This is a genomic window from Brevibacterium sp. VCM10, assembly GCF_000583215.1.
Lineage (GTDB): Bacteria > Actinomycetota > Actinomycetes > Actinomycetales > Brevibacteriaceae > Brevibacterium > Brevibacterium linens.
On the sequence record NZ_JAJB01000014.1, the window covers coordinates 1 to 56,507 of the forward strand.

52 protein-coding genes and 1 tRNA gene (1 of these 53 running past the window's edge) are annotated in these 56,507 nt (G+C 66.4%); 23 read left to right on the forward strand and 30 right to left on the reverse strand.

Features of this window, described 5'->3' with window-relative positions; genetic code table 11:
• Positions 1–84: 84 nt before the first annotated feature.
• Positions 85–774: a cell division protein CrgA gene (locus AD89_RS0103290; RefSeq protein WP_025777180.1), complete on the reverse strand. Its 690-nt coding sequence runs from the start codon at positions 772–774 to the stop codon at positions 85–87.
• A 308-nt stretch (positions 775–1,082) separates the two neighbouring features.
• Between AD89_RS0103290 and AD89_RS0103295 the strand changes: the two genes are divergently transcribed.
• The 4 genes from AD89_RS0103295 (at position 1,083) to AD89_RS0103310 (ending at position 3,614) form a co-directional block, all read left to right on the forward strand.
• A complete protein-coding gene (locus AD89_RS0103295) occupies positions 1,083–2,129 on the forward strand; it encodes a class E sortase (RefSeq protein ID WP_025777181.1) in 1,047 nt (348 codons plus the stop codon).
• Positions 2,122–2,301 carry a hypothetical protein gene (locus tag AD89_RS19850; RefSeq protein WP_127363522.1) on the forward strand — a complete coding sequence of 60 codons (180 nt, stop codon included), beginning with the start codon at positions 2,122–2,124 and terminating at the stop codon, positions 2,299–2,301. Before AD89_RS0103295 ends, AD89_RS19850 begins: the two co-directional genes overlap by 8 nt.
• Positions 2,298–2,942 (forward strand): anthranilate synthase component II, encoded by a 645-nt coding sequence (locus tag AD89_RS0103305; RefSeq protein WP_025777183.1) that lies wholly within the window; start codon positions 2,298–2,300, stop codon positions 2,940–2,942. The genes AD89_RS19850 and AD89_RS0103305 overlap by 4 nt, the downstream gene beginning before the upstream one ends.
• Before the next feature lie 159 nt (positions 2,943–3,101).
• The gene (locus tag AD89_RS0103310; protein ID WP_025777184.1) at positions 3,102–3,614 is read left to right on the forward strand and encodes a GyrI-like domain-containing protein; all 513 of its coding nucleotides are present in this window, start codon (positions 3,102–3,104) and stop codon (positions 3,612–3,614) included.
• 101 nt (positions 3,615–3,715) lie between these two features.
• Here AD89_RS0103310 and pknB read toward each other — a convergent pair whose 3' ends face one another.
• From pknB to AD89_RS0103345, 7 genes are all read right to left on the reverse strand, one after another.
• Positions 3,716–5,602, reverse strand: a complete 1,887-nt coding sequence (gene pknB / locus AD89_RS0103315) for a Stk1 family PASTA domain-containing Ser/Thr kinase (protein ID WP_025777185.1) — start codon at positions 5,600–5,602, stop codon at positions 3,716–3,718.
• 117 nt (positions 5,603–5,719) lie between these two features.
• Positions 5,720–7,555, reverse strand: coding sequence for a protein kinase domain-containing protein (locus tag AD89_RS0103320; RefSeq protein ID WP_025777186.1), 1,836 nt, complete (start codon positions 7,553–7,555; stop codon positions 5,720–5,722).
• A complete protein-coding gene (locus tag AD89_RS0103325) occupies positions 7,552–9,021 on the reverse strand; it encodes a peptidoglycan D,D-transpeptidase FtsI family protein (protein WP_025777187.1) in 1,470 nt (489 codons plus the stop codon). The genes AD89_RS0103320 and AD89_RS0103325 overlap by 4 nt, the downstream gene beginning before the upstream one ends.
• Positions 9,018–10,610: an FtsW/RodA/SpoVE family cell cycle protein gene (locus AD89_RS0103330; protein WP_025777188.1), complete on the reverse strand. Its 1,593-nt coding sequence runs from the start codon at positions 10,608–10,610 to the stop codon at positions 9,018–9,020. The genes AD89_RS0103325 and AD89_RS0103330 overlap by 4 nt, the downstream gene beginning before the upstream one ends.
• Entirely contained in the window at positions 10,610–11,977 is a 1,368-nt protein-coding gene (locus AD89_RS0103335; RefSeq protein ID WP_231488398.1) for a PP2C family protein-serine/threonine phosphatase, read from the reverse strand. The genes AD89_RS0103330 and AD89_RS0103335 overlap by 1 nt, the downstream gene beginning before the upstream one ends.
• A gap of 53 nt (positions 11,978–12,030) precedes the next feature.
• Complete coding sequence (locus AD89_RS0103340; protein WP_025777190.1) at positions 12,031–12,540, reverse strand: FHA domain-containing protein FhaB/FipA; 510 nt, start codon at positions 12,538–12,540, stop codon at positions 12,031–12,033.
• Complete coding sequence (locus AD89_RS0103345) at positions 12,537–13,403, reverse strand: DUF3662 and FHA domain-containing protein (protein WP_025777191.1); 867 nt, start codon at positions 13,401–13,403, stop codon at positions 12,537–12,539. Before AD89_RS0103345 ends, AD89_RS0103340 begins: the two co-directional genes overlap by 4 nt.
• Before the next feature lie 388 nt (positions 13,404–13,791).
• On the opposite strand from AD89_RS0103345, the gene AD89_RS0103350 reads away from it, so the two are divergent.
• Positions 13,792–13,875: transfer RNA gene (locus AD89_RS0103350), tRNA-Leu, on the forward strand.
• Between the two features lie 179 nt (positions 13,876–14,054).
• Here AD89_RS0103350 and AD89_RS0103355 read toward each other — a convergent pair.
• From AD89_RS0103355 to AD89_RS0103395, 9 genes are all read right to left on the reverse strand, one after another.
• Positions 14,055–15,326: a hydroxymethylglutaryl-CoA synthase family protein gene (locus tag AD89_RS0103355; protein WP_025777192.1), complete on the reverse strand. Its 1,272-nt coding sequence runs from the start codon at positions 15,324–15,326 to the stop codon at positions 14,055–14,057.
• Positions 15,323–16,426 (reverse strand): hydroxymethylglutaryl-CoA reductase, encoded by a 1,104-nt coding sequence (locus AD89_RS0103360; RefSeq protein WP_025777193.1) that lies wholly within the window; start codon positions 16,424–16,426, stop codon positions 15,323–15,325. Before AD89_RS0103360 ends, AD89_RS0103355 begins: the two co-directional genes overlap by 4 nt.
• On the reverse strand, positions 16,423–17,583 hold the full coding sequence (gene fni / locus AD89_RS0103365) for a type 2 isopentenyl-diphosphate Delta-isomerase (protein ID WP_025777194.1): 1,161 nt from the start codon (positions 17,581–17,583) through the stop codon (positions 16,423–16,425). The genes AD89_RS0103360 and fni overlap by 4 nt, the downstream gene beginning before the upstream one ends.
• Positions 17,573–18,676, reverse strand: a complete 1,104-nt coding sequence (locus AD89_RS0103370; RefSeq protein WP_025777195.1) for a phosphomevalonate kinase — start codon at positions 18,674–18,676, stop codon at positions 17,573–17,575. The genes fni and AD89_RS0103370 overlap by 11 nt, the downstream gene beginning before the upstream one ends.
• Positions 18,673–19,689: a diphosphomevalonate decarboxylase gene (gene mvaD / locus AD89_RS0103375; RefSeq protein ID WP_025777196.1), complete on the reverse strand. Its 1,017-nt coding sequence runs from the start codon at positions 19,687–19,689 to the stop codon at positions 18,673–18,675. Before mvaD ends, AD89_RS0103370 begins: the two co-directional genes overlap by 4 nt.
• Positions 19,686–20,648 carry a mevalonate kinase gene (gene mvk, locus AD89_RS0103380; protein ID WP_025777197.1) on the reverse strand — a complete coding sequence of 321 codons (963 nt, stop codon included), beginning with the start codon at positions 20,646–20,648 and terminating at the stop codon, positions 19,686–19,688. The genes mvaD and mvk overlap by 4 nt, the downstream gene beginning before the upstream one ends.
• Before the next feature lie 84 nt (positions 20,649–20,732).
• Positions 20,733–21,980 (reverse strand): RNA polymerase sigma factor, encoded by a 1,248-nt coding sequence (locus AD89_RS0103385; protein WP_025777198.1) that lies wholly within the window; start codon positions 21,978–21,980, stop codon positions 20,733–20,735.
• Positions 21,981–22,047: 67 nt separating this feature from the next.
• The gene (locus tag AD89_RS0103390; RefSeq protein WP_025777199.1) at positions 22,048–22,428 is read right to left on the reverse strand and encodes a YciI family protein; all 381 of its coding nucleotides are present in this window, start codon (positions 22,426–22,428) and stop codon (positions 22,048–22,050) included.
• A gap of 167 nt (positions 22,429–22,595) precedes the next feature.
• Positions 22,596–23,969, reverse strand: coding sequence for an FAD-binding oxidoreductase (locus tag AD89_RS0103395; RefSeq protein WP_025777200.1), 1,374 nt, complete (start codon positions 23,967–23,969; stop codon positions 22,596–22,598).
• 173 nt (positions 23,970–24,142) lie between these two features.
• Between AD89_RS0103395 and AD89_RS0103400 the strand changes: the two genes are divergently transcribed.
• Positions 24,143–25,954, forward strand: coding sequence for a bifunctional 3'-5' exonuclease/DNA polymerase (locus tag AD89_RS0103400; RefSeq protein WP_025777201.1), 1,812 nt, complete (start codon positions 24,143–24,145; stop codon positions 25,952–25,954).
• On the opposite strand, the gene AD89_RS0103405 is transcribed toward AD89_RS0103400, so the two are convergent.
• Both AD89_RS0103405 and AD89_RS0103410 read right to left on the reverse strand, forming a co-directional pair.
• Complete coding sequence (locus AD89_RS0103405) at positions 25,944–27,953, reverse strand: heavy metal translocating P-type ATPase (protein WP_025777202.1); 2,010 nt, start codon at positions 27,951–27,953, stop codon at positions 25,944–25,946. The two genes, AD89_RS0103400 and AD89_RS0103405, sit on opposite strands and share 11 nt — an antisense overlap.
• Positions 27,950–28,378, reverse strand: coding sequence for an ArsR/SmtB family transcription factor (locus AD89_RS0103410; RefSeq protein ID WP_025777203.1), 429 nt, complete (start codon positions 28,376–28,378; stop codon positions 27,950–27,952). Before AD89_RS0103410 ends, AD89_RS0103405 begins: the two co-directional genes overlap by 4 nt.
• Before the next feature lie 246 nt (positions 28,379–28,624).
• Here AD89_RS0103410 and AD89_RS0103415 point away from each other — a divergent pair, with 246 nt between their 5' ends.
• From AD89_RS0103415 to AD89_RS0103425, 3 genes are all read left to right on the forward strand, one after another.
• A complete protein-coding gene (locus AD89_RS0103415; RefSeq protein ID WP_025777204.1) occupies positions 28,625–29,704 on the forward strand; it encodes an NAD(P)-dependent alcohol dehydrogenase in 1,080 nt (359 codons plus the stop codon).
• A 193-nt stretch (positions 29,705–29,897) separates the two neighbouring features.
• Entirely contained in the window at positions 29,898–30,362 is a 465-nt protein-coding gene (locus tag AD89_RS0103420; RefSeq protein ID WP_035319776.1) for a VanZ family protein, read from the forward strand.
• Between the two features lie 126 nt (positions 30,363–30,488).
• Positions 30,489–30,962: a VanZ family protein gene (locus AD89_RS0103425; protein ID WP_025777206.1), complete on the forward strand. Its 474-nt coding sequence runs from the start codon at positions 30,489–30,491 to the stop codon at positions 30,960–30,962.
• 80 nt (positions 30,963–31,042) lie between these two features.
• On the opposite strand, the gene AD89_RS0103430 is transcribed toward AD89_RS0103425, so the two are convergent.
• Positions 31,043–31,516 (reverse strand): MarR family winged helix-turn-helix transcriptional regulator, encoded by a 474-nt coding sequence (locus tag AD89_RS0103430; RefSeq protein WP_025777207.1) that lies wholly within the window; start codon positions 31,514–31,516, stop codon positions 31,043–31,045.
• A 114-nt stretch (positions 31,517–31,630) separates the two neighbouring features.
• Between AD89_RS0103430 and AD89_RS18035 the strand changes: the two genes are divergently transcribed.
• Positions 31,631–32,077, forward strand: a complete 447-nt coding sequence (locus AD89_RS18035; RefSeq protein WP_231488400.1) for a VOC family protein — start codon at positions 31,631–31,633, stop codon at positions 32,075–32,077.
• Here the strand turns inward: AD89_RS18035 and AD89_RS0103440 are convergent, their stop codons facing one another.
• Genes AD89_RS0103440 through AD89_RS0103450 form a run of 3 tightly spaced genes read right to left on the reverse strand, consistent with a single transcriptional unit; the run spans position 32,078 to position 34,425 of the window.
• Complete coding sequence (locus tag AD89_RS0103440) at positions 32,078–32,509, reverse strand: YdeI/OmpD-associated family protein (RefSeq protein ID WP_025777209.1); 432 nt, start codon at positions 32,507–32,509, stop codon at positions 32,078–32,080.
• A 45-nt stretch (positions 32,510–32,554) separates the two neighbouring features.
• Entirely contained in the window at positions 32,555–33,526 is a 972-nt protein-coding gene (locus AD89_RS0103445; protein ID WP_025777210.1) for a methyltransferase family protein, read from the reverse strand.
• Positions 33,523–34,425 (reverse strand): PhzF family phenazine biosynthesis protein, encoded by a 903-nt coding sequence (locus tag AD89_RS0103450; protein ID WP_025777211.1) that lies wholly within the window; start codon positions 34,423–34,425, stop codon positions 33,523–33,525. The genes AD89_RS0103445 and AD89_RS0103450 overlap by 4 nt, the downstream gene beginning before the upstream one ends.
• A 197-nt stretch (positions 34,426–34,622) precedes the next feature.
• Here AD89_RS0103450 and AD89_RS0103455 point away from each other — a divergent pair, with 197 nt between their 5' ends.
• The 4 genes from AD89_RS0103455 to AD89_RS0103470 all read left to right on the forward strand — a co-directional run bounded on the left by AD89_RS0103455 (position 34,623) and on the right by AD89_RS0103470 (position 39,773).
• Entirely contained in the window at positions 34,623–35,717 is a 1,095-nt protein-coding gene (locus AD89_RS0103455; RefSeq protein WP_025777212.1) for a Gfo/Idh/MocA family protein, read from the forward strand.
• Between the two features lie 133 nt (positions 35,718–35,850).
• The gene (locus tag AD89_RS0103460) at positions 35,851–36,600 is read left to right on the forward strand and encodes a M50 family metallopeptidase (RefSeq protein WP_025777213.1); all 750 of its coding nucleotides are present in this window, start codon (positions 35,851–35,853) and stop codon (positions 36,598–36,600) included.
• Positions 36,601–36,633: 33 nt separating this feature from the next.
• Positions 36,634–37,311, forward strand: coding sequence for an HAD family hydrolase (locus tag AD89_RS0103465; protein ID WP_025777214.1), 678 nt, complete (start codon positions 36,634–36,636; stop codon positions 37,309–37,311).
• A 371-nt stretch (positions 37,312–37,682) separates the two neighbouring features.
• The gene (locus AD89_RS0103470; protein WP_231488402.1) at positions 37,683–39,773 is read left to right on the forward strand and encodes an HNH endonuclease signature motif containing protein; all 2,091 of its coding nucleotides are present in this window, start codon (positions 37,683–37,685) and stop codon (positions 39,771–39,773) included.
• Positions 39,774–39,883: 110 nt separating this feature from the next.
• Here the strand turns inward: AD89_RS0103470 and AD89_RS0103475 are convergent, their stop codons facing one another.
• The gene (locus AD89_RS0103475) at positions 39,884–41,494 is read right to left on the reverse strand and encodes a nucleobase:cation symporter-2 family protein (protein WP_025777216.1); all 1,611 of its coding nucleotides are present in this window, start codon (positions 41,492–41,494) and stop codon (positions 39,884–39,886) included.
• 451 nt (positions 41,495–41,945) lie between these two features.
• On the opposite strand from AD89_RS0103475, the gene AD89_RS0103480 reads away from it, so the two are divergent.
• Positions 41,946–43,421, forward strand: a complete 1,476-nt coding sequence (locus tag AD89_RS0103480; protein ID WP_025777217.1) for an 8-oxoguanine deaminase — start codon at positions 41,946–41,948, stop codon at positions 43,419–43,421.
• Positions 43,422–43,467: 46 nt separating this feature from the next.
• Here the strand turns inward: AD89_RS0103480 and AD89_RS0103485 are convergent, their stop codons facing one another.
• Positions 43,468–43,953: a hypothetical protein gene (locus AD89_RS0103485; protein ID WP_025777218.1), complete on the reverse strand. Its 486-nt coding sequence runs from the start codon at positions 43,951–43,953 to the stop codon at positions 43,468–43,470.
• Positions 43,954–44,098: 145 nt separating this feature from the next.
• Between AD89_RS0103485 and AD89_RS0103490 the strand changes: the two genes are divergently transcribed.
• Positions 44,099–44,566 carry a DUF2871 domain-containing protein gene (locus AD89_RS0103490; protein WP_025777219.1) on the forward strand — a complete coding sequence of 156 codons (468 nt, stop codon included), beginning with the start codon at positions 44,099–44,101 and terminating at the stop codon, positions 44,564–44,566.
• A gap of 168 nt (positions 44,567–44,734) precedes the next feature.
• Here the strand turns inward: AD89_RS0103490 and AD89_RS0103495 are convergent, their stop codons facing one another.
• Both AD89_RS0103495 and AD89_RS0103500 read right to left on the reverse strand, forming a co-directional pair.
• Positions 44,735–45,256 (reverse strand): MerR family transcriptional regulator, encoded by a 522-nt coding sequence (locus tag AD89_RS0103495; protein WP_025777220.1) that lies wholly within the window; start codon positions 45,254–45,256, stop codon positions 44,735–44,737.
• Positions 45,257–45,331: 75 nt separating this feature from the next.
• Positions 45,332–45,994 carry a FadR/GntR family transcriptional regulator gene (locus tag AD89_RS0103500; protein ID WP_025777221.1) on the reverse strand — a complete coding sequence of 221 codons (663 nt, stop codon included), beginning with the start codon at positions 45,992–45,994 and terminating at the stop codon, positions 45,332–45,334.
• Positions 45,995–46,266: 272 nt separating this feature from the next.
• Here AD89_RS0103500 and eat point away from each other — a divergent pair, with 272 nt between their 5' ends.
• From eat to AD89_RS0103535, 7 genes are all read left to right on the forward strand, one after another.
• Complete coding sequence (gene eat, locus AD89_RS0103505; protein ID WP_025777222.1) at positions 46,267–47,703, forward strand: ethanolamine permease; 1,437 nt, start codon at positions 46,267–46,269, stop codon at positions 47,701–47,703.
• A 59-nt stretch (positions 47,704–47,762) separates the two neighbouring features.
• On the forward strand, positions 47,763–49,181 hold the full coding sequence (locus AD89_RS0103510) for a glutamine synthetase family protein (protein ID WP_025777223.1): 1,419 nt from the start codon (positions 47,763–47,765) through the stop codon (positions 49,179–49,181).
• Positions 49,162–49,932, forward strand: a complete 771-nt coding sequence (locus AD89_RS0103515) for a gamma-glutamyl-gamma-aminobutyrate hydrolase family protein (protein WP_025777224.1) — start codon at positions 49,162–49,164, stop codon at positions 49,930–49,932. Before AD89_RS0103510 ends, AD89_RS0103515 begins: the two co-directional genes overlap by 20 nt.
• Positions 49,929–51,296, forward strand: a complete 1,368-nt coding sequence (locus AD89_RS0103520) for an aldehyde dehydrogenase family protein (protein WP_025777225.1) — start codon at positions 49,929–49,931, stop codon at positions 51,294–51,296. The genes AD89_RS0103515 and AD89_RS0103520 overlap by 4 nt, the downstream gene beginning before the upstream one ends.
• 68 nt (positions 51,297–51,364) lie before the next feature.
• Positions 51,365–52,141, forward strand: a complete 777-nt coding sequence (locus AD89_RS0103525; protein ID WP_025777226.1) for a 3-oxoacyl-ACP reductase — start codon at positions 51,365–51,367, stop codon at positions 52,139–52,141.
• A 65-nt stretch (positions 52,142–52,206) separates the two neighbouring features.
• Positions 52,207–53,007: a type 1 glutamine amidotransferase gene (locus AD89_RS0103530; RefSeq protein ID WP_025777227.1), complete on the forward strand. Its 801-nt coding sequence runs from the start codon at positions 52,207–52,209 to the stop codon at positions 53,005–53,007.
• A 126-nt stretch (positions 53,008–53,133) separates the two neighbouring features.
• Entirely contained in the window at positions 53,134–54,786 is a 1,653-nt protein-coding gene (locus AD89_RS0103535; protein ID WP_025777228.1) for an alanine/glycine:cation symporter family protein, read from the forward strand.
• A gap of 95 nt (positions 54,787–54,881) precedes the next feature.
• Here the strand turns inward: AD89_RS0103535 and AD89_RS19185 are convergent, their stop codons facing one another.
• The 3 genes in view from AD89_RS19185 to AD89_RS0103550 are tightly spaced (each overlapping or abutting the next) and all read right to left on the reverse strand, a layout consistent with a single transcriptional unit that may run on beyond the window.
• Positions 54,882–55,721 carry a hypothetical protein gene (locus AD89_RS19185; protein WP_155807361.1) on the reverse strand — a complete coding sequence of 280 codons (840 nt, stop codon included), beginning with the start codon at positions 55,719–55,721 and terminating at the stop codon, positions 54,882–54,884.
• The gene (locus AD89_RS20110; RefSeq protein ID WP_197021710.1) at positions 55,718–56,332 is read right to left on the reverse strand and encodes a DUF6114 domain-containing protein; all 615 of its coding nucleotides are present in this window, start codon (positions 56,330–56,332) and stop codon (positions 55,718–55,720) included. The genes AD89_RS19185 and AD89_RS20110 overlap by 4 nt, the downstream gene beginning before the upstream one ends.
• Positions 56,332–56,507: the final stretch of a DUF6230 family protein gene (locus tag AD89_RS0103550; protein ID WP_025777231.1), read on the reverse strand. Its footprint extends 439 nt past the window's final position; only the last 176 of its 615 coding nucleotides appear in the window; its start codon lies beyond the right edge, outside the window; its stop codon occupies positions 56,332–56,334. Before AD89_RS0103550 ends, AD89_RS20110 begins: the two co-directional genes overlap by 1 nt.

The window sequence follows — 56,507 nt, forward strand, 5'->3', positions numbered from 1 at the left end:
ATTGTCTGGTCGATCCGCGGCGATTCCGAGCTCGAAATCACCGCGGATCGACCAGACAATCGACGCGCTTGCGGCCGGGAGCGCCTAACGCCAGCGTGTGGACATGATCAGACCCGCCACGAAGAAGGCGAAGCCGATGAGGATGTTCCAGTTGCCCCAGGCTTCGACGGGGAAAGCGCCCTGGGTGATGTAGAAGGTGACGAGCCAGATCAGGCCGACGAGCAGCAGGCCGATGAGCACCGGCAGGAACCAGCTCGGGTTCGGTTTGATCGTCTGCTGGCCCGAGGTCGAGGTGTAGCTCGCGGTCTTGCGTCCCTGGGACCGCTTGGCCGGATTGCCCGAACGCGAGGTGCGCTTGGCAGCCGCACCCTTCGAACCGGTTGCCTTGGAAGCCGATGATGTGGAACCGGAGGCCTTCGAGTCCGAGGTCTTCGACGACTTCGCACTCTTGGCCGACTTCGCATCCTTGGCTGAGTCGGACTTCTTCCCGGCGGCCGCGGTCTCGGAGTCCTTCTCGGAGCCCTTCGCAGAAGCCTTGTCCGAGTCCTTGCTCTCCGCGTCCTCGTCCGCGGAATCGTCCGTCAGATCGTCCGCAGCAGATTCGGTCGCAGCCGATTCTTTGTCCGCAGCCTCGGCGACATCGGTGTCGAGCGAATCGGTCTCGAGTTCCTCGACCTCGGCGGCCTCGACCGCTTCAGCGGATTCGGCCTGCTTCGCCTTGGCCGCCGACGAAGTGCGAGAAGTGCGCTGGGGGCGTCCTTTGGACTTGGCCACAAGTACTCCTTTGTCGGTCGACCGTCGTTGGGTCGCCGAATGAATGGTTGGGGACGATCGCAGACCAGTCTACTCGGGGCGGGGGTCACAGTGAAAAACTCCGACTACCCTGAAAGCGCCCCGAGCGCGCCCCGAACGAAGATTCCCATAGGATAAGGTGCATAGGGGTGTCCCCGCCTGTATTCTTCGACGGCCCCCGACAATGCAGTGACAGTCACGGAGCAGAAGTGGTGAATAGTTCCTCCTCGGGTAACGAGCCGGGCGTGAATCCGCCCTCGCGACCCACTATCCGTCCTGCTCAGAGACGGATGTCCACCTCCCACTCTGCCGATCAGCCGGTCGGTCACTCATCCGCTCGGTCCGCGGGCGGCTCCGTTGCCGCCGGTGACCAGCCGCTGCCCAGCCGACGCGAGCTGCGGCGCAGGGAAGCCGAGGCCGCCGCAGTCCAGGGCGAACCGACCGCCGTATACTCCGACGTCCCGCCCGCGGTCCCGCAGGGTCACGGCGGCCAATCCACGCCGGGTCACGGCGGACAAGCCACGCAGGGCCGCCTCGGCGAGGATCAGCCCCAGCTTCCCCCAACCCGACAGCGGCGTCGGCGTCAGCCCACGGCGAAGGAACCGCTCGGCCCGATCCGCGGGACCGTGCGCACCTTCGGCGAACTGTGCATCACGGCCGGACTCGTCCTCATCCTCTTCGTCGTCTGGCAGCTGTGGTGGACGGACATCCAGGCCAACCGCGACAACGAAGTGCTCGCCGACGAACTCACCCAGGACTGGGCGAATCAGGACCCGAACGAACTGCCCGACGATCCGGACGAACCCGTGGTCGCCGACCCCGTGGACAAGAACGAGGCCTTCGGCATCTTCTACATCCCGCGCTTCGGCGACGACTTCTACCGCACCGTCGCCGAAGGCGTCGACCTCGAACCCGTGCTCAACCGGATGGGCGTGGGCCGCTACCCGAACTCGGCGATGCCCGGCGAGGTCGGCAACTTCTCCGTCGCCGGTCACCGCGTGACCTACGGCAAGCCGTTCAACCAGATCGCGAACCTGCGTCCGGGCGACGAGATCATCGTCCAGACGAAGGACGGCTTCTACACCTACACTTTCCGCAACTTCGACATCATCCTCCCCGACGCCGTCGAAGTGCTCTCACCCGTGCCGGACGCACCCGACTTCAAGGGCAAGGACCGGATCCTGACGATGACGGCGTGCAACCCGATGTTCTCCGCCCGGGAACGCTACGTCGCCTACGCCGAACTCACGGACTGGACGCCGGCCGGCAACGGAGCGCCCGACAGCATCAAGGACTCGAAGGCCTACGACAAGGTCAGCAAGGACGGCGGTGCCTGATATGTACGCATTCATCTGGCGGATCCTCCCGGGCAACTGGGTCGTCAAGCTCATCCTCGCCCTCATCCTCATCGCGGCGGTCGTCCTCCTGCTCATGCAGTACGTCTTCCCCGTGATCGCCCCGTACATGCCCTTCAACAACGCCACAGTGACCGAGACCGGACAACAATGACCTCAATCCTCGTCATCGACAACTACGACAGCTTCGTCTACACGCTCGTGTCCTATCTGCGTGAGCTCGGCGCCGACGTCGACGTCGTCCGCAACGACGACATCCCCGCCGCCGAGGTGGCCGCCACCGTGTCCGCCTACGACGGCGTCCTCCTGTCCCCGGGTCCCGGCGTGCCCGCCGAGTCCGGAGTCTGCCCGCCCCTGCTGTCCTGGGCGGAGACGACAGGCATGCCCGTGTTCGGCGTCTGCCTTGGCCATCAGGCCCTCGGCGAGGTGTTCGGCGCCGAGGTGACCCACTCACCCGTGCTCATGCACGGCAAGACCTCGGTCATCACCCACGACGGCGAAGGCATCTTCTTCGGCTGCCCGAGCCCGCTGACCGTCACCCGCTACCATTCGCTGGCGATCGTCGACGAGACCCTCGATCTCGAGAAGTTCGCCGTCACCGCCCGCACCGACGACGGCATCGTCATGGCCATCGAACACCGGGAGAAGCCGCTGTTCGGCGTCCAGTTCCACCCCGAATCCGTGCTCACCGAATGCGGTTACCTCATGCTCGGCAACTGGCTCGAGGTGTGCGGTCTCGACGGTGCCGCCCAGGCGGCGGCGGGCATGTCCCCGTTGGCGACCGCGATCGCCTGAGAATTCCCGCCGATCGCGGGTCTCAGGGTTCTCGCCGAGGTGGCCGATCGTTATGATCGTGAGCACAGCGATCCCTGTGCGCAGATGATCCGCATGTGCGCCGGGGGCCGTGCACGACCGTGAGCGCCGTGCACGAGAGACGAACAGGAGACAGCGACGATGTCAGAACCGACCTATCTGCGCGAGGAACCGTTCACCGAACTCACCGTCATCGAGGTCCCTGCCACTCCGGCAGCGGTCGTCGAGGCCCGCGAAGTCCACATGTCCGACCTGCCTGAGCTCTTCGACGCCACGTTCTCCGGGCTCTTCCCGGTGCTCTCCGCGGCGGGCCTCGAACCCGCGGGACCGGCCTTCGCCCTCTACACCCGGCAGCCGAGCGAAACGGTGGATCTGCAGGTGGGGATCCCCACCTCGGCGGGGCTGAAGAGCGCGGAGCCGATCGCCGGCGGGCATATCGTCATCCCTGCGGAGCTGCCCGGCGGATCCATGGCCGTGCGCAGCCACCTCGGCGGATATGACGGGCTCGGGGAATCCTGGGCACAGCTGCTCAAGGACGCGGTGGCGGCCGGGCATCGTCCGGGACTGCCGTTCATCGAACTCTATGTCACCGAGCCCAGCCCCGAGGCGGATCCCGCCGATATGCGCACCGACCTGTTCCTCACCGTGGACTGAATCAACAGCGTCACCGACGCTCACAGGCACTCACCGGAGACGACAGCGGCCGGGCCAGTCGATGACTGACCCGGCCGCCGGGCTTCCGAAGGCGATGCGGCTCAGTTGCCGATGATGCCTTCGGACCAGTTGTCGAAGAGCCCTCCGCCCATCGAATCCTTGTCCTTCGCGTCCTGATCGCCCTCGTCGTCTCCGTCGTCTCCGCTGTCGCCGCCGGGTGAGGTCGGGATGCCTCCGGGGACCGAGGGAATCGAGGGCGACGGCTCCGGCGGCTTCTTGGCCACCTTCACGGTGATCTCCGAGCCCTGCTTGACCTCGCTGCCGCCGGTCGCGGACTGTTCGAAGACCTTCTTCTCATCGTGTTCGTCGGTCTCGACCTCTTCGGTCTTGCACGTGAGCTGGTACTCATCGCCTTCGAGGGTCTTGCAGGCCTCCTCGGCGGTCTGGCCGGTGACATCGGGGACCTTGACGAGACCCGAGGACACGACGAGATCGACATTCGAATCGACATCGACCTCCTGACCGTCACCGGGCTTGGTCTCGATGACCACGCCCTTCTCCACATCCGGGGAATTCTGGGAGATATGGGTGCCGGCCTGCAGACCCGCGTCGTTGAGGATCTTCCGCGCCGCCTCCTCGGTCTTTCCGGAGACGTCGGGGATCGTCACGGACTCGGGTCCGGAGGAGATGATCAGTTTGACCACGCTGTCCTTGTCGACCCTCTGACCGCCCGGAGGATCGGTTTCGATGGCCTTGCCCTCGTCGACTTCCGAGCTGTACTTCTCGTCCGTGTCCACTCGCAGGCCCTGTTGCATGAGGGCCGCCTCGGCCTCGTCGGCATCCATATCGGCCACATCCGTGACCTGGACCTGAATGACCTCGGGGGGTTTGTTGATCTCGTACACCCACAGGGCCACGGCGGCCAGGGCGAGGAGGACGAAGATGCTGCCTATCCAGACCCAGGCGCGCGACCGCTTCTGCGGCGGCCGCTCCTCCTGATTGGTCATGATCGCCGAGACCGGCCCGGTCTCGGGAGCGGCCTCGGCCTCGTTGGCATAAGCCATCGGAGCGGTCATCGGCGGGGCCATCATCGGATACGCCTGCGTGGCGTCGACGTCGTCCTCGAAGCTCATGGGGCGGCCGTCGCGGGCGGCGAGCACGTCCTCACGGAAGGTGTAGGCATCCTGATACCGGGCGTCACGGTCCTTGAGCAGCGCGTGGAGGAGGAGCCGGTCGACGGCCGGTGGGATGTCCGAATTGAAGAAGCTCGGCGGCTGCGGGGTCTCCCCGACATGCTGGTAGGCCACGGCCAGCTGGGAGTCGCCGACGAACGGGGGACGGCCGGCCAGCAGCTCGTAGAGCAGGCAGGCGGTCGAGTACAGGTCGGAGCGAGCGTCGACGACTTCGCCGCGGGCCTGCTCGGGGGAGAGGTACTGGGCGGTGCCGACGACCGACTGGGTCTGTGTCAGCCCCGAATTGTCCTTGAGCGCCCGGGCGATGCCGAAGTCCATGACCTTGATGTCGCCCTCGGGGGTGAGCATGACGTTCGCGGGTTTGATGTCGCGGTGGACGATGCCGTTGCGGTGGGAGTACTCGAGTGGAGCCAGCACCCCGGCGATGACATTGAGGGCCTCGTCGACGGTGAGTGTGCCGTGCTCGTTGAGGACTTCGCGCAGGGTCTGACCCTCGACGTATTCCATGACGATGAACGGCACGGACACGGACGAGCCGCCGGATTCGACGAATTCCTCTTCTCCCGAATCGTAGACGGAGACGATTCCGGGATGATTGAGACCGGCCGCGGACTGGGCCTCGCGCTTGAGACGGGTGTGGAAAGACGGATCGCGGGCGAGATCGGAGCGCAGAAGTTTGATGGCCACGCGACGGCCGAGACGGTTGTCGACGCCCTCATGCACTTCTGCCATGCCCCCACGGCCGAGGAGCGCACGAACTTCGTAACGCCCCGACAGCACCTTGGGTTCACTCATGTATGTCCTCCGCTTGTCTCACCCGAGCTTCAGGCTTCATTCTCACCTGAGCCGGGTCGAGTTTCAGTATCTCAAACTCTTCGCTTCTCGTAATCGCTGCTCTGTGTCGATCACTGTCTATTCATTGCCGTTGTTTCCGTTCGGGTTGCCACCGGCCTCCGAGTTCGAACCGCTCGACGAGCCGGGGTTGCTGCCCGTCCCGTCATTGCCGCTGTTCGGGTTCGAGCCGCTGTTGCTGTCCGCCGAATCGCCGGAGCCCGAGGAGTCCGACTCTCCGGACGTATCCGTCGATGACGAGGAGTCCGTTTCGCTCGAGGTCTCGGAGTCCGACGAGGAGTTCGACGAGCTCGAGGAGTCCTGGTCGGAGGAAGAGCCGTTGTCATCGGAGTCCGAACCCTGATCCTGCGAATCGGATGCGGAATCGGAATCCGAGCTCGACTCCGAGTCATTGCCCAGACCCGGATCGGATCCCGAATCCGAGGCCGGCTCTTCCGGAGCCTCGGCGGGACCGGCGGAGATGTAGAGGGTCACGGTGTCGCCTTCTTCGAAGGTGTATCCGTTGTCGCCCTCGCCCACATCGGCGACCGTTCCGGCGGTGCGCTCCGAGTTGATGTCCGTGGTCTCGACCTCGAGGCCTTGGTTCTCGAGATTCTGCGTCGCCGAGGATTCGCTGAGTCCGATGTAATCGTTCTTATCGATCTCGATCGTCTTCGCCGCCTCCGAGGTCGGCGCCGAGGTGGACGGTTCCGGTTCGGGTTCGGCATTTCCGCCGCCGAGGAAGAACCACAGCAGGGAGCCGACGGCGATGAGGGCGATGATCGCAAGGATCCAGATGAGGACGCGGCCCTTGTTCGAGGGCGTGTCCTTCTCCGGATCCTGATTCTGCGGATCGTTAGGATCGATCTGTCCCGTGTTCGCTGCGGCGACTCCGGCACCGGCAGCTCCGGCTCCGACGGCCCCGGCGAATCCGGCGGCGGCCCCGTTCGGATACACCTGGGTCGCATCGTTCGCCGAGGTGACGGGCAGGGTCTTCGTCGTGGCCGTAGGCTCCGGGTTGTTGAAGACCTGGGTCAGGGCTTCGGACGCGGCGGCCCCGTGCCGCATCTGCGGGACGAGCTCCTCGGCTCCGGCGATGTCCCCGGCCGAGAGCGCCTCGGCGGCCTTGGCGACCTTGAAGGCATCGGAGGGACGACGTTCGGGTTTCTTCTCCAGCAGGCAGTCGACGAAGCGGCGCAGCGGTTCGGAGACCGTGTCCGGCAGCGGCGGGTGCTGTTGGTTGACCTGGGCGATGGCGATGGCCACCTGCGAGTCTCCGGTGAAAGGACGCTGACCGGCCAGGGCCTCATAGGCGATGATGCCCAGTGCATAGAGGTCGGAACCGGGCCCCGACCCCTTGCCGGTGGCCTGTTCGGGAGCGAGATACTGGGCGGTGCCCATGACCTGCCCGGTCTTCGTCAACGGGGCCTGATCGGTGACCCGGGCGATGCCGAAGTCCGTGATCTTGACCCGGAAGTCCGGAGTCATGAGGATGTTGCCGGGCTTGATGTCACGGTGGATGACGCCCACCTTGTGGGCGGCGCCGAGGGCGGAAGCGGCCTGGGTGACGATGGAGAGCGTATCGGCCTCTGACAGGGGCGCGCTGCGTTCGATGATGGCCGACAGGGCCTCACCGGGCACGTATTCCATGACGAGGTAGGGCGAACCCTGCTCGTCACCGTAGTCGTAGACGCCGGCGATTCCCGGATCGGAGACCCGACCCATGTTCTGGGCCTCGGCTCGGAACCGGGCGAGGAAGGTCGATTCGGAGAGGTACTCGTCCTTGAGGATCTTCGCCGCGACCTCGCGGCCGAGCACGGAGTCCACACCCTTCCAGACCTCGCCCATGCCGCCGACGGCGATGCGGGAGGTGAGCTTGTATCGGTTGCCCAACAGGGTGCCTTCGACGGGTCTCATTTCTCGACCACCGCTTCCATCATGTTCTTCGCGATCGGTCCTGCGACCGTCGCACCATAAGCTTCGTTGCCCGCGTTTCCGCCGTTCTCGACCACGACCGCGACCGCGACCTGAGGGTCGTCGGCCGGGGCGAAGGAGATGAACCAGGCATGGGGTGCCGCGCCCTCGGCGTGCTGGGCGGTGCCGGTCTTCGCTGCGACCTTCGTGTCGCCCATCTTCGCCACCGAGGCGGTGCCGTTCTCGACCACACCGGTCATCATGTCGGTGAGCTTGTCGGCCGTATCTCCGGACACGGGACGCGACATCTGGCTCGGGCGGGTCTCGGAGATCGGTTCGAGGGTGTTGGCATTGAGCACCCTGTCGACGAGCTGGGGCTTCATCATCTTTCCGCCGTTGGCGATTCCCGCGGTCATCATCGCCATCTGCAGCGGAGTCGACCTGACCTCGTACTGACCGAGCGAGGACTGAGCCAGCTGCGGCGGATTGAGGTCGGACGGGAAGGAGGACGGGGTGACATTGAGAGGGATCTCGAGATCCTCGCCGAATCCGAACTTCTCGGCCTGCTCCGCGATCGCGTCTTCTCCGAGATCCATGCCCAGGGAGGCGAATGAGGTGTTGCAGGATTCAGCGAGCGAATCGGCCAGGGTCGGCTTGCCCCCGTTGCGGCAGGCACCGGGATGCGAGTTGCCGATCGTCGCCGTCGTCTGCGGCAGATCGAGCGTGGCCGGTCCGTTGAGCTGCGAATCGGGCTCGTAGTCCCCGGATTCCAGGGCGGCCGCTGCGACGAGGACCTTGAATGTTGAGCCGGGCGGGTAGAGGTTGCCGCCGATAGCGCGGTTGTAGGCGGGTTTGCCGTCGGCGGCTTCTAGGTTCTTGAAGGCGCGGCTGGCTTCGGTCGCGTCGTGGCTGGCCAGGGCATTGGGGTCCCAGCCCGGAGTCGAGGCCATGGCCAGGATCTTCCCGGTCTTCGGGTCGAGAGCCACGGCGGCGCCGTTCTGGTTGCCCAGTCCGTCCCACGCCGCCTGCTGGACCTTCGGGTCGATCGTCAGCTCGACGGCGGCGCCGCGAGGCTGCTCACCGGTGAAGAAGCTGCCCACCTTGTCGTAGAAGAGGGCGTCGGAATCGCCGGAGAGGTAGTCACCGGCGGCGCGCTCCATGCCGGAGGCCCCGGACACGATGGAGTAGTAGCCGGTCAGGGAGGCGTAGGCGCGCGGATCGAGGTTGTCCGAGCCGTATTTGCGCTGGTACTTGTACTTGTCGTCGACCGGTTCCGAATACGCGATCGGGGTGCCGTCGACGAGGATCGGACCGCGGTCACGGGCCAGCTGGTCGAGGATCCGGCGGTTGTTCAGCGGATTGTTGTTCAGCGAATCCGCAGTCACGTACTGCACCCAGCTCGTCGACCCGAACAGGAGCGCGAACATGACGAATCCGACGACGGCGATATGCGTCAATGGCTTCTTCATCGTTCACCTCCAGTGGGTCGTTGGTCGGCGGCATCGGAGTCGGTGGGAGCCTCACCGCGGGGCCGTGCGCCCGCGGACGGCAGGTTCGTCGTGGGGGCTTCACCGTCGAACGCACGGTCATCCGCCGGCGGCAGGTTCGTGGTGGGGGCATCCTCGTCGACGGTGCGCGCCGAGGCGGCCGTGTCCTCGGCAGGGGCGCCTGCCCGAACGGGCTGCGGATCCTCGGTGATTCTGAGGACTCCGGTGTGGAATTCCTCGACGGGGCGCCTGGCATTGTCCGAGATCCGCAGCAGCAGGCCGATGATCATCCAGTTCGCGATGAGCGAGGAACCGCCCTGAGCGAGGAACGGCGTGGTCAGACCCGTCAGCGGGATGAGACGTGTGACGCCGCCCACGACGACGAAGACCTGCAGGGCGATCGTGAACGACAGACCCGTGGCCAGCAGAGTGCCGAAGCCGTCGCGCAGCTGCTGAGCGGTGCGGATTCCGCGCTGGAAGATGAAGAGGTAGCACAGCAGAATGACGAAGAGTCCGGCCAGGCCGATCTCCTCACCGAAGCTGGCGTAGATGAAATCGGATTCGGCGTAGGGGACCATATTCGGTCGGCCTTCGCCGAAGCCGGTGCCGATGAGTCCGCCGTTGGACATGCCGAACAGACCCTGCACGAGCTGGTAGGAACCACCGGGAGTCTTGTTGTACTCCTCGGGGGTCAGCGCATTGAGCCACCCGGACACACGCTGGTCCACATGGGAGAAGAGGAACGTCGCCGCTACCGCACCGATGGAGAAGAATCCGAGGCCGAGGATGATCCACGAGACCTTCGAGGTGGCCACGTAGAGCATGGCGACGAAGAGGCCGAAGAAGAGCAGCGAGGTGCCGAGGTCGCGTTCGAAGACGAGGACGCCGACGCTGGCGACCCAGGCGACGACGATAGGTCCGAAGTCGCGCAGACGGGGGAAGCGGATGCCGAGGATCTTCGGTCCGGCGGCGACGAGCTGGTCCTTGTAGGTGACGAGGTAGCCGGCGAAGAAGATGGCCAGCAGGATCTTCGCGATCTCACCGGGCTGGAAGGACAGGGGTCCGACGCCGATCCAGATGCGGGCGCCGTTGATGGTCTTGCCGATGCCCGGGATGAGCGGAAGCACGAGGAAGACCAGGGCGGCGAAGCCCGAGACATAGGTGTAGCGGCGCAGCCAGCGGTGGTCGCGGACGACGAAGATCACGGCGATGGCCAGGCCCACGCCGAGTGTCATCCACACCAGCTGGGTCATCGCCGAACCGAGGTATTCGTCACGGCCGAGGTCGACGCGGTAGATCATGGCCAGGCCGAGTCCGTTGAGCAGCACCGCGATCGGCACGAGCACGGGATCGGCGTATTTCGCCTTGATCCACACGATGAGGTGGAGGATGACGCCGAGTGCGGCCAGCCATGCGGCATAGCCGTAGACATTGGCCGGGATGGTGTCTTCGACACCGAGGCCGACGAGGGCGTAGGCACTGGTGGCGACGGCGATTGCCAGGATCAGGAGACCGAGCTCGGCCAGCCGGTAGGTTCTGGGGCGCGCGGTCTGCGAGGGAGCCTGGTTCATCACTGCGACTCCCGGGTGATGGCGTCACTGGGGTCCGCGGACTTCGAATCCGGGGGTGAGGGGGCCGGGTCGCTCGGACTCGTGGAGTCTTCGACGTCGCCGGATATGCCGGAGGAGCGATCGGATTCCTTGCGCAGATTGTCGATGATGCGATCGGCCTCATCACGTGAACCGGCGGGAATCGATCCGCGCAGACGGTCCTGGGAGTAGCTGTTGAGGCTGTCGACCTCGATGTCCGTGGTGTCGACGAGGCGGCTGAGCTCGATGGGCCCGAGCGTCGTGTCGAGGCCGCGGTAGAGGGAGACCTTGCCGTCGTCATCGGCGACATAGTACTGGTGGCTGACGTAGTTGTACGCGAAGAATCCGCCGACGGCCAGCGCGACGATCACGATGGCGGTGATGATCCATCCGAGGTAGGACCTTTTCTCGACCTCATCGTCGAGGTCGGCCTCCTCGTCTGCAGCGGTGTTCGTTCGCAGCTGCTGTGTCGTGCCGTCGCGAGCTTCGCCGTCCTCGCCGTCCACGGTCTGGATCGGTGCGGTGTCGGCGGAGACGTCGTCGTCGGCGAAGGTCGCATGGGCTTCGGTGCCCACGGCCGCCTCGGCGTCGGGGTTCGCACCGATCGCGGCGTAGCGGGGGTTGAGGTGGACGGAGCCGACGGACACGCCTGCGGTGGTCTCGACCTCACCCTCGAGGACATCGCCGACGACGACGGTGACATTGTCGGCGCCGCCTCCTGCCAATGCCAGGTCGATGAGCTGACGGCAGGCCTCGTCGGGGTCGGCCACCTCTTTGAGCACGCGGGTGATGTCGTCGATGTCGGCGAATCCGGTCAGACCGTCCGAGCACAGCATCCAGCGGTCGCCGACCTGGGCCTCGCGCAGGGACAGATCGAGGTCGGGAGAGGCCCCGACATCGCCGAGGACCTTCATCACCACCGAGCGCTGGGGATGGGTCTCGGCCTCCTCGGGGGTGATCCGGCCCTCGTCGACGAGCATCTGCACGAACGTGTGGTCGTGGGTGATCGGCTGGAGCTTGTCGTCGCGCAGCACATAGCCGCGCGAGTCGCCGATATGGGCGAGAGCGAAGCGGTTGCCGGTCGCGCGCAGAACAGCGGTGACGGTGGTGCCCATTCCGGCGAGTTCGGGCTGTTCACCGACGCCGCGGCAGATGCGGTCATTGGCTTCGAGGATCGAGGTGCGGAGGAGTTCGAGGGCGTCCTCGCCTCCGGGTTCGCGGTCGAGTTCGGCCAGGCGGGACACGGTGATCGCCGAGGCGACGTCCCCGCCGGCGTGACCGCCCATTCCGTCGGCGATGAGCAGGAGATTGGGTCCCGCATAGCCGGAGTCCTGGTTGTTCTTACGCACCAGCCCGGTGTGAGACCGGGCTGCCGAACGGAGAGTGATGGTACCGCCGGTCGTCACGATTGGGTCTCCAGGGTCGTATGTCCGATGGTGATCCGGGTGCCGATAGCCAGCTGGATGGGTCCGGTCATGCGTGAGCCGTCGACGATGGTGCCGTTCGTCGATCCGAGGTCTTCGAGCATCCAGGCCCCGTTCTTCGCAGAGATCCGAGCGTGATGGCTGGAGGCGAAGTCGTCATTGATGATGATCGTGTTGTCGGGAGCCCGCCCGAAGGTCACAGGCGCCCCCGAGAGCATGAGCGTCTGCCCGGCCAAGGGACCGTCGGTGATGCGGATGGTGCCCGGATGGGCGTGGGCGGCCGGAGCGGCAACCGGGCGAGGTGCGGGAGCCGGACGGGACGGTGGCGGTGGGGCGGACTTGGAGCCGCCTCGGCGAGATTTCCGTCCGGCGCGGGCTTTCCGGGGGCCGAAGATGTCGCGACGGAGGACTCCGGCGACTCCGAGGACGAAGAGCCAGAGGATGATGAAGAATGCCAACCGGAAGACGGTGACGGTGAATTCGCTCACTGGGCGTCCCGCTCGTTGTAGTGGACCTCGGCCTCTCCGGCGAGGAGGACATCGCCGTCGGACAGGGTCGCCGATGTCAGTTTGCGTCCGTGCAGCAGTGTGCCGTTCGTCGAACCGAGGTCGTTGGCCACGGCGCGGTCACCCTCGACGACGATCTCGAAGTGACGGCGCGAGACGCCGGGATCGTCGATGACGAAGTCGGAGCTCGACGAGGAGCGGCCGAAGGTGTTCGTGCCCTGGCGCAGCATCTGCGTGCGACCGTCGATGGTCACGCTGGCTTCGATGCTGCGAGCGGGTGCCGGTGCCGGTGCGGGACGGGCGGCGGAGTTCTGCCGGGGTGCCGCGGCCGGGGTCGAACGGGCGGGTTCCGGGGAGCGGCGCGGGGTCACGGGCCGAGAGCCGGAGTTCGGGGACTCGCCGACGATCGGATTCGCCCGCGAGATCGGGTCGTAGCCGCCGCGGTTGGCCGGCTGGGCGGCAGGAGAGCCGTCGGGACGCTGGGTCGAGGACACGACGCGGTACATTCCCGTGTCGAGGTCGTCGGCGAGAGCGAATTCGACGGAGACGGGGCCGACGAAGCTGTAGGCCTGTTCGACGGCGTGATCGCCGACGACCTGGCGCAGATCGGAGCGCAGCTCGGACTCGAGGCCGGAGAGCCGGTCGTGGTCGGTCTGCGAGAGCTCGATGACGTAGTGGTTGGCGGTCAGGGTGCGACCGCGGGAGACCACGGCGGCCTTGTTGTCGGCCTCACGGCGCAGGGCTCCGGCGAGCTCGACGGGTTCGACCTGGGATCGGAAGGCCTTCGCGAAGGCGCCGTTGACGACGTTCTCCAGCCCCTTCTCGAAGCGATCGAGTAACCCCATGGCACCTCCTCATCAGGTGTTGCCGTTGCCGGACGAACTCTTCGCCAAGCGGCTCCGAGTGCTCTGACCAGGTGGTCCTGATCACGTGCACTCTGGGCACATCAACACCCAATCCTAACGCGGTGAGGCTCTCAACTCACGTCACGCGTGTTCGCAGGGCGAAGCTGTGCCGTGATTCCCTGCGCGCGTCCAGGGAAGAGTGAAGGTCGGCGGGGTCGGGCTCGGGGGGCGAGTCACCGCAGCAGCCGCGGAGGCAGTGGGGCCTTCGCCGCGGGGTGAGTCGCCGGCGCGGCGACCGGCGAGAATGTGAAGGTGGACACGTTTGGGCGGTTTCGGCTTCCTCGGTTTTCAGTTTCGCCGTCTCCGATGCTAGAGTTTTACCTTGTTCGCGCGAGTGGCGGAATTGGTAGACGCGCTGGCTTCAGGTGCCAGTGGCCGCAAGGTCGTGGGGGTTCAAGTCCCCCCTCGCGCACAGCGAATGACAAGCCCCTCACCGGGTCCCGACAGGGTCAGGGTGAGGGGCTTCGTCGTGTCTGCGGTCGATTGAAAACTCGCGAAAGGCCCAGTTTGAGTTGAACAGCCCTGTTTCAAACATGGGCTGTTCAACTCAAACTGGGCCTTACGCAATGCGTGGGGCGTCGGGTGGGCCGCCTAGGCGCGCTCGTAGAGGCGGGCACCGCCCTTGATCCCGGCGAAGCGGAACGGTCCCGCGGTCACCTTCGGGGTCGTGACGTCGTCGGCGCTGGAGAGTTCGGTCGCATGGAGCGCGCGATAGGCGTCGATGGACAGCGGCACTCGGGCGTCGAGCGCGTCCGTGACGGCCTGGCGGCGTGAATGCTCCTCGTAGCCGGGGACGACGCGGGTGGTGAAGAACTCGCCGACGCTGCCCGATCCGTAGCTGAAGAATCCGATGCGCTTGCCCGCGAGATCCTCATCGTGGTCGAGCAGTGAGCACAGTCCCGCATAGAGCGAAGCGGTATAGGAGTTGCCGAGGCGACGGTTGTACAGGGTGCTCGTGGCCAGCCCGGTATCGCGCGGGCCGGTGGGGCCCGCATCCGAGGCGCCGACAGCATCTGCGCCCGCGCCGGCTGCATCAGCGCCCGCGCCGGTACCCGCGACGATCTCCGTCTCGAGATCCTCACCGGTGAGTCCGGCGAGGTGGACCTGCGCCTTCTTCGCCATCTTCGTGAACGGCTGGTGGTAGAGCACGCGGTCGATCTCGGTCATCGCCGGTCCGCCCTGCGCGGCCAGATCGGTCCACGCTCCGGTGAGCGAGTCGAGGTACGCGGTGACCGACAGTGCCCCGTCGACGATCGCGGTCGTCGAATCGTTCGGGCGCCAGAAGTCGTCGACATCGGCCGAGTTCAGCCCCGAGACCGGTTCGATCTCGAGCAGCTTCGGTTCCGCGGAGACGAGCATCGCCACGGCACCGGCGCCCTGAGTGGGCTCACCGGGGGTGTCGAGTTCGTAGCGGGCGACATCCGAGGCGATGACGAGTACCCGCTGGCCGGGAGAGCGGGTGACGATGCCGACGGCGGCCTGCAGCGCCGCCGTCGCCGAATAGCACGCTTCCTTGACCTCGACGACGCGCATCTGCGACGGCAGGTCGAGCAGCGAGTGCACGGCCATACCGGCGGCCTTCGACTGGTCGATACCCGATTCGGTGGCGAACAGCAGGGTGCGGATGCCCTCGGAACCGCTGCGCCGGATGATCGGCGCGGCCGCCGCGGCCGCCATGGTCACGACATCCTCATCGGGGGCCGGGAAGCTGAACTCGTCCTGGCCGAGGCCGAGGCGGAACTTGTTCGGATCGGTTCCGTTCGCCGCGGCGAAGTCATCGAGACTGACGACATGATGGCTGGTGGCCAGTTCGATGTCATCGATGCCGATCGGTGCAGTGCCCGCAGCCGTGTGTGATGTCATGCGGCCTCGCCGTCCTCTCGCTGAGCGGCGGAATCCCGCTCTTCCTCAGCCTTGCGTTCCATCTGACGGTGAGTGTCCATCAGCTCACCCGGGTTCGTCTGCGCGGCGAGCAGTGAGAGCTCACCGCACAGCACGGTCGCGGCCATGAGCGCGGCCAGGCGACGCGAATTCGCTCCCGGCTCACGATGCTCACGGCAGCCGAGACGTTCCAGCGCCTCATCGACATGCGGCAGATCCTTGCCGTTGCCGACGGTGCCGACGATGAGGTGCGGCAGCGTCGTCGAGAAGTACAGGCCCTCGGGGCGGTTCTCCGCATAGGTGATGCCCTGCGATCCTTCGACGATGTTCGCCGCATCCTGACCGGTGGCCAGGTAGAAGGCGAGCAGCATGTTCGCATAGTGGGCGTTCGCCGAACGCAGGGCTCCGGCGATCGTCGACCCGACGAGGTTCTTGCGCACAACGAGTTCGACGATCTTCTCCGCGCTCGTGCGCAGGCGACGATCGACGACCTCGTGGGGCAGGACGATCTCGGCGACGACATTGCGTCCGCGACCGAGGATCCCGTTGACCGCGGTGGCCTTCTTGTCCGAGCAGAAGTTGCCGGACACCGAGCCGTAGTCGAGGCCCAGCTGCCAGGACAGGATGGTGTCCATGAGCGAATCCGAGGCCTGGGTGACCATATTGTGCCCCGAGGCGTCGTTCGTGCGGAAGGCGAAGCGGACGAAGAGCAGGTTCCCGACGATCTCGGGGTGGATCTCGATGAGCCGGCAGTGGCCGGACCCGGCCTCGACGACGGATTCGAGTTCGCGGGTGCGGTGACGGATGGCCTGGGCGGCAGCCTCGGCGCCGATCGCGGATTCGGCCACGAACAGCACGGACCGGGTCATCCGCTCATCGACGATGACGGTGCGGATCCCACCCTCGATCTCCCGGGAGATCGACGCCCCGCGACCGACGGAGGGCCACAGCGGGGTCTCGTACGTTGCCAGGGGCACGGCCACCTCGGTGTGGGTGCCTTCGGGAGCCAGCGCTTCGCCGCTGACCCGCAGGGGACCGACCCACGTGGTGGGGATCCCGGTGATCGTGGTCTGCTGATTCACAGCTGATTCCTCCTCGAAAGGACGTCGGATCGGTGCGAGAGCGCGGTGACGTCGATTCCGCGCAGGCGGGCAAACTCGCCGAGGCGGCCCCGCGTGAGCAGGTCCGTGGCCGTGAGGTCCGTGGACCGCTGCGCCCCGAGCAGGGCGAACAGAGCCGAGGTCTGAGTCTGCCAGGTGCGTACGAGATCGACGAGCCCGTCCGGACCGTGGTCGAGCACGGTCTGCAGGAACGTGCCGGCGACGCCGACGGCGCGAGCACCGCAGGCCAGTGCTTTCACGACATCATAGGGGTTGCGCACGCCGCCGGAGGCCAGCAGCACGCGGTTCGAGACGCCGTCGTCCATCGTCGTCTCGGTCGTCCACTCGGCCGGGGCGTCGAGCAGGCAGGCCAGGGCCGACTGGCCGAAGCCGGTGAGCATGGAGAAGTCCGAAGCCGGTGCGCGATCGTTCTCGATGCGCAGGAAGTCCGTGCCCCCGGCGCCGGAGACATCGGCGTACTGGACCCCGATATCGGCGAGCAGTCTCAGGGTGCGGCGGCTGAGGCCGAATCCGACCTCCTTGACGACGACGGGCACGGGGCAGGCGGCGACGATGTCCTCCAGGCCGGACAGCCAGGTGGAGAAGTCGCGGGTGCCTTCGGGCATCGCGGTCTCCTGCACCGGATTGATGTGCAACTGGAGGGCATCGGCACCCAACAGTTCGACGGCCCGGCGGGCATCATCGGCGCTGCGACCGGCACCGAGGTTGCCCATGACGAAGCCGTTCGGGTTCTCCTCGCGGATGACGGTGAAGCCCTTCGCTGCTTCGGCATCGTCGAGGGCCACGCTCATCGATCCGCAGGCCATGGGCAGGCCGGTCTCGGCGGCGGCGATGGCCAGGTCGCGGTTGATCTTCGCCGTGGTCTCCGTGCCGCCGGTCATGCCGTTGACGTAGAAGGGCGTCGGCCACGTCCAATCGCCTAGGTTCACCGTGAGGTCGACGCTCTCGGGGTTCGTTCCCGACAGGGCATGGTGGACGAATTCGAGGTCGTCGAAGTCGGTCCGTCGGGGGCCTTCGGTCTGCTGCGCCGAGGCGAGGCGTACGTGGTCGTCCTTGCGGGAGGCCCGTGAGGCCTTGGTCTCCGGGGTCTCTGCTGATGCCGGGGTCTCAGAACTCATCGATCTCGCCTTCCTCTCGGTGGGCACCGAGGTCCAGGGGTCGGATTCCGGCGGCTTCCCAGCCGCTGAGAATGGTCTGTGCTTCGGTTCGTGCTTCGGTCCGTGAGTGGGCAAGGGCGATTCCGCAGTCGCCGCCGCCGGCGCCCGAGGGCTTCGCTGCGGCCCCGTGGGTTTCGGCGATCTCGCACAGATCGTGCAGAGCCTCGGTTTCGATGAGGCTGCCCGTGGAGTCGCTCAGCCGCCGCAGCAGGGCGCGCACGGAGCGGATCGTGGTCAGGCTCGCCTCGGCGTCGTCGGCGTCGAAGGCGGCCACGAGATCGTCGACGAGGGTGTGCGATTCGGCCGCGAAGGACTTCAGCGGGCGGTGCCTCTCCGGTGCCGGGGTGTGCACGCGTGTGACGAGATGTTCGGTCGACGCCGGTGATCCGGTCCAGCCGACGAGGAGGTCGAGCGAGCTCGGTGGAGTGACCCGCCTGGCCGAACAGCCCGCCCACTCCGGGCAGCTCATGGCGGAGACGACCCCGTGGGCCTCGCGGTGAGTGTGCAGGGCCGCACGGTCGGGGGAGGAGTAGCGGATCCAGCCGCCGAAGGTGCTGGCGGCCAGATCGCCGCCGGAGGCCTTCGTGGAGATCGCGATGGTCGCCAGGACGGCGAGTTTGAAGCGTTCGGTCAGGGTCAGCCCGAGGCGATAGAACTCATCGAGAGCGGCGATCGTCGCCACCGTCACCGCCGCCGAGGAACCGAGACCGAACTTCCGGCCGTCGGAGTCATTGAGCTCGCTGGAGATCTCGAGATCGAAGTAGCGGGGGCTGGCACCCCGGCCGGAGCGCAGCTCTTCGACGGTGGAGATCGCCGAGAGCACATAGTCGAAGGGGCGCTCATCGACGATGATGTGCTCACCATCGTCTTCGCGCCGCCACACGACGGGGGCCTGACCGTATTCGCTCGAGTGGATGCGGCCGGCACCCTCGCTCTCGGTCAGCCGGACGGTGATGCACCGGTCGACGGCGATGAGCACGGCAGGCTGTCCGGGTTCGACGACGGCGTATTCGCCGGCGATGAACAGTTTGCCGGGCGCCCGGGTCTCGATCATGCCCGGCTGCCCTCACCCGCAGCCGGGTTCACTGCGTCTGCGGGCGGGACTTCGTCGGCGGCGGTGAGCAGGTGGGCTCCCGGGCCCGGTCCGACGACGCGGACGTCGCCGAAGCCGGAGAGCTGCTCGGCCAGTGCTTCTGCGTCTGCGGGGCGGACGATGACGGCGACGTTCGGGCCGGCATCGGCGGTCGAATAGGCTTCGATCCCTGATTCGCGGGCTTCGGCCACGGCGTCGAAGATCGCGTGGCTGGTCGGATTGAGGAACCGGATCGGCGGCACGGTGGATTGGATGAGTCCGTGCATGCGCAGGGCGTGGGATTCGGTGATCTCACCGATACGGGTGAAGTCCCCGGCCGCGCACGCGGCGACCATCTGCTCGAGATAGTCCTCGGTCGAGGTCACCCAGCCGGCGTAGAAGGGTGAGGTGGCGGCGGTCAGGCGCATCGCCTCGCGGGAGGACACGGCCTTCCTGGCCCGGTTGACGGTGACGATGATCATCCGCATATCCGGGGCGGGCACGGTCTCGGCGAAGGAGGCTGCGTCGTCGCCGGCGTGCCAGACGGCGATGCCGTCGGGAATCGAGCGGCAGGCCGACCCCGAACCGCGGCGGGCCAGCCGGCTGAGATCGCGCGGTGCGAGGTCGAGGTCGAAGGCCGCGGCGGCGGCCGTGGCCAGAGCGGCGAAGCCCGACGCCGAGGAGGCCAGACCGGCCCCCGTGGGCACGGAGTTGCGGGACCGGACGAGGACCCGGTCATCGCGTCCGGCCAGAGCGCGGACATGGTCGAGGAAGGTCGAGATGCGGTCGGTCTGACCGGGATCGGCGAGTGCGCCGTCGAGTTCGAGGACATCGGTCTCGGCGTCCGGGGCGGGCACCACGGTGGTCGTGGTCTCGAAGTGGTTCAGCGTCAGCGACAGGCTGCCCGCGGCGGGCAGGATGAGTTCCTCATCGGCCTTGCCCCAGTACTTGACCAGGGCGATGTTCGGGTAGGCCCGCGCCGTCGTCGTTCTCATGTCGGTCTGACCTCCGTCGTCCAGGTGCGGGGTGCTCCCGCCTTGCGCAGAGCCTCGGCGAGCTCTTCGGCCGAATCATCGTCATCGGCCAGGGCCAGCACGCAGCCGCCGAGTCCGCCGCCGGTGAGTTTGGCTCCCCGGGCTCCGGCCGCGGTGGCGGCCTCCACGAGGGAATCGAGGGTCGGGGTCGATACGCCGAGGCTGCCGAGCAGTCCATGGGCTTCGTTCATCAGCGTGCCGATCGCCTCACGATCACCGGAGCGGATGGTGTCGACGGCGGCGTCGGTGATTTCGGCAAGACGGTCGATCATCCCTCCGATGCGCACGGGATCGGCGTCACGGCGGGCACGGACTCCTCCGACCGCCTCGGCGGTGGACCCGTGATGACCGGAGTCCGCGAGGACGAAGACGAGGCGCTGACCGACGTCGATGGTCTGGGCGCACCCGGTCTGGAAGCGGATGGGGGCAGGTTTGGCCACGGCCCAGGCGTCGATTCCGCTGGGTCGGCCATGGGCGACGGTCTCGGCCGCCTGCACGATCTCGTGGAGGGTGTTCTCGTCGAAGACCGTCGCATGCAGGTTCGCGACCGCGCGGGCCACGGAGGTGGCCACGGCTGCACTCGAACCCAGGCCGCGGCTGTGGGGGATCGCCGAACGGATGAGCAGCTCCACCTCGGCGTCGGGGTTCCCCACGGCTGTCAAGGCGGCGTTGAGACCGGCGACGACGGGGCCCATCGGCTCCGGAGCGGTCTGCGCATTTCCGGAGAACAGCTGGCTCTCGATCCGGGTCTCCTGATGCGGGGACCGGCGGATATCGGTCTGGACTCCGAGTCCGTGCAATGGCACTGCGACGGCCGGAGAGCCGTAGACAACCGCGTGTTCGCCGAACAGGATCGCCTTTGCGTGGGCGAAGCCCTGGGACGTGCCCTGGGCGGGTTCGGTCTGAGAGGAATTGTGCATGCAGGATGGTTTCGGAGTCTGTGGATTGATTTCACCATCATATGCCGTACCCCCGCCCATCCCGAAGACGAGGTGACGTCCGTCTCAGGTGAGTCCGGCGAGGTAGGCGCGTTCGGCCGGGTCGGTGGTCAGGTGGAGGGCGCGCCGACGGGCGGTGGCCGCCTCGTCTGTGCGGCCGAGGCGGGTGAGCAGATGAGCCCGGAGCGCCCAGGCAGGTTGGAAGGCTTCGAGGCGTGATGAGACGTCATCGAGTGCATCGAGCGCCGCCAGCCCCGCCGCGGGACCGTTGACCTCGGCGAGGACGGCGGCTCGGGAGACGGCACCGCCGAGACTCGGTGCGATCTGCCCGAGGTCGTCGTGGAGGCGCAGCAGCATCGGCCAATCCGTGGAGCCGGTGCGGATTCCGGCCATATGGAGGAGTTGGATGGCCGCCTCGAGCCCGAATCGGCCGACGTGTCCGCAGCGGTGGACCTCGACGAGGTGGCGCTCGCCCGCCTCGGTGAGGGGTCCGTCCCAGCGGTTCGGGTCCTGGTCGGTCAGGGGCACGAATCGTCCGTCGCCGCTGCGACGAGCGGGGAACCGGGCGGCCGAGAGGTGGATGAGGGCGGCCAGCCCGTGGGATTCGCCGTCGCCGGGGCACAGCTGCGCCACGAGGCGCGACAGGTACAGGGCCTCGCCGATCATGCCCTCCCGCGGCTGCGCGGCCGCCTGAGCCCATTCGATCGCGAAGGCGCCGTAGATCGTCTCGTGCACGTCGGGCAGGCGGGACTCGAGGTCGAGGCGGTCGGGACTGCCGAAGGCGACGCCGAGACCGGCAGCCCGCTTCTTCGCCCTGGTCAGACGGGCAGAGACGGTGGCGGCGGGCAGAGCCATGGTTGCCGCGATCTGTTTTGCCGTCATCCCCATCACCGCCGAGAGCATGAGCAGCGACCGGGCGGGAGGATCGATGTCCGGATGCGCGCAGGCGGCGAGGAGTTCGAGCCTGCGGTCGGGCAGGGCATCGGGATCGTGGTCGGCTGGATCGGTGCCGGACCCGTTGCTGCCGTCGATGCTGTCGATCGTCTCCTCGTCGAGGGCGGTCGCGGTTCGTGCCGCCGCCGATTTCCACACGTCCCGGCGGGCGTTGAGCGCCACCTGGTAGAGCCAGCCTTCGGGATTGGCCGGCGGACCTTGTTCCCGCCAGACGGTCACGGCACGTTCGAGCGCGGCCGACAGCGCATCCTCGGCGCCGGAGATGTCGCCGTCGGCAGCCGCGATGAGCGCGATGATCCTGCCCCAGCCGTCCTGGGACAGGATCATCGCGCGCTCGGCAGGCTCTGCGGACTCGGTCATCGGCGGGCGATCAGGAGGAGCCGTCCGGGAGGGTCATCGACGCTGCCGGGTCATCGCGGCGGCCGGCTCACGCTCGTGTCCACTCGCCCGCAATGCAGGACGTCGCGGATCGGCGGACTTCGATCGTGCCGTAGGCCGTTCCGGGGAACTTCTCCGCCCAGGACAGTGCCGCTTCGCGATCGGGGACGTCGATGACGACGACTCCCGCGAAAGCCTCCTTGGCGGCGGCGAACGGGCCGTCCTCGATGACGACCTCACCGGTCCTGCGGGTGACGGTCACGGCCTCGGTCCGCGGCTCGAGCATCTCCCAGGCGACGAAGACTCCCGCGGAGTTGAGCGCTGCCGCGTAGTCGTCCATGAGCCGCATCATCTCCTGGATGTCTTCTTCGCTGGGTTGAGGGCCGTCGGGGGTGAGTTCCGGCGCGTGGAAGACGAGTGCATAGCGCATTGTTCTGCTCCGTTCTGTGTGCGGCGGCCGTATTCCGACCGCTCACAGACAAGACGATCGAATCGACGTCGATTCGACACCATGCCTGAGATTCTTCCACGGAATCCGTTTCGCCGAGGCGGTCCCGAACCAACCGAGCGGAGGCGCCGCGACCTCAGCCCGGATTCTCACACGAGCCCGGTGTAGACCGATCCCGGGTTGAAGATGTTGTCCGGATCGAGGGCCTGCTTGATCCGGTGGTTGAGTTCCATGACGTCCTCGCCGAGGTAGGGCGCGAGCCACGGTGCCTTGAGCCGGCCGACGCCGTGCTCACCGGTGATCGTCCCGCCCAGCCCGGTGGCCAGATCCATGACCTCGCCATAGGCGATCTGCGCGCGCTTCTGCTGGTCCTCATCCTTGGGATCGAGGACGAGCAGCGGATGCGTGTTGCCGTCGCCGGCGTGGGCGATGACGGCGATCGTCACCTGGCGGTCGGCAGCGATCTTCTCAATCCCGAGCACCAGATCGCCGAGCTTCGGCAGCGGCACGCCGACGTCCTCGAGCAGCAGTGCCCCCTTCTTCTCCACGGCCGGAATTGCGATCCGGCGGGCCGTGACGAAGGCTTCGCCCTCATCCGGGTCGGCAGTGAGATAGCACTCGGAGGCCGAGTTGCTGTTGCAGATCTCCTCGATGATCGCCGCCTGCACACTCGAATGCTCCCCGGGCTCGTCGGACTGGATGACGAGCATGCCCTCGGCCTCCCGATCGAGACCCATCTTCAGTTCGTCCTCGACGGCGTTGATCGACGGCTTGTCCATGAACTCGAGCATCGAGGGGCGCATGGCCTTCGCGATGTCGAGCACGGCGTTCGTGGCATCGGCGAGTTCGGGGAACATCGCGACGACGGTCGTCGGGGGCAGCTGGGCCGGAATGAGGCGCAGAGTCACCTCGGTGATCACGCCCAAGGTCCCCTCGGAGCCGACGAAGAGCTTCGTCAACGGCAGACCGGCGACGTCCTTGAGCCGCGGCCCGCCGAGCTTGACCGCCCGACCGTCGGCGAGGACGACGGTCATCCCGAGGACATAATCCGTGGTCACGCCGTATTTCACGCAGCACAGGCCGCCGGCGTTCGTGGCGATGTTGCCGCCGATCGAGCAGAACTCGAAGGACGAGGGGTCCGGCGGGTACCACAGGCCGTGTTCAGCAGCGGCGGCCTTGACCTCGGCGTTGAAGGCACCGGGCTGGACCGTGGCCATGCGGGTGACGGGATCGATGCTGATCTCGCGCATCGTATCCAGGGACAGCACGATCCCGCCGGCGATCGCGGAGCTGCCGCCCGACAGGCCCGATCCGGCGCCGCGGGGCACGATCGGGACCTTCGCCTCGGCGGCGATGCGCACGACCGTCTGCACATCCTCGGTGGAGGTGGCTCGGACGACGGCGACCGGCACCCCGGCATCGGGGTCGTTCGCGCGATCCCAGCGGTAGGCGTCCATCGAATCGGGATCGGTGATGACGGCCGTGGCCGGCAGGGCGGAGGTGAGAGCGGAGACAACGTCCATGTTGCGTATCGGCCTTTCGAGCGGAGTTCGGCACCCGGATTCCGCTCTCGACGTTACCAGGATCACGGTCGCCCGCGGCGATCGGCTCGGGGCGCGGACAGGGCGCGCTCGCCCGGTGCCGCACAGCGTCGCGGCGGACCGAGCCGCAGGTCGTCGCGGCGTAGGCTGAACCCATGACCCTCACCCCCGATCGGCTCCCCGCGGCCTGCGTGCTCGGGACGCTGCCCGGCGACGGATTCGAGGGGCCTCGGATCGGGCTCGTCGATCTCGATGAGACAGGAGCGGAGATCGGCCGGATCGACCTCGCCGAGGCGGCCCTGCCCGAGTTCGTCCGTGGCCGAGAGGACGCGGCCGGGGGAGGGCAGAACGGAGCCGGTGGGACCGCGGATCGCGCTCCTGCACCCCCGATCCGCTGGGTCTTCAGCGACACCCCGAAGTGGTATCCGTCGCTGTTGGACGCCGGGGTGAGCTTTGAGCGCTGCCACGATCTGCGCTTGACCCATGCGATCCTCGCCCGCTCCGAACTCGTCACCGCACCGGAGGCGGTGCGTGCCGCATCCGAGTGGGATGCCGCGCCCGCCAACGCCGCCGCACCCGAACAGGCGGCCGCGCTCTTCGACGTCGATGCCGGACGCGGATTCATCCCACAGGTTCCGCACGACCTCGAGGCGGCGCTGGCCGAATACGTCCGGCAGACGGCGGCCGTGGATTCCGCGAGCGATCCGGGGCGGCTGCGGCTGCTGTTGGCCGCGGAATCGGCCGGAGGGCTCGTCGCCGCGGAGATGCGCGCGGCGGGTGTGCCGTGGGACGAGGCCGAACATGATCGGATCCTGACCGAGCTGCTCGGTCCCCGGCCGCTCCGCGACGGGAAGCCCCAGAAGATGCTGGCCAAGGCCGAGGAAGTCCGCGCGGCCCTTGACGATCCGCGGGTCAACCTCGATTCGCCGAACCGGCTGCTCGCGTCCCTGCGCAATGCCGGCATCAACGTTGCCTCGACCTCGAAGTGGGAGCTGCAGACGAGCGACCATCCGGCGATCGCGCCGCTGCTCGAGTACAAGAAGATGGCGCGGCTGCTGAGTGCCAACGGCTGGCATTGGCTCGATGAATGGGTCGACGAGGGGCGGTACAGGCCGGTGTATGTGCCCGGCGGAGTCGTCACCGGGCGCTGGGCGGCCAGCGGGGGAGGGGCCCTGCAGATCCCCCGGCACCTGCGTCCGGCCCTGCGTGCCGACGACGGGTGGCGGCTCGTCTCCGCCGATGTCGCCCAGCTCGAACCCCGTGCGCTCGCGGCGATGTCCGGAGACCGGGCGATGGCGGAGGCCGGATTCGGCCGCGATCTCTACTCCGGGCTCGTCGACGCCGGGATCGTCGCGACCCGGCAGGAGGCGAAGATCGCCGTGCTCGGGGCGATGTACGGATCGACGACCGGGGAGGCCGGGGCCCTGGTGCCGCGTCTGCGGCAGAATTTCCCCGCCGCGATGAACCTCGTCGATTCCGCCGCCGAGGCGGGACGAGAGGGAGGAGTCGTGTCCACCTGGTTGGGTCGGACCTCTCCGCCGCCCGGCGAGGGGTGGCAGAGACTGCAGAGGGCGGCGAACCGCTTCGACGCCACCGGCGCCGATGAGCAGCGGGCCCGGCGGGCCGCCGGTGACCAGGGACGATTCACCCGCAACTTCGTCGTTCAGGGCACAGCGGCCGAATGGGCGCTGGCCTGGCTGGCCGACCTGCGGCTGCGCCTGGCGCGGCTGCCGGAGATCGAGGCGACATCAGAGGCGGCCGCCTCGGGGCCGGTGTTCTCCCGCCGTGCTCACCTCGTGTTCTTCCTCCACGATGAGGTCATCGTCCATGCCCCGACCGAGCAGGCCGAGGAGGCGGCGGAGGCGATCAGGGCGGCGGCCGCCTCGGCGGGTCGTCTGCTCTTCGGGGATGCCCCCGTCGATTTCCCGCTCGACCTGAGCATCGGTCAGCGGGCGATTAAGGAGTAGGCGCTGAGTGTCGCCGTTCCGGGATCAGACGTCCTGGGACCCGGCGGCCGGGGATGAGTCGGGCCGAGTTGAGGATGAACGCGGTCTCGCTGCCGACGTGGATGAACGCTGCGGCGACGGGGCTGAGCAAGCCGAATGCGGCGAGGCCCATGCCGATGAGGTCGATGGTGATCGTGCCGACGAAGTTGACCATGACGATCCGGCGGGCCCGGCGAGCGACGGCCACGGTGTGGACGAGATCGTCGAGATCGGAACTGATGAGGACGACGTCGGCAGACTCGCGGGCGATGTCGGTGCCCGACCCCATCGCGATTCCCACGTGTGCCCGCGCCAAAGCCGGGGCATCGTTGACGCCGTCGCCGACCATCGCGATGTCGTGGCCTGCGGCGCGTTCGGCGTCGATCGCCGCGAGCTTCTCCTCGGGCAGAAGCCCGGCCCGGACATCGTCGATCCCGAGCCGGGCGGCGACTGCATGAGCGGTGCTCGGCTGGTCGCCGGTGATCATCATCGTGCGCAAGCCCATCCGGGTCAGCTGCGCAACGGCGTCCTGCGCAGTCTCGCGGACCGCATCGGCAATAAGGATCGTGCCGGCATAGGTCCCGTCCACAGACACGTGGATCTCGGTCGCGGTCGGATCTGATGCGTCAGACTCAGGCACCTCAGGCACCTCGGGCACCTCAGGGGCAGTCTCCTCAGGTGCATCGGCAACGAGGGCACGGCTGCCGACTGCGACCAGGTGCCCGTCGACGGTCGCGGTGACGCCGTGACCGGGCACGTAGGTGAATTCCGTGCAGGCGCCCACCGACAGTCCCCGGTCGTTCGCCGCGGTGACGACGGCTCGGCCCAGCGGGTGTTCAGAATAGGACTCGGCGGCAGCGGCGAGGCCGAGGAGCTGCTCGGTCCTGTCGCGGTCTCGCTCGGGGGCGGCCCCGTCGGCGTCCATGGCCGCGTCCTCGGCTGCACCGGCTGTGCGGATCCCGACGACCTCGGGGGCTCCGGTGGTCAGAGTCCCCGTCTTGTCGAAGACAACGATGTCGACGGCCGAGAGCGCCTCGAGATGCGCCCCGTCCTTGACGAAGGCACCCGACCGGGCGATCCGTGCGATCGCTGCGAGCACCGCCAGTGGAGTCCCGGCCGCGATGCCGCACGCCCCGGCGACCACGACGACGGAGATCGTCGCCGTGAGGTCACGGGTGACCAGATAGGTGATGGCCGCACCGATGAGAGCCAGGCACACCAGCCATGCGGCGAGGCGATCGGCCAGCCGCTGAGCCGGCGGTTCGGACGACTGGGCCTCCTCGACGGCGGCGATGATGCGACCGAACGAGGACTCGGCGCCGACGCGTTCGGCCTGGATCTCGAGCGCACCGACCTGGTTGATCGAGCCCGCGAAGACCTCATCGCCGGTCGTGACATCGACGGGCAGAGGCTCTCCCGTGATGCGCGACTGGTCGAGGGTCGAGGCGCCGATTGCCACCCGGCCGTCGACGGGAACCCGCCCGCCCGGAGCGACGATGACACGGTCGCCGGGGGCCACCTCGGCGAGGGGAACGACAGTGATGCCATCGTCGCGGCGGACCTGCGCGGTCTCGGGCAGGAACGACATGAGGTCGGTGAGGGCGTCGCGTCCGCGGTCCATCGAGAGGTCCTCGAGGATCTCCGCGGCGAGGACGAATGCGGTGATGACCAGGGCCGTCGTCCATTCGCCGATCGCAGCTGCCGCGACGATCGCGATGAGCATCGAGGCCTCCATACTCATCCTGCGGTGGATGACGTCTTCGAAAGCTTCGGCGGCGATCGGCCAGCACCCGACGACGATGCCGATGACCGCGACGACGGGCACGGCCGGCCACGGCCACGTCAGTCCGAGGGCCACAGCCACCGCGCAGGCGGTGACGAAGAGAGTGCGGGCGAGGTCGCCCCGGTCGATGCGTGAGAGCAGGCCCGTCGCCGAGGCGGTCGCTCCGATCGCCTCGGGTGTGCGGGTGCCCGCGCTCATCCTCGGTTCCGGTCGTCAGTGTTCTCCTGGCCGGACTCCGCGTTCTCCTGGCCGGACTCCGCGGTGATCGTGCCGTCGGCCTCACAGTGGTGGGCCGGCGCCCCGGACACGACGTGCTGGGCCTGGAAGACGGCGTGGGCGACGAGCTCACGGGCGTGTTCGTCGATGAGGCTGTAGAACGAACGGTTGCCCTCGGGGCGGGCGGCGACGATCTTGCCCCAGCGCAGCTTGGCGAGATGTTGGGAGACGACGGTCGGGGACTTCCCGACCGCTTCGGCGAGGTCGTTGACCGACTTCTCACCATCGCGCAGAGCGAGGATGATCCGGACCCTGGTCGCGTCGGAGAGGAGGGTGAAGACCTCCGCGGCGAGGTCCGCGTACTGGCTCTCGGGATCGAACGTGCATTTCTTAGTATCTGCGTTCATGCTTAGATACTAAGATTCATCGGTCGGATTGCGCAAGGGTGATCGCGGGCGCTCCGACCTCTGGGCATCTGCCCCGGCTCAGAGAATGATGGGAAGTGAAAGATCAACGTTCGTGCATGGAATAAATCGCCCCACCTCGGTGCTGGACGTCCTGGACCGGCGTCGAGAACCCGACGTCGGGGCGTCCGGCCGGGCCTCCGCGCCGGAGCCGCCCACCATCAGAGCCAAGCAACTCAAGGAGAGCTCATGCCCATCAGCGTCAAGGCACTGCAGAAGACCGGCCCCGATCAGCCGTTCCGGGTTGCCGCCATCGAACGCCGGGATCCCCGACCCGACGACGTCGTCATCGACATCAAGGCCGCAGGCATCTGTCACAGCGACATCCACACCATCCGCAACGAATGGGGCGAGGCGCACTTCCCGCTCACCGTCGGCCACGAGATCGCCGGCGTCGTCGAGGCCGTCGGTGCCGACGTCACCGCGTGGAAGGTCGGCGACCGCGTGGGCGTGGGCTGCATGGTCAATTCGTGCGGCGAGTGCGAGGAATGCCGGGCCGGTCAGGAGCAGAACTGCCTGAACGGCAGCGTCGGTACCTACAACGTCGAAGACGTCGACGGCACGATCACCCAGGGCGGGTATTCGCAGAAGGTCGTCGTCAACGAACGCTTCGTCTGCCGGATCCCCGATGCCCTCGACTTCGACGTCGCCGCCCCGCTGCTTTGCGCGGGCATCACCACGTATGCACCGCTTGCCCGCTGGGGTGCCGGTGAGAAGAAGAACGGCGCTCCCAAACAGGTCGCCGTGCTCGGACTCGGCGGACTCGGCCATATGGGCGTGCAGATCGCCGCGGCCATGGGCGCGCAAGTCACCGTGCTCTCCCGCACGCTGAAGAAGGAAGCGTCGGCCCTGGAACTCGGTGCGAAGCGGATGCTCGCCACCACCGACGAGAACTTCTTCTCCGACCATGCCGGCGATTTCGACCTCATCCTCAACACGATCAGCGCCGATATCCCCGTCAACCGCTACCTGCGTCTGCTGAAGCCGCGCGGGGTCATGGCCGTCGTCGGCCTGCCGCCGGAGAAGCAGGAGTTCTCCTTCGGCGCCGTCATCGGCGGTGCCAAGGCGATCGCCGGATCGAACATCGGCGGCATCGCCGAGACCCAGGAGATGCTCGACTTCTGCGCCGAACACGGCATCGCCGCGAAGATCGAGACGATCCCCGTCACCGAGGCGGATGCCGCCTACGATCGGGTCGTGGCCGGAGACGTGCGCTTCCGCGTCGTCATCGACACCGCGAGCTTCGACGAAGTCGAGGCTGTGAGCTGACGGTCTCGGCCGAAGTTCTGTCTTGATTCGGTGCGCTGTGGCGATGGCGTGAGACCGCAAGGGTCGGGGGAGTTCCGCAATCTCTGCGGGACCTCCTCGACCCTCCTGCTGCAGGAGGGCACAATGAGACCGGGGCAAGCGAGTCCGGGCAGGCTGAGTCCAAGCGGGCCGGCCCTCGACGAATAGGGGAGCGATGACGGGTGCGAGGCGGAGGCTGCGAACGGTGCCCTTGGCGCTGCTCATCCTCTACACCGTCTTCATCGGCCTCGTCACCCTCACGCCCAACCAGCTGGACACGGGCCCCGGATCGTTCATCGCGTTGCTGCTCGAGTTCCTCGCTTCCCACCGGGTGACCTCGTGGATCGACTACGACATGCTCGAGAAGCTGGCGAACGTCGGAATGTTCATCCCCTTCGGGCTTCTCATGGCCCTGCAGTGCGGTCGCGGCCGCTGGTGGGTCGGCTGGGTCACGGGGATCGCATTCACCTGCCTCATCGAGGGCACGCAGGCGACTCTGCTCTCACCCACTCGCTTCGGCACGATCAGCGACCTCGTGACGAACAGCCTCGGCGCCGGCATCGGAGCGGTGGCCGGACTCATCGCCATGACCCTCTGGCCGGGGTCTGACGACGTTCCCGTCGATCACGAGGTGCACTGAACACGTGATGCACTGATGTCGCGGTGCATGGATCGTGGGGTGCACTGCTTGCGGTCAGCTGCGCATTGACCATGCGCAGCTGCGCATTGATCGCACTCCAAGGATTCGGTCGTAAGTTGGTCGGTGATGACCGATCGTGATCAGCGCACAGTCGGTGCGCCGCTGGCCCTTCTCGTTCTCTACACCCTCTTCATCGCCGCCATCACGCTGACCCCGCAGCAGATGGGCACCGGCCCGGACACTCTCATCGGGCACGCACTCGACCTCTTCGCCGCTCACCGGGAGACTGCCTGGCTGACCTATGAACGGGTCGAGAAGCTCGGCAATGTGGCGATGTTCATTCCCTTCGGCTTCCTCGCGGCCCTGCACTTCGGGCGCCGACGCTGGTGGCTCGGATTCCTCTTCGGCGCGGGTTTCAGCGCCGCCATCGAGATCTTCCAAGGCACCGTGCTCACTCAGTCCCGCTTCGCCACGCTCAGCGACCTCGTCACGAACACTCTCGGCGCCGGCATCGGCGCGCTCCTCGGCCTGTGCTGCCTGGCCGCATGGCCGAAACGGTCGACGAGGCGGGAATCCGAGAGGGAGCTCGCGCCGGTGTAGATCCGATCACGTCAGTCCGGGGCCCGGTTGTCCGCCGGCCTTCCAGCCGGCCTTTCGGTGACCGCTCGATCTCCCGGCCCTCAGTCGTCCTCGGCTTCTTCGAGGGCCGCGATGCACCGGCCGAGCGCCTCGGTGACCATCGTCCGAGTCTCATCGTCGAGCGGTGAGACCATGCGCGCGGAGACCGCCTCGACGCGGGAGACGGCCTGATCGAGCACCTCAAAGCCCGCCGAGGTGAGGCGTGTGGGCAGGATGCGACCGGATTCGGCCGTGGAGGGTCGCTCAATCAGTCCCCGCTCCTGGAGCCCGCGCAGCAGCGTATTCATCGTCTGCCGGGTGACGAAGGCGCCGCGCGCGAGCTCGGAATTCGACGCGCCCGGCCGTCTGCGCAGCTGTTCGAGGCAGTTGTACTGCGGGGTGGTCAGCTCCAACGGCCGCAGCGTCTCGTCCATCGTCGACCGCAGCGCCGTCTGCAGGTGCTTGAGCTGGTAGCCGAGCAGCGACTCGAGGCTGTCTTCTCCTGCGCGGTCTTCAGCATCCTTCTCTTGACTCATGTAAGTATTCTGACATATCGTGATTTATGTCAGGATGCTGACATTAAAGGCAGGGGCGGTCCGCCGCGAGGCTGCGAGCTGCCGTGAGATGAGGAGGACGCCATGATCACGTCAATGAGCACAGAGAAGATGGGCACAGAATCGGCCGCCACGGAATCGACCGGTGCGGAGGCAGGCGCCACACAGCAGGTCGGCTCAGTGAGCGGTCCGGACTTCATCGCCTTGCAGGTCCGAGACGTGGAAGCGGCCGCACAGTTCTACGAAACGCGGCTCGGACTCACCCGTGCCCCGGTCGCTCCTCCCGGAGCGGTCGTCTTCACGACGTCGCCGATTCCCATTGCCGTGCGCGAACCGCTGCCCGGCGTCGATCTCGACTCCGGCGACCGTCCGGGAAACGGGGTGGCGCTGTGGCTGAAGTGCGATGATGCGCAGGCGCTGCATGATTCCCTCGCCGAGGCGGGGGTGGAGATCCTCCGGGCGCCCGCTCCCAGCCCCTTCGGGCTGACCTTCGCCTTCGCCGATCCCGACGGCTATGCGGTGACGTTCCACGACGCGGGGTGATCAGCGCAGCGAATCGACGATCTTCGCGATTCGACGGTCACGGGTCCCCTCGGCCTTCGCCGATGTCACCTGCCGCACATGCTCCTTGCGCTTCGACGGAGCGAGCGCATCGAAAGCCGCGCGGACATCGGCGGCGGCGAGCGCCTCGGCGAGGGAATCGGGAACCGGGGTCTCCCGGTTCGAGGTGTCGTGCGTGAGCGTCACCTCGTGGGTCTCACCACCGGCGACGCCGATCTTCTCCCGGTGTTCCTTGGCCAGCGGGAGCAGGTACTTTCCGCCCATCACCGCGGTCGTCGACAGATAGGAATAGCCTGCGCTCGTGACGATGACCGGGACCCGCTTGCCCACGCCGAAGCCGAGCACGATGTCCTCGGGAACCTTGATGCCGACATTGTTGCCGAGTGTCAGGAGTTCAGTGGTGAACGTGACCATGGGGCCTCCCCGGTGAATGGTCGTTCACGCCTGAGCGTAGGCCGGTCAGTCCTCGTCGACAAGGTCGGGATCGGATTCGGCGGTCGAGAAGGTCGGCCACCAGCAGCGCACCCGCTTCGCGTAGTCGCGGTATTCGTCGCCGAAGCGCTCCATCAGGTCGGTCTCCTCGTGCGGGCGGATGAGCCAGTTCCACAGCAGTGAGCCGATGAGCGCGTACACGACGACGAGCCACGAACCGATGAGCAGACCCATCGCCACACCCTGGACGATGCCGGCGATGGCCATCGGGTTGCGGACGAAGGCGTAGGGTCCGCGGGCGACGAGGTGATGGGCCATCTGCGAGGGCAGCGGAGTGCCGGAGCCGAAGTTCGCGATCGCCCGCGCCGACCACACGCCGATGACGCTGGAGACGGCGAGCAGGGCGAAGCCTACGACGACCAGGAGGATCGGGAACTTGTAGGCGAGGTTCCACTGGTCTTCGAAGGCATTGATGATGACCGGGATGATGATGAGGAATACGCCCCAGAAGACGACGATCTGAACCGTGGTGTGCACGAGTAGGCGGGAACGCACCCGCGTGTGGGAACTGTGGAACGCAAAAGGCCCGATGAGGAGCTTCTCGGACGGAATGCGGCCGACGATCATGAGCACCCCGGCAAGGAGGCTGCCGAGCGCGGCGAGGATCATGAGCACGGCGCCGAGTCCCGCCTCGGTGGTGGCGGTGGCATAGATGACCATGGCCAGCGCCACGAGCACGGTCCAGCCGGTGGCGATCCACACCGCCCAGCGGAAGTTGAGCGCGGCGAGGGCGGAGGCGATGACGAAGAGCGGGATGTCGACGATCGCGATGAGTACCGGATTGATGCCGCCGAGCGTCGCTGTCGCCACTCCGGGGATCATCGCGGTGCCCAGCCACCACGCCGCTCCGGCGAGGGCCTGGAGGGCGAAGTACATGCGGCCGTGGAAGATGCGCAGTCGTTTCTTCGGTTTGTTCACTTCGGTGAGATGTCGATTCATGTGTGCACCGTCCCGCGGATGCAGACGGACGTGGCTCCGCCGACCCAGATCTCGTCGTCCTCGGCCGTGATGGAGACGACTCCGGAACGACCGAGGGCGGTTCCCTGGGTTGCGGTGTAGCTGTTCGGGGCCAGGTTCTCACCGATGAGCCATTGGGCGACGGAGGCGTTGAGGCTGCCGGTCACCGGATCCTCGGCGACGCCGACTCCGGGCACGAAGGCGCGGATCTCGTACTCGTGCTCCGACCCTTCCGGGTGGGCGCCGAGGACGCCGAGCTTCGCATCGGGGATCGCCGAGAAGTCGGGGGTCAGCGCGAGCACCTGCTCGGCGCCGGCCAGCCGCACGGCCGCCCAGCCCGGGCCGTTGTCGGCCCACTGGTGGCCGAGGATCTCGGAGCGGTCGACGCCGAGGGCGACCGCGATCTGATCGACGTACGCGTCGTCGAGCGGGCCCGAGCGCAGGCGATCGGGGGCGGCGAAGGCGAGAGTTTCGGAGGGTTCGGCGGTCGCCGTGGTCAGGGAATCGGCGCTCGGGTCGGTTGGGCCGCCTCGGCCAGGGGTTCTGCGGATGTCGACGAGCCCGGCACCGCATTCCTGGACGATGCGGTCCTCGTGCTTCGGGGCGCCTCCGGCGTCGAGCCAGGCCGCGGCCGAACCGAGGGTGGGGTGGCCGGCGAAGGGCAACTGCCGGTGCGGGGTGAAGATGCGCAGGCGGTAGTCGGCGGTGGGGTCGTCGGGCGGGAGGACGAAGGTGGTCTCGGACAGGTTCGTCCAGTTCGCGATGCGAGCCATCTGCGACTCATCGAGGCCATCGGCATCGACGATGACCGCGACGGGGTTGCCCTGGAAGGGCACGGCAGAGAAGACATCGACCTGGGCGAATCGGCGGTGCTGTGACAATGACACTCCTTCGCAAGATGCGGACCACGCGGCGAGGGGGGATTGCGCGGGCGCTTCTCACAGTGTAAAGGCCCAGGCCGGAGCGTTCGTGGATTGGCCCCCGGCGGCGCGGGGTGTCAGTTGCGGTGGGCGCGGGGGTGTCAGGTGCGGAGGGCGGGACGGTCGACTCGGCGGTCAGGGTGATTGCATAATGAGGCATGCTCTCAGGTGACTCAGCGCGGGGACGGGATCTGCGCATCGCAATGCTCGGCGGCGGTTTCATGGGCCGCGTCCACAGTCGTGCCGCACGCTCGACCGGGGCCGTGCTCGACTCCGTCGCATCGTCTCGACCGGACAGATCGGCACAGGCGGCGGCCGAACTGGGATTCGAGACCTCGGCGACGGCCGACGAACTTCTTGGTCGCACCTTCGATGCGGTCCACATCTGCACTCCCAACGACGTCCACGCCGCGCAGTCCCTGCAGGCGCTGGACGCGGGATCGAACATCATCTGCGAGAAGCCCTTGGCCACTGATTCGGCTGCCGCGCGTGCCGTGCTGGCCCGCGCCGAGGAAGCTGGTCTGCTTGGGACCGTTCCGTTCGTCTACCGCTACCACCCGATGGTGCGGGAAGCCCGCGCCCGGTTCCGCGAGGGCCAGGCCGGAACGCTGCTGACCGTCGACGCCGGATACCTCCAGGACTGGCTGCTCGGCTCCGGCGACGAGAACTGGCGCGTCGAATCAGGGCGCGGCGGCCCATCGCGGGCCTTCGCCGATATCGGTTCCCACCTCGTCGACCTCATCGAGTTCATCGTCGACGACCGGATATCGTCCCTGGTGGCGACGACGAGAACCGTTCACCCTCGCCGAGGCGGCACCGCGGTGACCACGGAGGACACCGTGGCCGTGACGATCGAGTTCTCCGGCGGTGCCATCGGTTCCCTGTTGGTGTCCCAGCTGGCTCCCGGACGCAAGAACGGACTGACCGTGGAGATCGCCGGCACCGAGGCGAGCATGCGCTTCGAGCAGGAGCGGCCCGAACAGCTGTGGTTCGGTCGGCGCGCCGACAGCCGCCTCCTCGTCCGCGATCCCGACTCACTGTCTGCCGATGCCGCGCGACTGTGCATGGTTCCGGCCGGGCACCCGCAGGGCTACCAGGATGCGTTCAACGCATTCGTCGCCGACTCCTATGCCTACTTCGCCGGCGAGCGACCCGAAGGTCTGCAGACGCTGCGAGACGGGGTGCGAGCCGTGCTCGTGACGGAGGCCGTGCTCCGGTCCGTGCGGCAACGCTCCTGGGTCGACGTCGAGTAACTGTCAGTCTGGGCGTCCCGACCTCCCGAACCATGGGCGCACCGACCTCCCGAACCATGGGCGCACCGACCTCCCGAATCGCTGAGGAGGTCCTGAGGATCCCGCTCAGGAGCGATTCGTACACTGGGCCGCTATGGACTTCAAGCAGGCAACGGCGACGTGGTGGGGCGCCATCACCTCGGGCTTCGGGCGGCAGGACGGACTCGAACTCGACGTCCTCGGACTCGTGCTCGTCATCGGGATCCCGCTGGTCGTGACGCTGACTCCAGCGGTTTGGAGGTTCTTCGGACTGTTCGTGACCTTCGTCCACGAGCTCGGTCATGCTTTCGCCGCCCTCATGACGGGACGCGTGGTCAAGGGGATCTCGCTGAACTTCGACCATTCGGGGCAGATGAACTCCTTCGGCCGGGTCGGCTTCTCCGCCACATGGGCGGGGTTCTGGGGATATCCGGCACCGGGCGTGCTCGGACTCGTCCTGGCCACCTCGGCGGTCTTCGGTTGGGCCCCCTTGGCGCTGTCGGTGGGCGCGCTGATCCTGTTGGTCGCGCTCATCTTCATCCGGAACTTCGCTGGCGCGGTCATCGCCGTGATCACGGCGATCGCGGCGCAGCTCGTCGTCGTGTTCCTGCCTCTGGAATGGATCTCGGTCTTCGTCGCCGCACTCGGCACGGCGCTGACGATCGGGTCCCTCAAGGATCTCGTCAAGGTCATCCGCGTCCACACGCGCCGGCGCCATGTGCAGCAGTCCGATGCCTATATCCTCGCGCAGGGCTCGGCTCTTCCTTCCGGTGCCTGGCTGACGCTGTTTGCGCTGGTCATCCTCGTCTGCGCGCTCGCCACCGCGCGGGTGCTGTATACGGCAGTGTCGGTCGGCGCGGTGTGATTGTGCGTCAGTGCCGGCTGGCAGAATCGGAGTATGGCCCCACTTCCGAAATACTCTGCGATCCTCTTCGACTGTGATGGAGTCCTCGTCGACTCCGAAAGCATCACGAACGGTGTCCTCCATCAGATGCTGCAGGAGCTCGGATGGCAGCTGAGCGCCGACGAATGCATTGCGCGCTTCGTCGGCAAGATGCTGCGCGACGAGGCCGATGTCATCGAAGAGCACACCGGATTCCGCATCGACGAGGAGTGGATGACCGAGTTCCGGCGGCGGCGCAATGCCCAGCTCGCGGCCTCTCTCCAGGCGATTCCGGGAGTCGTTGATGCCGTTCGCCGCATTGCCGAGATCTACCCGGGCCGGATCGCCTGCGCGTCGGGAGCGGATCGTCCGAAGATCGAGCTGCAGCTGCGCAAGATCGGCCTCTTCGATGCCTTCGAGGGTCGGATCTTCTCCGGCATGGAGCAGTCGAAGTCGAAGCCCGCCCCCGACGTCTATCTCGCGGCGGCTGCTTCCCTGGGCATCGACCCCGCCGAGGCGGCCGTGATCGAAGATTCCCCCACCGGGGTGATCGCCGGCGCTGCGGCCGGATCCCATGTGCTCGGGTTCTGCCCGGATTCTCCGGTTCATCAGAGTGCGGACACGCTGTTGGCTGCGGGTGCTGCCGAGACCTTCAGCGAGATGGAGCAGCTGCCTGGTCTGCTGGCTGAATAGGTATCCGGCCCGCCGATTGGGGTGGCTCTTTGTCGGAGACAAGAGTGTGTCATCAAAAAACAGCAAACATCATTGAAAATTAGAAAGAATCTTTTGGTAATCGAACTGTGACATTCATTTCTTCTCTTTGACGGTAGAATAGACACAAGGCATTCACATCGACGTGAAAGGCGGCGAGACCGATGAAGGATCCTCAGGATCCGGGCGACAGCGGCCTCGAGCATGCCTCGAATGGACCAGTCTCCGGTTCGCCCGCGACTTCGGCCGACCCCGCTTCGTCGCCTCAGGTGCCTCTGGTCGGTCCCGACTCACCCCGTCGTCTCGACGTCGACCCTGATTCGCCGATGGCTGTGGTCGTCAGCCTGACTCACTTGAGTACGGGCGTTCGTCTCGCTGAGCTCCAAGCCGTTGCCGGGCTGTTCCTGTCCGATGCACTCGAGAAGCTCCGCTATGCCTTCGGCGACGAGATCTACTACCACGCGACATTCACCGAGACAGTCGGCCGCTTCATCACGGCACGTGATGGGCTGCTGCCCGAAAGGGATGACTTCGTGGACCCCTGGACGTCCACCGGTTTCGTCCTCGAGGGCCGCCCTCTCGACGAGTCTGATGACGCCGCCGTCTCCGCAGGTGCTGCCGCCGACGATGGCGCCGAAGCGGACGATGCATCCGACGGTGGTGCCGACGTCGCTGCCGACGAGGTCGATGAATCGCACTATGCCGCTGAACTGGGCGCCGCTGGAAGCACCGATGATGTTTCCGCAACCGAGGCGAGCATCGTCGATCAGTCGCAGCCTCCGTCGGCGAGTTCGCTTCCGAACTTCCCCAATTTCGGGTTGCACAAATCTTTCAACAGCTGGGTCCACGACCTCGCCACGCGCGAGGAGATCGCCGAGCTGACCACGGTCCTCGGCTCGTCGAGCGACGGTGCCTACAACGAGATCACGAACGCCGTCACACTGGCATTCGGACTGCCGAAGTTCCTGCAGCGCTGCCTGGCCGGTGAGTTCACGATCGAGCACGTGATTGCGGCGACCCGTGCCATCAAAGATGTCGCATTCGAGTATCTGCCGCGCCTTGACGCCTACCTGGGTGACCGCCGTGCCGATATCACCCTGGAGACCTTCAGGAAGTCGCTCAATCTCAAGATCGCGGCGATCGTGCCGGTCGACGACAGGACCGAACTGGCCGAGCAGCGCCGCCGAGTCGACATCATGACCTACCCCGACGGCACCGCCTCGGTGACTCTGTCCGGACCTGCCGTGGAACTCAATGCCTTCTACCTGCGCATCGAAGGTTTCGCCCGAGCGATCCGCAACGGCAACATCTCGGCACTCACCGATGAGAACATCGCCGGCCTCGAAGTCGCCGATCACGACAGCATTGCCGCCCTCATGTTCGATATCGCCACTCGGGCAACCCCGCAGATGACCATCGCCGTGACGGCCCACGACACCACAACCGGTGAGACCACCACCAAGGAAGTCGCGCTCGAGACCGCCGACGACGCGGACCCCGCAGCTCCGATCACTGCAGCCGCGGTCGACCGCACCGCGCAGGCAGCGCAGCGAGAAGCCGAAGAGGCGGCGGGCACCGGCGCCGACGTGAAGACCACCATCAAACTCGTCATGCCCACCCACGGACAGTGGGTCCGAGAGCAGGCCAAGATGATGGTGACGGTTCCGTATCTCACCGCGGTGGGAAAGTCGGAGCTGCCCGGAACATTCTCGGACGGCACACCGGTGCCGCCCGACGCGGCACGGGCACTCGCAGGTGAGAGCCCCACTTGGCACCGGATCCTCACCGATCCCGCTACCGGGACGCCGATCGATGCTCGCTCACGCAGCTACCACATCCCTGCGGACGTGCGCGCGCCCTTGGTCGGCAAATGGCAGTCCTGTTCTGCTCCGGGCTGCACTCGCAGGGCAGAGACGTCGGAAGTCGACCACATCATCCCCTTCGACCATGCCGATCCGGCCCGGGGCGGTCAGACGACGTTCGAGAACCTCCACCCGCTGTGCAAACCCGACCACCAGGCGAAGACCGACCGCCGGTTCTCGGTCCGAATGACCGAGGACGGGGCGGTGGAGTATTCCTTCACTCGTGGTGTCGTCGCACGAATGTATCCGCCGGACAACCCGATCAACGCCGAGCATGCACGTCAGGTGGAGAACTATGACCACCTGCCGAATCGGCTTGACGACCGGAGCCCCGGCACCACGGAACAGCTTCGTGACAACGGCCATCCGAGTCCGGCGGCACGGGGCGAGGACTCGGGGCCATCCCGTCACTCCGAGTCAGGGGACTCCGGACGAGGGGACGAGTGTGCCCCGACTGCCGGAGTCGAGCGTGTGTCGATCGCTGACGCAGGCGAGGCGCCTCGCCGGTCGCAGAAGTCGAAGCCCGGCCGAGGAGCGGAGTGGAACAACTACTGGGACTCCGGGGATCCGCCACCGTTCTGACGGCAGCCGGTTGCGCAAGAGGCCAAGAGGCCCCGGCCGCGCGCCTTCGCAGACGGCGACCGGGGTCCGAACGGTCTTTGCGGTTCCAGCTCTCGTCCTCGTGTCCGACCTCAGTTGCCGTCCTCGGCGATGAGGCGGCGTACGTCGTCCTGGCTGCGGACCTTACCTTTCTGTGCGGCGTCGATGACCTTCTTGTGCTGCTGTTCGGTGACGACGGGAACCTCTTCTCCGTTGCAGTCGATGATCTTGCCGTCCTTGACGGTGTCGCCCTCGGCGAGAACGGGTTCGTTGTCGAGGAGTCGCTGCAGATCTACCTTGCGGATGACGCGCCCGGTGCCGGCCACGAAGACCGACCGGTCCGAGCGATCCTTCGTCTTCACGCCGATGTGGTTGAACACGAGGTTGAGCAGAACTGCCATGAGGGTGGCCGAGGAGATTCCGGAGTGGAGGATGATGCCGACCCAATTCGGGAAGGCGTTGTAGAAATCGGGCTCGACGACCGGGATGATGCCGAAGGCCAGCGAGACCGCCACGATGATCATATTGAGGTTGCCCTCGTACTCGACCTTCGACAACGTGCGAATGCCCGACGCGGCGACCGTGCCGAACAGGACGATTCCCGCTCCGCCGAGTACCGGAGTCGGCACGGCGGCAACGACTCCGCCCATCACGGGCAGCAGGCCGAGAACCACGAGGATCGCACCACCGGCTGTAACGACGAAGCGTGACTTCACGCCCGTGATGGCGACCAGCCCGACGTTCTGTGCGAATGCCGACTGAGTGAAGGAGTTGAAGACCGGCGACACTGCCGATGACAGCATGTCAGCACGCAGACCCGAAGCGATGCGCTTGGAATCGACTTTCGTGTCGACGATCTCTCCGACGGCGATGATGTCCGCGGTCGTCTCGGCGAACGTGACGATGATGACGATGAACATCGAAATGATCGCGGCAGCCGAGAATGTCGGCATGCCGAAGGCGAACGGCTCAGGGAAGGCGAAGACGCCTCGATCGAGCACATGGGAGAAGTCCGCCCACCCGAAGATCAGGCATCCGATGGTGCCGAGCACGATGGCCAGCAGAATCGACAGCTGCGAGATCGCAGCGACGGGAATTCGGCTGAGAATGAGAACGATGGCCAGCGTGGCCACGGCGATGAGGATATTGCGCATGCTGCCGTAGTCAGCGGCCTCGGCGTCCCCGCCCATGGCCCAACCCGCGGCGACCGGCATGAGTGACAGACCGATCGTGGTGATGACGGTGCCGGTGACGACCGGCGGGAAGAACTTCACGATGAGCGCAAATGCCGGGGCCACGATCAGTCCGATCACCGAGGCGACCAGGACTGACCCGAACACCGCAGGCAGGCCTCCGCCGCCGGCCAGAATGGACGTCATCGTCGCGACGCCGGCGAACGAGACACCCTGAACCAGCGGCAGCTGCGAGCCGAAGAACGGCACACCGACCGACTGCAGGATTGTGGCCAGACCGCCCATGAACAGACAGGAGGCGATAAGGAGGCTGATGCCGTTGCCGTCGAGGCCGGCCGCATTGCCGATGATGAGGGGGACCGCGATGATTCCGCCGTACATGGTGAGCACGTGCTGCAACCCGTAGGCGAAGGAGCTGCCGACGGAAAGCCGTTCGTCCTCCGGGCGGGCCTGCTTGCCTTTGACCGCGGTCTTGCGGTCGCCGCTGGGTGATTGATGGGATACCGACATTTATCTCTCCATTGAGTACGTCCTCGGGGCGAAGACCTCACTGTGACTGACCGACCTCAGTGGCCGGTTTGGCGTGCGAGCAGGCATCGATTCGACCGAGGGATCGGTTGCATAATTCCGTTATGCGAAAGGAAATTTCCTTATCGTAAAACTCTAAAGGAATACCATTTGGCCCGCAAGCCATTTTAGTGACCCGTGGCACATGCTAGAGTTCACGGCAGTCGTGTACTCATCCCTCGACAATCTACTGATCGTTCGCTCAGTTCGATGATCTTGAGCTATCGTACCGCTTCACCGACCAGTGGGTACAGTCGGGGACCCCCGATGGGATACCGACCGGCGGAGCAGCAGACGCCGGAAAACCTGAGCTGGTGGCGTCGGCCCCAGTTCTGTCGCCACTGACCAATGGTGCGCGCTCGACGCGCACGGTTCAAGAGTGAAAGGCGACGCGATGATCGACAGCAATGGAACCGGCACACCTTCTGGCGAGAACCCTCCGACAGACCGACTGTGGCTGCGCGATCCGCTGGCCGTCCACCTCGGCGCCGGTGTCGATCCGAACCGGGCCGCGCGGGGAATCGTCGTCGATCGGGCCACCGGGACCATCATCGAACTCGTCCCCGCTGGGGGCGAACCCGCGACATGCGGCGCCGAAGGGACCCCCAGTGCCGGCGTGACCGCTGGTGACGCGACCGACCTCGACATCATCGACGCCTCCGCGCACGTCATCACACCGGGTCTGATCAATACGCATCACCACTTCTATCAGACGCTGACCCGTGCGTGGGCGCCCGTCGCCGACCTGCCGCTGTTCGGGTGGCTGCATAACCTCTACCCGGTGTGGGCCAGGCTGACCCCGCGTGCGCTCGAACTCGCCACGACCGTGGCGATGGCCGAACTCCTCGAATCCGGCTGCACGACCGCGGCCGACCACCACTACCTGTTCCCCACCGGCATGGATGAGGCCATCGACATCCAAGTCGACGTCGTCCGGAGACTCGGCATGCGTGCCATGCTCACCCGCGGATCGATGTCCCTGGGCGAGGAGGACGGCGGACTGCCCCCGCAGCAGACCGTCCAGGATTCGGAAGTCATCCTCGACGATTACCGCCGACTCGTCGAGACCTACCATCAGCGAGGGCCCGGCGCTCAGATCCAGATCGGCTTCGCTCCCTGCTCGCCGTTCTCCGTGACCACCGAGCTCATGCGCGAGTCCGCCGCACTCGCTGCCGAACTCGATGTCCGCCTTCACACCCACCTGGCCGAGACCATCGACGAAGAGGACTTCTGCCGCGAGACATTCGGCCTGCGCACCGTCGACTACCTCGAATCCGTCGGCTGGCTGGGGGAGCGGACCTGGTTGGCGCACGGTGTGCACTTCGACGATTCGGAGGTCGGCCGCCTCGGCGCGGCCGGGGTCTCCGTTGCCCACTGTCCGACCTCGAACATGCGGCTGGCCTCGGGCATCGCTCGCGCCGTCGAACTCGAGGATGCCGGGGTCAACGTCGGACTCGGCGTCGACGGATCCGCGTCGAACGACGCCTCGAACCTCATCCGTGAGGTCCGGCAGGCCCTCTACATCCAACGCCTGCGCTACGGCGCCGAGGCGGTCACCTGCGATCGCGTCCTCGACTGGGCGACGAAGGGATCGGCGGCGGCACTCGGCCGCGACGACCTCGGCACCATCGCCGTCGGCAAGCGGGCCGACCTCGCGATGTTCCGCCTCGACGGCCTCGCATTCTCCGGTTCGCACGACCCGATCCCCGCGCTCGTCCTCTGCGGTGCGGAGAAGGCGGACCGCGTGATGGTCGGCGGTCAGTGGAGGGTCGTCGACGGCCACGCCATCGGCGCGGACGGGCACGCGCTCGACAAGGAGGCCCTCATCGCCGCGCATCAGGAGGAGGCGCGCCGCCTCGTCGCGGGGTGAGGTCCGCGGCGGCTGAGCGGGAGGAGGCGGCCTCCTCGGCGGTCCCTCAGTCCTGAGGTCTGCGGAACACCTCGCGCAGGTGGTCGCCGGTGAGGAAGTCGCCGACGCCGATCATGACCAGGCTGAACACGATCTGCTCGGTGATCATCCAGACCGGATAGAGGCCGGGGATCGCGGCCATGACGAGGGTGATGACGGGGAAGATCTGGGTGAACAGGCGCAGGCGCTGGTACCCCCAATAGAAGCCCTTGGTTGCGCGCCAGAAGAAGTAGAAGAGAGTCACGGTCATGCCGAGGACGACGAGGGTGCGCATCCACACGGCGAACGGCACCGGTTCGCCGGCCCGGGCGATGAGCACTGCGTAGACCACGGCACCGAAGCCGAGCACGAGTTCGAAGACGAGCAGCCAGGTGATCCACGCGAAGGCGCGTTTCGTCTTCGGTTGTTCGAGGCCGCCCGAGGGCACGACGATGCCGGCCTTCCTGCCGCCGGCGAGGCGGTCGATCTTCGCAAGCAGGTTCTCCAGGGCCATGCCACCAGGCTAGCGGGATTGTCGGCTCCGGAGCCGATTTTCGGGCCCTCACGACCCTGTGTGAGGGAACATCAATCGAAAGTTGGGGATGGAGTTCAATCCTGTGGGTCAGGAAACCGCGCCCGCGCGCTGATGAAGTGGAAGCATGAAGAAGATATTCAACGCAGCGTTCACGTACATGATCATCGGTGTCCTCTCGGGACTGTTCTACCGCGAGTTCACCAAGGCCAACGACTTCCCCTCCGGTGAGTTCACGCAGCTCGGGCTCGTCCACACGCACCTGCTCACGCTCGGCTTCATCGTCCTCCTCATCATCCTCGCCCTCGACAAGGTGTTCGGGCTCTCCGGCTCGAAGCTGTTCTCGTGGTTCTTCTGGCTCTACAACATCGGCGTGGTCCTCACTGCGTCGATGATGGTCTGGCACGGCTCGCTCACCGTCCTCGGTGAAGAGTCGAATGCCATGATCGCCGGAATCGCCGGCCTCGGCCACATCGCCCTGTCCGTCAGCCTCGTCCTGTTCTTCCTCGCCCTGCGGAAGAGGGGCGTGGCCGACAAGGGTGCGGCCGACGTCGCCGTATCCGCAGGTGCGGAGGCGACGTCGCTGTCGCGCTGACCGGGACACCGTCGCCGAGGCGGTTCCGCAGCGTCGCTGTCACACGATGATCGGCTGCTGGAGCTCGACGATCCATCCAGCTTGGTCGGAGTTGTCAGCGGTGTTGTCGTCACCGGTCTCGAGGTAGACCTCGCGGCACGGGCCGGTCAGGGAATATCCCTGACTGATTCACCACTCGGAGAGGTGCTGCCAGCTGGCGCCGATGCGGCTCATCGACCCCTCGTGGATGAGAGTCGCCGCAGTGCACGACTTCAGCTCTGTGACCTGCAGACTCTCAATCTCCTGAGCTGACTCCGTGCGATAGCCGCAGGTGACCTCGGTTCCGTGCCCGGCGTCGGAATAGATTCCGACGCCGGCTGCGTGTCGAATCCCCGCCTCGGCGAGGCGGTCGGCAACACTGCCGAACAGCGGTCCGATCTCGGAAGTGTCGAATGGGGGCTCACCGAGAACGACCGTCTGTCCGAGGACTCTCTCGGCAGGCAGTTCTTTGATGATGCAGTCCGGGTGGTTCATGTCAGTCCCTTCAATGAGCGCCATGATTCTGTTGAGGCGCGGCAGCTGCGCCACCGTATAGCTGCGGTGTCCGGTGAACGGGTCGACCGAATCAGGAGCCAACAGATCCACGGACTCATAGTGGCGGAGCATGCGCACCGATACCTGCCCCAGCTGCGCGAATTCACCGATCCTCACGTGCTCTCCTCGTTGCCGTCATCGACAGTCCACCACCTGTCACGGTGTCAGGTTCAAGAGCATTCGTCGCTGGTCTCACCTCTGTTCGAGGAATCCGCGCAGCAGCTTCTCAGTGCCTTCCGCATGCTGTGAGGCGAGATCGGCGGCACGATCAGGGTCCGAGGCGAGTATTGCGTCGACGATCTCTCGGTGCTGATCGCAGGAGTGTTCGACGTTCGTATGGATGAATGGGATCCGATCGAGCAGGGCGTTGACCCGATCGCGAGTGCTTGCCGAGGCGGAGATGAGTGATGGCATGTGCGTGAGTTCGGCGATCATGAGGTGGAATCTGGCATCGAGCACGCGGAACTGTTCGGCGGAGTCGAACACCGTACGGCAATCCGTCTCCGCTGCCGTCAAGGCAGCGACCTCGTTCGGGGAGAGGTCTCGCTCGGCGACGATGCGGGCCGCAGCTGTCTCGAGAACCAAGCGAAACCGGACGGCATCATCGAGCTCGCCGGGGTCGATCCGCTCATCGGTGTCGGCGGACGGCAGTCGGGTCACAAAGGTGCCGCCGTAGCGACCGCGACGGGACGTGACGATGCCCGCAGTCTGAAGCTCGATGAGCGCCTGCCGCAAGGTCGCCCGCGAGACCCGGACCTGGGCGGCGAGTTCGCGCTCGGCCGGCAGTTTGTCGCCGACGAGGTACTTGCCGAGACGGATCGCCCGCAGAAGCTCCGCAATTGTATGTTCGAACACATTTCCGCCGCGCGCATGCTGGCCTCCCGGGCGGGGTTGGCTGCCCGCGGTCCCTGGGCTGCCCGGCTCTTCTGCTTCGTCCAAGTCTGCCTCCTCTCCTGGTCTCGCAACTCAACTCATCTTCGTCGATTCTGCCACTCTCGCGGAAAATCCTTGACAGGTCTCTGTGAGGCAGATTACATTCGTCAGAGTCTAATGGTCTGGTAATGATCCATTGGATGTCCGTTTGACCACGACGAGCTCGACAGTCACGAGAACCCCGAGGGGCAGCCATGAGCAAGAACATCGAATACGGCAATGTCGATGAGCACTACCTCGAGAAGCGACAGCTGAAGAAGGGCGCGGCCGGCTGGATCCTCCTCGCGGGACTCGGCGTCGCCTACGTCATCTCCGGAGACTTCTCCGGCTGGAACCTCGGGTTGGCCGAAGGCGGCTGGGGCGGCCTGCTCATCGCCTTCCTCCTCATGGGACTCATGTATGTGTGCATGGTCTTCGGCCTCGCCGAACTCTCCTCCACTCTGCCGACCGCTGGCGCCGGCTACGGCTTTGCCAGACGGGCGCTCGGCCCGCTGGGCGGATTCGCCACCGGCATGGCGATCCTCATCGAGTACACGATGGCTCCGGCCGCGATCTCGACTTTCATCGCCGGCTACGTCCAGGCGCTGGGCATTCTGCCCGAATCGGTGCCGACCTGGACGATCTACCTAGCCGCTTACGCGATCTTCATCGGGATCCACCTGTGGGGCGTCGGCGAGGCGCTGAGGCTGATGTTCGTCATCACCGCCGTCGCAGTCATCGCTCTCGTCGTCTTCGTCGTCACCGCCGTCGGCCACTTCGATGCGAGCAACCTCTTCGACATCGAGCCCACCGGCGCCCTCGGGGCATCGGCATTCATGCCGATGGGCATCTCCGGCCTACTCGCCTCCCTCGTCTTCGGAATCTGGTTCTTCCTCGCTGTCGAAGGGGTGCCGCTGGCCGCCGAGGAATCGGCGAACCCGAAGAAGGACATGCCGCGCGGAATCATCACCGCCATGGCCGTCCTCGTCGTCTTCGGCGCACTCATGCTCCTCCTCGTCCCCGGCATCGCAGGCGCCTCGGCGATGGGGGCCTCGGACAATCCGCTGCCCGAGGCGCTGCGCACGATCTACGGTGAGAATTCGGTGATGGCGACTTTCGTCAACTGGGCGGGTCTGGCCGGACTCATCGCGAGCTTCTTCTCGATCATCTTCGCCTACTCACGTCAGCTCTTCGCGCTCTCACGCGCCGGCTACCTGCCCAAGTGGCTGTCCCTGACGGGCAAGCGCAAGACTCCGGTCCTCGCCCTCATCGTCCCCGGCACGATCGGCTTCATCCTGGCGATCGCCGTCGACGGCAACGGGGGAGTCCTCCTCAACGTCGCAGTATTCGGGGCGACGGTCTCCTATGTCCTGCTCAACCTCTCCCACATCCGCCTGCGCTTCAAGGAACCCGACCTGCCCCGCGGGTACCGCACCCCCGGCGGCGTCGTGACCACCTCGACCGCCCTCGTGCTCGCCTCAGTGGCTGTCGTCGCCACCTTCTTCGTCGACATCCTCGCCGCCGGAATCGCCGCCGGAGTCTTCCTCATCGCGCTCGCCTACTTCTGGTTCTACTCCCGCCACCACCTGGTCGCGAGCGCCCCGGAAGAGGAGTTCGCACAGATCGAAGCCGCCGAGAAAGACCTCAAATAGTCCGTGAGACCCACCGTGCACCGCCCACCATCCCACCCCTTCCAGCAAAGGACCGACGCATGACCGAGATTCCGGTACCCACTTCGCCCACCTCGCCGCAGAGAACCTCCCACGGGTCGATCCAGGCCGAACCACTCACCGTCGACGAGCTCCGCCGGCTCGCCGCCGCGGGCACGATCGACACCGTGGTTGTGGCCATCACCGATCACATGGGTCGCCTGCAGGGCAAGAGGCTCGGCGTGCAGTTCTTCCTCGAAGACGTCATGGACCACGGCTCCGAATGCTGCAACTACCTGCTCGCCGTCGACGTCGACATGGACACCGTCGACGGCTACGAGGTCTCGTCCTGGGAGACCGGCTACGGCGACATGGTGATGAAGCCCGACCTCGCGACCCTGCGCCTCCTGCCCTGGCAACCGGGAAGCGCGATGGTCAACTGCGACCTCCTGACGACCACCGGCGCCGAGGTGGCGCCTTCCCCACGTCAGATCCTCAAGCGCCAGCTCGCCCGCCTTGCCGACCATGGGCTGAGTGCCCATGTCGGCACCGAACTCGAGTTCATCACCTTCGATTCGAGCTATGAGGAGGCCTTCGCCTCGAAGTACACCGAGGTCACGCCCTCGAACCAGTACAACGTCGACTACTCCCTCCTCGGCACCGCCCGGGTTGAACCGCTGCTGCGCGATATCCGCAATTCGATGGCCGGCGCAGGGCTCTTCGTCGAAGGGGCGAAGGGCGAATGCAACTTCGGCCAGCATGAGATCACGTTCCGCTACCAGCCCGCGCTCAAGGCCTGCGACGACCATGCGGTGTACAAGAACGGAGCGAAGGAGATCGCGGCCCAGCACGGGAAGTCGATCACTTTCATGGCCAAGTACGACCAGAAGGAAGGCTCCTCATGCCACATTCACCTGAGTTTCCGTTCGACTGACGGCGACATGGTCATGGCCGGAGACCGCGAGCACGGGTTCTCCACTCTCATGGAGCGGTTCATCGCCGGGCAGCTCGCCTGCATCGAGGACTTCACGTACTTCTTCGCACCGAATATCAACTCCTACAAGCGCTTCGTCGAAGGTTCGTTCGCCCCGACCGCGGTCGCCTGGGGCTTCGACAACCGCACCTGCGCCTTCCGCGTCGTCGGCTCGGGGCCCTCCCTGCGCGTGGAATGCCGGGTCGGCGGGGCCGATCTCAACCCGTACCTCGCCACCGCGGCTCTCATCGCGGCGGGACTCCACGGGATCGAAAAGGGCCTCGAACTGCCCGCGATCACGGAAGGCAACGCCTACACCGCAGGTGCCTCCCGACTGCCCACCACACTCCAGGGTGCCCGCGACCGGTTGGAGGATTCGCAGATCGCCGAGGATGCGTTCGGCGACTATGTCGTCCGCCACTACGTCCATGCGGCCGACATCGAACTCGAGGCCTACAACGCGACTGTCACCGACTGGGAGAGGCTCCGTGGCTTCGAACGACTCTGACCCCGTCATCGCCATCAGCTGCTATATGCAGCGAGCCCAGTGGGGCGTCTGGGACACCGAGGCAGCGCTCATCCCGGGCGACTATGTGCGCATGGTCGCCGCGAGCGGCGGGATCCCCGTGCTCCTGCCGCCCCACGGCATGACCCCGGCCATCCTCGACCGCGTTGATGGTCTCCTGCTCGCCGGGGGCGCCGATGTCGGCGCGGAGGAGTACGGTCAGGATCCGCACGAGGCGACCGTGTCCCATCCGTTCCGCGACTCGAGCGAGATGATGCTCCTGGCGGCCGCGCGGCAGCGCAGCCTGCCTGTGCTCGGCATCTGCCGTGGGATGCAGGTTATCAACGTCGCCGACGGAGGAACCCTGATCCAGCATCTGCCGGAGTCGCTCGGACATACCGACTATCAGCCGGCACCCGGCGTCTACGGCGAGGTCACGGTAACCACGGAAGCCGGGTCACTGGCCAGGGAGATCCTCGGCGAAGCGACCATCGCACCCTGCTATCACCATCAGGGGATCGACCGCCTCGGCGCAGGTCTGCGGGCGACCGGACGCAGTCCCGAGGGACTCGTCGAGACCATCGAACCGGACCCGGCTGTGAATCAGACAGGAGATCCGGCTGACGGGGGATGGCTCTTCGCCGTCCAATGGCATCCAGAACACGACCCCGATGACGACCGAGTCGTCCGTGCCCTCGTTCAAGCAGCACGACGACACGTGACAGGCAGAGGAACAAGGAGAGCACCGAATTGAGCACTTACACGGTCATCAACCCGGCGACGGAAGAGCCGATCGCCGACATCGAACTCGCCGACATCGAACAGACGGACCGGGCGATCGAGAAGGCGGCGCGTGCCTTTGAGACCTGGCGTGCCGTCGCTCCCGCCGATCGCGCGAGGCTCCTGCGGCGCTTTGCCGACAAAGTCGACGCGGCCAACGAAGAGCTCGCGCGGCTTGAGGTCGCCAACGCCGGACACACGATCGGGAACGCCCGATGGGAGGCCGGCAACGTCCGCGATGTCCTCGAATACTATGCGGCGGTGCCGGAGAGGCTCTTCGGGCGGCAGATCCCTGTCGATGGGGGAGTGAACATCACCTTCGCCGAACCGCTCGGCGTCGTCGGCGTCATCGTCCCCTGGAACTTTCCGATGCCGATCGCCGGGTGGGGCTTCGCTCCTGCCCTGGCAGCCGGGAACACCGTGGTTCTCAAACCCGCCGAGATCACGCCGCTGACCGCGATCCGCATCGGCGAGCTCGCCATCGAAGCAGGCCTGCCCGAGGGCGTTCTGCAGATCATCCCCGGCAAGGGATCGATCGTCGGGGAGCGCTTCGTCACCCACCAGGCTGTGCGCAAGGTCGTGTTCACCGGATCCACCGAGGTGGGCAAGCGGATCATGGCCGGCTGTGCAGCGCAGGTGAAGAACCTCACTCTCGAACTCGGCGGGAAGAACGCGAACATCGTCTTCGACGACGCCGATGTCGCCGATGCCGCAGCCGCCGCCCCGGGCGGTGTCTTCGACAACTCCGGCCAGGACTGCTGCTCCCGATCCAGGCTGCTCGTCCAGCGCGGGATCTACGACGACTTCATGGCCGCACTCGAATCCTCCGTCGGGTCCTTCGCCTGTGCGGACCCGAGCCGCGAGGACACGGACATGGGTCCGCTGGTGACCGCAGCGCACCGGGATAAGGTCGCTGGCTATGTGGCTGCCGCCGAGGTGGCCTTTACCGGCTCTGCGCCCGCCGGCCCGGGCTTCTGGTTTCCGCCGACGGTGCTCACCCCGCCGGACACGGCAGCCGCGGACTTCCGGGAGGAGATCTTCGGCCCCGTTCTCTCTGTCGTCCCCTTCGACACCGAAGCGGATGCCCTGCGCATCGCCAACGACACCGAATACGGACTCTCCGGCTCGATCTGGACGAACGATCTCGACCGGGCGATGCGGGTATCCCGCGGCGTCGAGGCCGGCAATCTGTCGGTGAATTCGCACGCATCGGTCCGCTATTCGACACCCTTCGGCGGGTTCAAGCAGTCGGGACTCGGCCGCGAACTCGGTCCCGACGCGGTGTCCGCATTCACCGAGGTCAAGAACGTCTTCTTCGCGACCAGGCCGGCGGGTTGACCTCGCCGGCGGCATCGGCGCGCTGACTTCATCCCTCTCAACACACCCATCACGACATCAGGAGAATCATGACCACTGCAGCAACACGACTGACAGACAAGATCTGCGTCATCACCGGCGGAGCCTCAGGCATCGGACTGGCCAGCGCCCGCCGGTTGACCGAAGAAGGTGCGAAGGTCGTCATCGGCGATCTCGACGAGGTGCGTGGACCGGAGGTCGCCGATGAGCTCGGCGGGCTCTTCGTCCGCGTCAACGTCGCCGACGAGGAGGATGTGAAGAACCTCTTCGCGCGCACCGTCGAGCACTACGGTCGCGTCGACGTCGCCTTCAACAACGCCGGCATCAATCCGACCGATGACAACTCGATCCTCACCACTGACATCGCCGCCTGGTCGAAGGTGCAGACGGTGAATCTCACGTCCGTGTACCTGTGCAGCAAGTACGCGCTCGAGCAGATGGTCAAGCAGGGCTCGGGGTCGGTCATCAATACGGCCTCCTTCGTCGCACTGATGGGCGCGGCGACCTCTCAGATCTCGTACTCGGCGTCGAAGGGCGGGGTGCTGTCGATGAGCCGTGAGCTCGGAGTCCAGTTCGCGAAGGACGGCATCCGGGTCAACGCCCTGTGCCCAGGGCCGGTGAACACACCGCTGCTGCGTGAGCTCTTCGCCTCGGACCCGGAGCAGGCGCAGCGCAGGCTTGTCCACTGTCCCGGAGGACGGTTCGCCGAACCCGAGGAGATCGCCGCCGCCGTGGCCTTCCTCGCCAGCGATGACTCCTCTTTCGTCAACGCCTCGTCCTTCACCGTCGATGGAGGAATCTCATCGGCCTACGTCACCGCGGAGTGAGCTCACCGCCGAGGCGGGGCTCGGGCCCGATATCGGTGACCCGTCCGTCGAGTGACAATGGTGCCATGAGCAGTGAGTCCCAGCGCCGGGTGCGCATCCTCGCCATCGAGCACGAACGCGGTACCGGGCCCGAGCGGTTCGGGAAGTGGCTGGAAGAAGCCGGCGCCGAGGTGGTGGTGACCCGGCCCTACCTCGGCGAGGTGATCCCGGAGCTCGGTGCGTTCGACGCCCTCATCGTCCTCGGCGGGTCCGCAGGACCCACCGAGGACGCCGAGAACCCCTGGTTCCCCGAGGTCCGTGACCTGCTTCGCCGGTCGATCGGCGGGGAGTTCCCGAGCCTCAACATCTGCCTCGGCGGGGAGATGCTTGCCGTGACAGGCGATGCTCCGATCATCCGGCGGGCGCACCCGCAGATCGGGATCTACGAACTGGGTGCCACCTCGGTGGGGGAATCCGACCCTGTGTTCGGCCCACTGGCCGGCGGAGGGTCAACCGGTGCTGGGTCGACTGAAGGAGAGTCGCTGCCGTCCGTGCTCTTCCACCAGGAGGAGATGGCGCTGCCGACCGGAGCCGAACTCCTCATCACCGGCTCCGATGCCCCGGTCCAGGCCTTCCGCCTCGGCGAATTCGCGTGGGGCACCCAGTTCCATCCGGAAACCGATGCCACGCAGATCTCCCGGTGGCTGAACGGCAACGACCTGGCCCTGCCGGCCGGCAAGACCGAGGACTCGATCATCGCCGAGGTCGAGGCTCACGATTCCGCACTCGTCGACAACGGGAAGCGGCTGGCTCGGTCGTTCGTCGCATTTCTCGAAGGCCGACGTGCGGCCGAGGCGTCCAGGCCAGATGAGCCCTTCAGCATGTGAGAAGCATGTGAACAAGGCGCTTTATCTGAGCGAAAGCTGAAAATCAGTCCGGCGATTGTTACGTTGATCACGGGTGCCGGTCCCGGACCAATCCTCCGGACGAAACGCAACTTCGCGCCCGCAGATATGACTTCACTAACCGAACATCTCGCCCAGGCCGCCACCGAGGCCGACCTCGCCGCCGCCGGCGTCGACGAGGCCATCGAATCCTTCCTCGGTCCCGCGGCACAGGCCTTCAGCAGCATCGTCTTCTTCGAGCTCCAGATCGGCTCGATCGGCATCCCGCTCATCGTCGTCTGGCTCATGGCTGCAGCCGTTTTCCTCACCGTCTACCTCCGCTTCCAGCCGCTCACCGGCCTCCGCTACTCCGTCGACATCATCCGCGGTCGCTTCACCCGCAAGACCGACCCGGGCCAGGTCTCGAGCTTCCAAGCGCTCGCCACCGAGCTCTCGGGCACCGTCGGGTTGGGCAATATCGCAGGCGTGGCCGTGGCGATCACCATCGGCGGCCCCGGTGCCGCCCTGTGGATCATCATCTTCGGCTTCTTCGCCATGACCGTGAAGATGGCCGAGGCGACCCTCGGCGTGAAATACCGGCAGATCAACGAGGACGGCACCGTCTCCGGCGGTCCCATGTACTACCTGCGGGCCGGGCTGGCCGAGGTCGGTCGGCCCAAGCTCGGGAAGTTCCTCGCCGGGTTCTATGCTCTCACTGCCGTGCTCGGCGTCATCGGCGCCGGCAACTTGTTCCAGGCGAACCAGGCGGCCGCGATCATCGTTCAGGCCACCGGCAGCGACGACAGCTTCTTCGCCGACAAGCTCTGGCTCATCGGCGCGATCATCGCTGCGCTCACCGCCCTGGTCATCCTCGGCGGGATCAAGAAGATCGGACAGTGGACGTCGAGGCTGACTCCGCTCATGGCGATCCTCTACTTCGTCTCGATCATCGTCATCCTCATCCTCAACGCCGGGCAGATCCCACACGCCTTCGCACTCATGTTCACCGGAGCCTTCAGCTCCAGCGGAGTCGCCGGTGGCGCCGTGGGTGTGGCGATCGTCGGCATCCAGCGTGCGCTGTTCTCCAACGCCGCCGGAATCGGCTCGGCAGGCATGGCCCACGCCGCCTCGAAGACGACGAAGCCGGCCACCGAAGGATTCGTGGCGATGTGGGAGCCGCTCATCGACTCCGTCATCATCTGCACCCTGACCTCGCTGGCCATCATCACCACCGGTCTCTACACCGAAAGCACCGAGGACGGAATCGGCCTGACCGCGCAGGCCTTCGGTGAGGTGTCGAGCTGGTTCCCCTACCTGCTCACGATCGCCGTCGTGCTCTTCGCCTTCTCGACGATCCTCGCCTACGGCTACTACGGGCAGCAGGCGCTGGGTTACCTGACGAAGAACTCGAAGGCCGCAGACAAGGCCTACCAGATCTTCTGGATCCTCGCCGTCGTCGTCGGCGCCTCGATGTCGCTGGACTCGGTCATCGCCTTCTCCGACGCGATCTTCTTCCTCATGGCCTTCCCGAACCTGCTCGGCATCTACTTCCTTGCCCGCATCCTCCGCCTCGAGATCCTGCGGCTGCGTAAGAAGATCGACGCCGGTGTGATGAAGGAGATCACCCCTGTCGAACTCCAAGTCGGAATGGGCGATCACGAACCCACACCGGAGCAGATCAGGGCTGCCGAGGCGGGACGCAGGCGCAAACGCGACAAGCTGCGCGAGGTGCGGGACACCCTGCGTCGGAAGAAGCAGGAACGCAAGAAGGCCGCGGACTGAGTCCGCGGCCTTCGGGCCCTTCCGTCTGGGCTGAGCCCGACCCCATCGGGTGGTCCCTCTCCACGGTGAAGGAGGACCGCCTCGGTGGGGGCAGGTCAGTCTTCGGCCTTCTTGAGCTTCTGATCGGTGTTGGAGTAGGAGATGGAATCGGCGGTGGAGCCGACGAGCCCCATCGTCACGCGCAGCAGCCCGGGTTCGACGTCGTCCATGGGCGGAGGGGTCTCCGGCCCGATGGTCAGCGACTTTCCGTCCTTCGTCGTGGCGGTGATCGACCCGATGTAGACAGTGACATCGCCACTGAGCGTCATCGTGTCGGCCGTCGTCACCAGCCCTTCGTGTTCCTCGGGCGGTTTCACGGTGAGTGAGAAGCCGGTGATCTTGATCTCCTCGGCTTGGATCTTCAGCACGACCATGCTGTCGCCGCCGGAGATCGGCACCGAGACGAACGAGATTCCCTTGAGGCCTTTGAACGACAGGCCCTCGGAGCCCATGGCGGCCGGGGTCTTCGTGAAGACCGGAGCGTTCTCATCCATCTGCGCATCGGCCGGGAACTCGCCGTTGCCCTCTTCCGAGTCTTCATCCTCGGTCGGGTCGTCGCTGGGCTCATCGAGTCCCAGACCACCCGGGTCCGTAGGTTCGTCGGACGGTTCCTCAGTCGGGTCCTCGGTCGGTTCCTCCGTGGGATCCGGTGCGGGCACCGAAGGATCCGCGGTCGGCGGATCACTGGGCTTCACCGGCATTCCGGGCGACAGACTTCCCGCAGGCGCGGGGTCCTGGTCCCCTGACTTGGCGGAATCATCGTCATCACAGGTGCCCACGAGCGAGCACAGCGGCGACGAGTGGGCGGCTGCAACCGATCCCGCCCCGAGCGTCGTCGGGAGGATCAGGACAGCTGCCGCCAGGAGTGAGGCCGTGCGGCGGCTGGGCATCCTCATGCAGTCTCCCCCTCAGCGGCTTCGGACTCCTTCGGCCCGCGCGGTCCCATCCATGCGACCACGAGGATCGCACCGATGGTGGACAGCAGCATTCCGATGATGAACCCGCCGAGGTTCACTCCGATGAGTGAATAGACTGCGAGGACGAGGCCGATGATCCCGTAGAACACATGGTGCGTCGGCCGGAAGATCGACAGCAGAGCGAGGACGACGATGGCGATCGGAATGACCGTCGCCTGCAGCCCCTCGATGCCGAACTGGATCTGCATATTGCCGAGGTCCAGCTGGCCGGAGAAGAACAGTTCGATTCCCCCGAGGACGGCCATGACACCTCCGATGAAGGGGCGCTGCCGACGCCAGTGCTTGAATCCCTGACGCTTCTCGGCATCGTCGCTCATCTGCACTTCCTCGCTGGTGTCAGCGTTCCCCGCCTCCGGCGCCGGGACGGCGAATTCTGCCGTCTCGACGCCGGATTCGGAGCAGCCGCTCTGCTCTTCGGCGCGTCGACTCCGACGGGACAGCGCAAGCAGGCTCGACTTCTGCACGGTTGCCTCCTGTTCGGCGGCCTCCCGTTCATCGGTCGGCTGCCCGTTGGCTGCTGAGTCCCTCATCAGTCGCACTGCTCAGATCCGTCGGTGAGCTTCAGCGACATGTCCTTGAGCGTGAAGACCGAGGCCGTGGTCGACCAGGAGTCCTGCTTGAGGTCCTTGATGGAGATGGTGTCGGAGTCCTGGGCGAAGTCGCCCTTGCTTCCCTTGGCCTTCGTGTTGACGTCGGAGGCATCGA

Bases quoted from the DNA above. Each gene is read 5' to 3' on its own strand.
- eat (WP_025777222.1), top strand. From the start codon at position 46,267: ATGAGCAAGAACATCGAATACGGCAATGTCGATGAGCACTACCTCGAG.
- AD89_RS0103445 (WP_025777210.1), bottom strand. From the start codon at position 33,526: ATGAATCGACATCTCACCGAAGTGAACAAACCGAAGAAACGACTGCGC.
- AD89_RS0103345 (WP_025777191.1), bottom strand. From the start codon at position 13,403: ATGGGGTTACTCGATCGCTTCGAGAAGGGGCTGGAGAACGTCGTCAAC.
- AD89_RS0103485 (WP_025777218.1), bottom strand. From the start codon at position 43,953: ATGGCCCTGGAGAACCTGCTTGCGAAGATCGACCGCCTCGCCGGCGGC.
- AD89_RS0103530 (WP_025777227.1), top strand. From the start codon at position 52,207: ATGAGCAGTGAGTCCCAGCGCCGGGTGCGCATCCTCGCCATCGAGCAC.
- AD89_RS19185 (WP_155807361.1), bottom strand. From the start codon at position 55,721: ATGAGGATGCCCAGCCGCCGCACGGCCTCACTCCTGGCGGCAGCTGTC.
- AD89_RS0103410 (WP_025777203.1), bottom strand. From the start codon at position 28,378: ATGAACGCAGATACTAAGAAATGCACGTTCGATCCCGAGAGCCAGTAC.
- AD89_RS0103440 (WP_025777209.1), bottom strand. From the start codon at position 32,509: ATGGTCACGTTCACCACTGAACTCCTGACACTCGGCAACAATGTCGGC.
- AD89_RS0103525 (WP_025777226.1), top strand. From the start codon at position 51,365: ATGACCACTGCAGCAACACGACTGACAGACAAGATCTGCGTCATCACC.
- AD89_RS0103355 (WP_025777192.1), bottom strand. From the start codon at position 15,326: ATGACATCACACACGGCTGCGGGCACTGCACCGATCGGCATCGATGAC.
- AD89_RS0103460 (WP_025777213.1), top strand. From the start codon at position 35,851: ATGGACTTCAAGCAGGCAACGGCGACGTGGTGGGGCGCCATCACCTCG.
- AD89_RS0103320 (WP_025777186.1), bottom strand. From the start codon at position 7,555: ATGAGACCCGTCGAAGGCACCCTGTTGGGCAACCGATACAAGCTCACC.
- AD89_RS0103420 (WP_035319776.1), top strand. From the start codon at position 29,898: ATGACGGGTGCGAGGCGGAGGCTGCGAACGGTGCCCTTGGCGCTGCTC.
- AD89_RS0103405 (WP_025777202.1), bottom strand. From the start codon at position 27,953: ATGAGCGCGGGCACCCGCACACCCGAGGCGATCGGAGCGACCGCCTCG.
- AD89_RS0103465 (WP_025777214.1), top strand. From the start codon at position 36,634: ATGGCCCCACTTCCGAAATACTCTGCGATCCTCTTCGACTGTGATGGA.
- AD89_RS0103310 (WP_025777184.1), top strand. From the start codon at position 3,102: ATGTCAGAACCGACCTATCTGCGCGAGGAACCGTTCACCGAACTCACC.
- mvaD (WP_025777196.1), bottom strand. From the start codon at position 19,689: ATGAGAACGACGACGGCGCGGGCCTACCCGAACATCGCCCTGGTCAAG.
- AD89_RS0103430 (WP_025777207.1), bottom strand. From the start codon at position 31,516: ATGAGTCAAGAGAAGGATGCTGAAGACCGCGCAGGAGAAGACAGCCTC.
- fni (WP_025777194.1), bottom strand. From the start codon at position 17,583: ATGAGTTCTGAGACCCCGGCATCAGCAGAGACCCCGGAGACCAAGGCC.
- AD89_RS0103510 (WP_025777223.1), top strand. From the start codon at position 47,763: ATGACCGAGATTCCGGTACCCACTTCGCCCACCTCGCCGCAGAGAACC.
- AD89_RS0103390 (WP_025777199.1), bottom strand. From the start codon at position 22,428: ATGCGCTATGCACTCGTCTTCCACGCGCCGGAACTCACCCCCGACGGC.
- AD89_RS18035 (WP_231488400.1), top strand. From the start codon at position 31,631: ATGAGCACAGAGAAGATGGGCACAGAATCGGCCGCCACGGAATCGACC.
- AD89_RS0103455 (WP_025777212.1), top strand. From the start codon at position 34,623: ATGCTCTCAGGTGACTCAGCGCGGGGACGGGATCTGCGCATCGCAATG.
- AD89_RS0103535 (WP_025777228.1), top strand. From the start codon at position 53,134: ATGACTTCACTAACCGAACATCTCGCCCAGGCCGCCACCGAGGCCGAC.
- AD89_RS20110 (WP_197021710.1), bottom strand. From the start codon at position 56,332: ATGAGGGACTCAGCAGCCAACGGGCAGCCGACCGATGAACGGGAGGCC.
- AD89_RS0103475 (WP_025777216.1), bottom strand. From the start codon at position 41,494: ATGTCGGTATCCCATCAATCACCCAGCGGCGACCGCAAGACCGCGGTC.
- AD89_RS0103370 (WP_025777195.1), bottom strand. From the start codon at position 18,676: ATGATCGAGACCCGGGCGCCCGGCAAACTGTTCATCGCCGGCGAATAC.
- AD89_RS0103490 (WP_025777219.1), top strand. From the start codon at position 44,099: ATGAAGAAGATATTCAACGCAGCGTTCACGTACATGATCATCGGTGTC.
- AD89_RS0103330 (WP_025777188.1), bottom strand. From the start codon at position 10,610: ATGAACCAGGCTCCCTCGCAGACCGCGCGCCCCAGAACCTACCGGCTG.
- AD89_RS0103385 (WP_025777198.1), bottom strand. From the start codon at position 21,980: ATGACCGAGTCCGCAGAGCCTGCCGAGCGCGCGATGATCCTGTCCCAG.
- AD89_RS0103480 (WP_025777217.1), top strand. From the start codon at position 41,946: ATGATCGACAGCAATGGAACCGGCACACCTTCTGGCGAGAACCCTCCG.
- AD89_RS0103395 (WP_025777200.1), bottom strand. From the start codon at position 23,969: ATGGACGTTGTCTCCGCTCTCACCTCCGCCCTGCCGGCCACGGCCGTC.
- pknB (WP_025777185.1), bottom strand. From the start codon at position 5,602: ATGAGTGAACCCAAGGTGCTGTCGGGGCGTTACGAAGTTCGTGCGCTC.
- AD89_RS0103425 (WP_025777206.1), top strand. From the start codon at position 30,489: ATGACCGATCGTGATCAGCGCACAGTCGGTGCGCCGCTGGCCCTTCTC.
- mvk (WP_025777197.1), bottom strand. From the start codon at position 20,648: ATGCACAATTCCTCTCAGACCGAACCCGCCCAGGGCACGTCCCAGGGC.
- AD89_RS0103305 (WP_025777183.1), top strand. From the start codon at position 2,298: ATGACCTCAATCCTCGTCATCGACAACTACGACAGCTTCGTCTACACG.
- AD89_RS0103415 (WP_025777204.1), top strand. From the start codon at position 28,625: ATGCCCATCAGCGTCAAGGCACTGCAGAAGACCGGCCCCGATCAGCCG.
- AD89_RS0103295 (WP_025777181.1), top strand. From the start codon at position 1,083: ATGTCCACCTCCCACTCTGCCGATCAGCCGGTCGGTCACTCATCCGCT.
- AD89_RS0103325 (WP_025777187.1), bottom strand. From the start codon at position 9,021: ATGAAGAAGCCATTGACGCATATCGCCGTCGTCGGATTCGTCATGTTC.
- AD89_RS0103400 (WP_025777201.1), top strand. From the start codon at position 24,143: ATGACCCTCACCCCCGATCGGCTCCCCGCGGCCTGCGTGCTCGGGACG.